This is a genomic window from Enterobacter cloacae complex sp. P2B, from assembly GCF_014895985.1.
Classification (GTDB): Bacteria; Pseudomonadota; Gammaproteobacteria; order Enterobacterales; family Enterobacteriaceae; genus Enterobacter; species Enterobacter bugandensis.
Genome location: NZ_JADBQQ010000021.1, coordinates 240 through 57,910, shown reverse-complemented (window position 1 = coordinate 57,910; position 57,671 = coordinate 240). Strand labels below are relative to the sequence as shown.

Sequence of the window (57,671 nt, the reverse complement as noted above, 5' to 3'; positions counted from 1 at the left end):
GCTTAAACTCCGCGACAATAGACTTAGGAAGCGCACGAGGCTTCATTATGGTTGGATCAACACAAACAATCAGTACTTCAGCTGAGTTCAGTACGGTGTTCTCTGCGTTGACTATCCGCTGCGTGAAAACCAGTGAGGTCCCGCGCATTGATGTAATTTCAGTTTGGACTTCGAGCATATCGTCGAGTCTGGCAGGCGCAAAATACTCAAGCGTCATCTTGCGTACCACGAAGGCAACTCGCTCAGCCAACAGCACCTGTTGACTAAAGTGATGATGGCGCAGCATCTCTGTGCGTGCCCGTTCATAAAAAGCAACGTAGCTGGCGTGGTAAACCACACCACCGGCATCGGTATCTTCGTAATAGACACGAACCGGCCATCGAAACAGCGTTGTATTCACTTTACATCCCAGTAATGCAACAAAAGTTAGAGCTTTTAAACTTCGCTACTATACGCGCGGGAAAGATGGTTTGGAATGGGGGAAAGTAAACGGAGAGTAAATTTTTATGGGCTCGGGTAAGCCCATAACGTTAACGGACATTTCTTATTCAGAAGAAGAAGAAAATCAAACCGGCGAGAAGCACCAGATCGGCAATCAGCGGGCAAAAAATTCCCTGCCAGTGAACGGCTTTCGGACGAAAGCCCACGCCGTGGATCACCCCGGCACACACTGCCCACATGATGAGGAAGCCGTGCCAGATCTCAAGCTCGCTGGTCTTTGCCGCAAAGCGCGACGGGTCCCAGAAGATACAGCCTGCCAGCAGTAATGCCATCACTAAAGAAAGCGCCCGTAACGGGCGCTTATCCATTACCGCGTAAAGCTTCGCGATAATATTCATCAGTGTTTTTCTTCACCCGCTTTGGTCGCTTCGACGTGCTCAAGCGCCAGGGCAGTGATGACACCAAAAGCACAGGCAAGAAGCGTCCCTAAAATCCATGCGAAATACCACATATTCAGCTCCTTACTTAGTACATAGAGTGGGTGTTGCTTTCGATATGTTCTTTGGTGATACGACCGAACATTTTCCAGTAGCACCAGATGGTGTAGGCCAGAACAATCGGAACGAACACGCAAGCAACGTAAGTCATTAAGTTCAGCGTCATATGGCTGGAGGTTGCATCCCACATGGTCAGGCTAGCATTCAGCATGGTGCTGGATGGCATGACGAATGGGAACATGGCAATACCCGCCGTCAGGATGATGCACGCCAGCGTCAGTGAAGAGAACACGAACGCCAGAGCACCTTTCTCCAGACGAGACGTCAGCACGGTCAGCAGCGGCAGCAGCACGCCCAGAGCCGGGATCGCCCACAGCGCAGGGGTATTGTTGAAGTTCACCAGCCATGCACCAGCCTGACGCGCCACTTCTTTGGTCAGCGGGTTAGACGGTGCCGAGTGGTTAATCGCAGACGTCACCACGTAGCCATCAATACCGTACACCACCCACACGCCTGCCAGAGCGAAGCAAACCAGCGTCACCAGTGCCGCCACCTGAGCAGTAGCACGGGAACGCAGGTGCAGTTCACCCACAGTACGCATCTGCAGGTAAGTTGCGCCCTGAGTGATGATCATCGCCACGCTCACCACACCGGCCAGCAGGCCAAACGGATTCAGCAGCTGGAAGAAGTTGCCGGTGTAGTAAAGACGCATGTATTCATCGAGGTGGAACGGTACGCCCTGCAGCAGGTTACCGAATGCCACGCCAATCACCAGCGGTGGAACGAAGCTACCAATGAAGATGCCCCAGTCCCACATGTTGCGCCAGCGGGTATCTTCAATCTTGGAACGGTAGTCGAAACCGACCGGACGGAAGAATAAAGAGGCCAGCACCAGAATCATCGCCACATAGAAGCCGGAGAACGCAGCCGCGTAGACCATCGGCCAGGCAGCGAACAGCGCGCCGCCTGCGGTGATCAGCCACACCTGGTTACCGTCCCAGTGAGGGGCGATGGAGTTAATCATGATTCGACGCTCGGTGTCATTACGACCGAGGAAACGGGTGAGCATCCCCACCCCCATGTCGAAACCATCCGTGACGGCGAAACCGATCAGCAGAACGCCAACCAGCAGCCACCAGATAAAACGCAATACTTCATAATCGATCATTTGATGACTCCTGTCTTAGCGTGCCGGCTGAGTAGTCGCAGTGGACTGCTCGTAGTGATAGCGACCGGTTTTCAGGCTGCTTGGGCCAAGGCGCGCGAACTTGAACATCAGGAACAGTTCAGCCACCAGGAACAGGGTGTACAGACCACAGATCAGCAGCATGGAGAAGATCAGGTCGCCTGCCGTCAGGGAAGAGTTCGCGACCGCCGTTGGCAGTACCTCACCAATCGCCCATGGCTGACGGCCATACTCCGCTACAAACCAGCCGGATTCAATCGCGATCCACGGCAGTGGAATACCGTACAGCGCGGTGCGCAGCAGCCATTTTTTCTCGCCGATGCGGTTACGAATCACGGACCAGAAGGACGCCGCAATGATCAGCAACATGATGATGCCGCAGCCCACCATGATGCGGAATGCGAAGTACAGTGGCGCAACGCGTGGAATCGAGTCTTTGGTCGCCATCTGAATCTGTGCTTCCGTCGCATCAGAAACGTTCGGGGTATAACGTTTCAGCAACAAACCGTAGCCCAGGTCTTTCTTCACGTCGTTAAATTGATCGCGAACGGCCTGATCGGTAGAGCCGGCACGCAGCTGTTCCAGCAGCGAGTAAGCCTTCATACCGTTACGGATACGCTCTTCGTGCTGAACCATCAGCTCCTTCAGACCCGTTACCTGCTTATCGACAGAACGGGTTGCGATGATACCCAGCGCGTAAGGAATTTGGATGGCGAAGCGGTTTTCCTGCGCGTCCTGATCGGGAATACCGAACAGCGTAAAGGCAGCAGGTGCCGGCTGGGTTTCCCATTCGGCTTCGATAGCGGCCAGTTTGGTTTTCTGCACGTCACCCATTTCGTAACCGGATTCATCACCCAGAACGATAACGGAGAGGATTGCAGCCATACCGAAGCTTGCAGCGATAGCAAAGGAGCGCTTGGCAAACGCGAAGTCACGACCGCGCAGCATATAGTAGGAGCTGATACCCAACACGAACATCGCGCCGCACACGTAGCCAGATGCCACGGTGTGAACAAATTTAACCTGAGCAACCGGGTTCAGGACCAGCTCGGCAAAGCTGACCATCTCCATACGCATGGTTTCGAAGTTGAAGTCAGACGCGATCGGGTTCTGCATCCAGCCGTTCGCCACCAGGATCCACAGCGCGGACAGGTTCGAACCTAATGCCACCAGCCAGGTTACGGCCATGTGCTGGACTTTACCCAGACGGTCCCAACCGAAGAAGAACAGACCTACAAAGGTGGATTCGAGGAAGAAGGCCATCAGGCCTTCAATGGCCAGCGGCGCACCGAAGATATCCCCTACATAGTGGGAATAGTAAGACCAGTTAGTCCCGAACTGGAACTCCATGGTCAAACCGGTTGCCACGCCCAGCGCGAAGTTGATACCGAACAACTTGCCCCAGAACTTGGTCATATCTTTATAAATCTGTTTGCCGGAGAGGACGTAAACCGTTTCCATAATTGCCAGCAGGAACGCCATACCGAGCGTCAGCGGCACAAACAGGAAGTGGTACATCGCGGTCAAGGCAAACTGTAAGCGCGACAGTTCGACTACGTCTAACATTATGACTCCTTGCTCATCGCATGAAGACTCCGAGAGTGAACCCCGTCAGAAAGAGATTCACACGCATGCCCCAATACAAATTATTCGCATCCTGGTCGTCGTTATTACCCTGGAGAAGGATAAAAACGATGACGACAGGTTACAAATAGGTTAATAAAAAACTCAAATTGATCCCGCAAATATAATACGCTGCAAAACCCTTACAATAAACAGGTTTTTATTGAATCACATTTACGTTTTTCGACGGCGATCAATTTATAGCAAAATTACCACTTTTCGGCCATTTTGATCGGGGACAATTTAGCGCTTTTCGGCATCTTTTTCCAAGCATTAAACTTTGATTTAAATCAAAAACCAGTCTTGATGTTAATCATGTTTAGCTGCGGTGAGAATGGTAAAAACCATGTTAATGATATGTGCATGCAAAGATGCGATTGGTTATCGAAGACCAAAAAAAATATAAACAGAAGTGATTTTAATTAACGCGAGAGAAAAATGCCCTGTCGAAGCGGGACAAACAATAAGCGTAGCTGGGCCAGTTTATTTTTCCATTCTGTTTTTGCAACCCTTAGAAATTACATTTAATTTACTTTTATTATCCTGGAAGTTAACACCGAAGCGTGACTATTTAATGAAAAAAGGCCGCAAACTCTGCGGCCTTTTGATCGTGTCAGCGGTTTTCAGGCAAGAAGAATGCTGAAGGTTCGTGACTGTCCCGGTCTGAACGCCCCGACGATGCCCTCTTCTTCACGATTGTCTATTATCCGTTCATTCATGTCCGTTTCGCAGCACCGTTTCACGGTCGGACCCACGGATAACGTCGCGTCACATGCGCTGGACTCGGAAGGGTTGAACAGACGAAGAATGAGCTCGTCTCGATCTTCAGCCTTTTTGAGCGTACTGAGTACGCATCCCGTGGGCGAAAGCGCCAGCAGGCTGTAACTTTCCGGCGTGGTAAACGACGAGCGATTGAGCTTCATCGCGTCCCAGGGAATTTTGTTATAGCACTGCACCGGCGTTAACCACGATTTAGCCTGCTGCGCGACGCCCGCGTTTTCCGGCGTTCCACTGAAGCTGAAGAGGCTAAAGCGACAGCTTAACGAACCGCGCACCTGGGAGTCAGGAACAGGCATTTTGATTCCTGAAGGCCTACCGGGGCGCAACAGCAAATCTTCTTTGCCGAGTAACCCCACGCCGCGCAGCAGGGTCAGGGCAAAGGCTTTTTTATCCTCACCTACTACTTCAAACTCGCGTAGTCCTTCGGTGAACAGCGCAAGCCCGTTTCGTTTTTCCTGCAGGACGGCATAGTTGAGTAAATTCCAGACGGGAACGGGCGCTTCTTTCCACCCCTCCTCCTGCCAGTTTTCCATCGCCGCGTCCTGCACCGGACGAGTGAGGGTGCCAAACTGGGTATCCGCTAACACGTCCTCTGTCATAAACGGCGTAGGGATCAGCACGCGGACGCGGTGGTCGTCAGCCTGATTATCCAGACGCACCGCCACATCAATACGTCTGCTGTGGTGGCTAAGCGTGATTTCAACCTCAGCGCCGAGAGACCCGCTTCGCTGACGCGCCGCGCGTTCGGCCAGATTAGCCGGTACCGCGATCTGATGGCGAATCACCGCCCTGCTCTGCCAGCCTTCGTGTATAACCTCGACCTGATGCTCGCCCTGCGCTGAAGTGAGTCTCCACTCTTCCCGCGAAGGCGAGTAGTCGTACTCATCGCCATCATCCGAACTCTCTTCGATTTCCAGCACCCGGTCATAAATCAGCCCGGTTTCTTTGTCGCGCAGGCGCAGCGTACCGTCGTTATTTAAATCAATCTGCCAGAAGGCGTTTTCGAGCAAGGATTCGGTGTTTATCACCGGAGAGACCACCTTCCCGGCCACGTTTGGCTCGATAAACAGCGTACGGTAGCCCATCGACGGCAGTATCTGGCTGAGCTGAATATCAAACTCCATAAACGGCTCATAATTACCGTAATGGACAATCTGCCGGTCAATGAGACCAGGGTCCAGCTCGCGCGCGCTGCGAATGAAATACGGGATCTCGTTGCCTTTATCATCCAACAGACGGAACTGGCTGGCGCGCAGTCGAATCGTGGTGTTCATCACCTCTTCACGCGGCCAGGGCATCAGGTTGAACATCACCAGTTTGTCGGCGTCGCTTTGCGGCATGTTGTCGACAATCTTGCGCATATAGAAACGCACCAGGTTATCTGCCATGTCTTCAGCCAGTTCAAAACGAGAGACAATCTCACGATGCACCTTGTCGCTGCAGCAGCAGCCGATGCTGTCGTGAGCGTGGTTTTTAAGGATCTCTTTCCACATCTTCTCCAGCAGGCCGTGGTGATAATCGAAGCCCAGCGTCCATGCAAGCGTTGCCAGCGGTTCGAGGATGTTGACAAGTTTGTTCTCAATACGCGCATGGGCAATTTTGATATCCATGCGCGTGGAGCCGATTGTCCGGTGCACGCGCATGTATTTCCCGTCGATAAACTCCCCTTTCAGGGTCGCCAGTTCATCGCGGCGTGCCTCAATGTGGTCAAACACCTCTTCAAAGCGGCTCATTACAAATTGACGCTGCGGATAGATTTCACGCAGCTTATCCATCACGGAGAAAATGTTCTGCTGCAGCGGCATCTGATCGTGACCGTTGGGCAGCAAAATCTCTTTGGTGACGGAGGCCTTTTCCAGAACGTCGAAATAGCTGTCGAGCCGTTTTCGCAGCCCGGCTTCGTCCTCCGGTAAGTACTTACCAATCGCGTAGCCCAGCGGCAGCACCTGCGCCGTGACTTCACTGCCGTCCTGGCTCTGCCAGAGAAATTCGGTTTTATCGGTCCCGTGTCGTTCCGAGCAGCCGCGCCAGAACATCGTCCGGGTAATGCCAAATCCGTTATAGATATGCGGAAGCTGGCCGGACATACCAAACGAATCCGGCAGATAGCCGATCTTCATCGGCTCGCCGAACGCCATACAGTCCCGGATGCCGTACATCAGGTTGCGGACAATCGACTCGCCGCTGACAATCGTGGTATCGGTCTGGGTATACCAGGGGCCGATAATCAGTTTTCCGCGCTCCACAAGCGCCTTTACCCGCGCGCGGTTTTCGGGCACGACGGCAAAATAATCTTCCAGCACCGCCGTCTGGCCATCAAGGACGTAATATTTATACTCGTCGTCCTGCTCCAGACGGGTCAGGATCTCTTCCATATTATTGACCAGAAGAATGCGCGACTCTTCAGTGGTGAAGTACCACTCACGGTCCCAGTGCATATGCGGCGTGATATGAACGCGAGATACAGCTTTCATCTTCGTTTCCTGTTTTGTGAGTTTTTACGGTATGGCGTCTTCTGTGAGGTACTTGCCCTTTTTTACCGCCTGACGTCGCCAGAGCAGCAGAACAAACGTGGAGACAGCGGTCCCCGCCAGCGCCGCGCCAAACCAGCCCGCCGCCGCAACCACACCGCCCAACCCGGCATCGTGAAGTAAAAAGAGAGAGAAAATCCCGGCCCCCGGGGTAGACAAACCGATCCCCATCGCACCGACAGCCGCGCCTGTTACCATGGAGCCGAGCACAAATGAGCCAATGACGCGAAGCGGATCTTCAATCGCCATCGGGATCGCCCCTTCGGTAATGCCCGCCAGGCCGAGCAGCCACGTTGATTTACCGGTTTCAATTTCAAACGGTTTAAACAGCTTCGGCGCCAGCATCGTCGACGCCGTGACGGTGAAGGCTGAGACCATTTTGACGGAGGCAAAGATTGCGTAAGGACCATAAACGCCGTTCGCCATCGCCCCCAGGCAAAACGCGTAAGAGGCTTTGTTGACCGGGCCACCCAAATCGAATGAGCACATAAACCCGAGGATTGCCCCCAGAAGCAGCGCATTCGCGCCGGAGAGACCGTTAAGCCAGACGGTGAGCGTGTTATTGAGCCAGGCCACCGGTTCGCCAATCACAAACAGCATCAGGCTGCCCGCGCCGAGCACGCCAATCACCGGATAGAGATAAAAGGTCAGAAAGCCGTTGTAGCGGCTACTGAGCCGGATGTGGTTTTTCACCCAGCGCATCAGATAGCCCGCGATCAGCCCACCGACAATAGCGCCAAGAAAACCGGAGCCGATCATATTGGCAGCAAGACCGGCCGCAAAGCCCGGCGTCAGCGCAGGTTTATCCGCCAGCGAATACGCGGTATAGGCCGCCAGAACAGGTACCATCAGAATGCCGAGCATGCCACCGCCAAGCTTGCGGTACATCCACAGCCACGAGTTTTCCTGGTCAAACAGGTGCTGCAGACCCAGGATTTGCGCCAGCAGTACCGACACGGCCAGCACCGTACCGCCAGCGACGATCAGCGGCACCGCAAAAGAGATACCGCTGAGAAGTGCCTGCTTGAGTTCAGTTTTAACGCTCTTTTTCGTTTCGGTATCGACATGCGCAGGACGCGCATCGGATGCAGGCTGCAGCGCCAGCGCGCGCTCAATCAGCGCTTCAGCATGGCGCAGAGGCTCCGCGACGGGCACGGAGATGGCGGGGATCCCCTGAAAACGCTCGCTCTCTTTGATCGCCACTTCTGCGGCAAAAATGCACGCTTTGGCCTCATGAAGCTGCTGCACGGTGATGCGCCCCTCAATGCCGTTTGCCCCTTGCTTTTCGACCACCACGTTGACGCCAAGCTTGCGTCCCGCTTTTTCCAGGTACTCTGCGGCCATATAGGTATGCGCGATCCCGGCCGGACAGGCGGTCACGCAGACGATTGTCGGGGCATTCAGCGCGACGCCTGCCTCTTCCATGTCAGGAGCAGCTTCAAGCGCAGCAAGCACGTCTTCCGCCGTGGTAGCAGCCATCACGCGCGCCCTGAGATCGTCATCCGCCAGGCGAGACGTCAGCTCCGTCAGCACCTGAATATGGGTTGAACCAGCTTCTGCTGGCGGAATGGCGAGCAGAAAAACCAGCTCAACCTCTTCCGGCCCGTCCACGCCTTCCCATGCAAGCGGTTCTCGCAGAGTTGCCACGGCAAAAGCCGCCTCCTTCACGACGGCTGATTTACCGTGAGGAACGGCCAGTCCTTCACCCAGCGCGGTCGGCCCAAGCGATTCCCGATGAAACACCTCCTCCAGAAACGCATCGGCATCAGCGATTTTGCCCAGCGCCACCAGCCGCGCCGTAAGCTGACGGATTGCCTCATCCCGGCGGGTAAACTGCGCCTGAACGCAAACAGCACGCGGATCGGTCAGAGTCGTCAGGTTCATAAAGATCCTCACCTATACAGAGTTATGGTCTGGGGAGGATTCTGGCAGACCTGATAATACATTTATGTGATCACTTTCACTAAAAGCCAAATTTGTATTTTAATTGTATTATTTACAAATCATCAGTTGAATGCATAATTCCCTGAAAAGGTATTAAGCAGGCGCGATAAAATGGGCAACAAACCGATGTATCGGCACATAGCCGATGCGTTCCGCGAGAAAATCAACGCCGGGGAATTAAAACCCGGAGACGCGCTGCCGACGGAGTCCAGTCTTCAGGAGGCGTTTCGCGTCAGCCGCGTCACCGTGCGGCAGGCCCTGAAACTGCTCGCCGACGAGCAGATCATCGAAAGTATTCAGGGCAGCGGCTCTTATGTAAAAAAAGAGGAGCGCGTCAATTACGATATTTATCAGCTCACCGGCTTTTACGAAAAGCTGGCGGATCGTCATGTCGATACGCACAGTGATGTCAAAATCTTTGAAGTGGTGAAAGCCGATGCGCGGCTGGCGGCAACATTAGCGGTTGGCGTGGAAGATAAGGTCTGGCACGTTAAGCGCGTGCGTTTCATCAAGCAGAAGCCGGTGAACCTGGAGGAGACATGGATGCCGCTGGCCATGTTTCCCGACCTCACCTGGGAAGTGATGGAGAATTCGAAATATCACTACGTTGAGCAGATCAAAAAGCTGGTTATCGATCGCAGCGAGCAGGAGCTGATGCCGATCATGCCGTCAGAGGAGGCGATCGCCGCGCTGTCGCTCGATCCGGCAAAGCCGATCCTGGAAAAAGTCTCCCGCGGGTTCCTGAAGGACGGACGGGTGTTTGAATACAGCCGCAACGTGTTCAATACCGACGACTACAAGTTCACTCTCGTCGCCAGACGCAGGCAATAAAAAAGGCCGCTTTACAGCGGCCAACCATGTCGAAACGGACATTTTTATACTTCATCGCTCCCCGTTCGGGGAGCAGAGAGGACTTACTTAATGATGGATTTCAGTGCTTCGCCGATATCCGCCAGGCTGCGAACGGTCTTCACGCCTGCGGCTTCCAGCGCAGCAAACTTCTCATCAGCCGTACCTTTACCACCGGCGATGATCGCGCCCGCGTGGCCCATACGCTTGCCTTTCGGCGCAGTCACACCCGCGATGTAGCCGACAACAGGCTTGGTTACGTGTTCTTTGATATAAGCAGCCGCTTCTTCTTCCGCGCTACCGCCGATCTCACCGATCATCACGATCGCTTCGGTCTGCGGATCTTCCTGGAACAGCTTCAGGATGTCGATGAAGTTAGATCCCGGGATTGGGTCACCGCCGATGCCCACGCAGGTGGACTGGCCGAAGCCGTAGTCGGTGGTCTGCTTAACCGCTTCATAGGTCAGAGTACCGGAACGGGAAACGATGCCCACTTTGCCCGGCTTGTGAATGTGGCCAGGCATGATGCCGATTTTGCATTCGCCCGGAGTGATCACGCCTGGGCAGTTCGGGCCGATCATGCGCACGCCTGCTTCGTCCAGCTTCACCTTCACGGTCAGCATATCCAGGGTCGGGATGCCTTCGGTGATGGTGATGATCAGCTTGATGCCTGCGTCGATCGCTTCCAGAATGGAGTCTTTGCAGAACGGTGCCGGAACGTAGATCACGGTCGCGGTTGCGCCCGTCGCTTCTACCGCTTCACGCACGGTGTTGAACACCGGCAGGCCCAGGTGCGTGGTGCCGCCTTTACCTGGCGTTACGCCGCCAACCATCTGCGTGCCGTAGGCAATCGCCTGTTCGGAGTGGAAAGTCCCCTGGCTACCGGTGAAGCCCTGGCAGATAACCTTGGTATCTTTATTAATTAAAACTGACATTATTTCCCCTCCACTGCGGCAACAACCTGCTGAGCTGCATCCGTCAGACTTTTCGCTGCAATAATATTCAGGCCGCTGTCAGCCAGTTTTTTCGCGCCGAGTTCAGCGTTGTTACCTTCCAGACGCACAACCACCGGAACGTTAACACCCACTTCTTCTACCGCACCGATGATGCCGTCTGCAATCAGGTCGCAACGGACGATGCCGCCGAAGATGTTAACCAGTACCGCTTTAACGTTGTCGTCAGAGAGGATGATTTTGAACGCTTCGGTTACGCGCTCTTTGGTTGCGCCACCGCCCACGTCGAGGAAGTTTGCCGGCTCACCGCCGTGCAGCTTAACGATGTCCATGGTGCCCATCGCCAGGCCCGCACCGTTAACCATGCAGCCGATGTTGCCATCCAGCGCCACGTAGTTCAGCTCCCACTGAGCAGCCTGTGCTTCACGCGGATCTTCCTGAGACTGGTCGCGCATTTCGCGCAGATCCGGCTGGCGGAACAGCGCGTTGCCGTCAGCGCCCAGCTTGCCGTCGAGGCAGATCAGGTCGCCCTGGGTGGTGATCACCAGCGGGTTGATCTCAATCAGCGCCAGATCGCGCTCAAGGAAGATAGTCGCCAGGCCCATGAAGATCTTGGTGAACTGCTGAACCAGCTTGCCTTCCAGACCCAGCTTGAACGCCAGCTCGCGACCCTGATAAGGCATTGGGCCCGCCAGCGGATCGATAGCCACTTTGTGGATCAGGTGCGGGGTCTCTTCCGCCACTTTTTCAATTTCCACGCCGCCTTCGGTAGACGCCATGAACACCACGCGACGGGAGCTACGGTCAACCACCGCGCCCAGGTACAGCTCTTTCGCGATGTCGGTCGCCGCTTCGACCAGGATCTGGTTAACCGGCTGGCCGTTCGCATCTGTCTGGTAGGTCACCAGACGCTTGCCGAGCCAATGTTCAGCAAACGCACGAATCTCTTCTTTGCTCTTAACAACCTTCACACCGCCCGCTTTACCACGGCCACCAGCGTGAACCTGACATTTAACTACCCACGGGCCGGAACCGATTTTAGATGCGGCTTCTTCTGCTTCACGCGGGGTAGTACAGGCATAACCCACCGGAGCCGGTAAGCCATACCGGGCAAACAGCTGTTTGGCCTGATATTCATGTAAGTTCATGTGTTCTATCCATCCTTCAGGGTAATCGTTATCTTCAAACCTGTAGACCGGCGCAGCGTGTGCCGGTCCACGGGGCAGGTGATGCTAAATCGTTACTAGACGTCCAGCAGCAGACGCGTTGGATCTTCCAGCAGCTCTTTAATAGCTACCAGGAAGCCCACGGACTCGCGGCCGTCGATCAGGCGGTGGTCGTAAGAGAGCGCCAGGTACATCATCGGCAGGATCTCAACTTTACCGTCTACCGCCATCGGGCGATCTTTAATGGCATGCATACCCAGGATCGCGCTCTGCGGCGGGTTAATGATCGGGGTAGACATCAGCGAGCCGAATACGCCGCCGTTGGTAATGGTGAAGTTACCGCCGGTCAGATCGTCTACGGTCAGCTTGCCGTCGCGGCCTTTCACGGCCAGCTCTTTAATGTTCTTCTCGATGTCAGCCATACCCAGGGTATCCACATCACGCAGAACCGGGGTCACCAGGCCGCGTGGGGTAGAAACCGCCATGCTGACGTCGAAGTAGTTGTGGTAAACCACGTCATCGCCATCGATAGACGCGTTCACTTCCGGGTAGCGTTTCAGCGCTTCAACCACCGCCTTCACGTAGAAGGACATGAAGCCCAGACGGATACCGTGACGTTTTTCAAACGCGTCACCGTACTGCTTACGCAGATCCATGATTGGCTTCATGTTCACTTCGTTGAAGGTGGTCAGCATCGCGGTGGAGTTTTTCGCTTCCAGCAGACGCTCGGCCACGCGCTTACGCAGGCGCGTCATCGGTACGCGTTTTTCGCTGCGGGCACCCAGAGCAGGCTGAGCTGCCGGCGCGGCCACAGGGGCTTTCGCTTCCGCCTGAGCAGGCGCTTTCGCCAGGTGCTTGTCGATGTCTTCGCGGGTCAGACGACCGCCCACACCGGTGCCTTTGATGGCTGCCGGGTCAAGGCTGTGTTCAGCCAGCAGGCGACGGATCGCCGGGCTGAGGGCGTCGTTAGACTGTTCTTCCAGAGAAGCCTGCTGGCGCTGAGCCGGCGTAGAAGCTTTCTCTTCAGACTTCGCGCTGGACTCTTTGCCCGCGCTGTTGCCTTCACGCAGGCGCCCCAGGATCTGACGAGAGGTGACGGTGGTGCCTTCATCTTCCAGCACCGCGTCCAGAACGCCATCCGCCGAAGCCGGTACTTCCAGTACCACTTTGTCAGTTTCGATTTCTACCAGCACTTCATCGCGCTTAACGGCATCGCCTGGTTTTTTGTGCCAGGTAGCGACGGTCGCATCTGCTACGGATTCAGGCAGGTCGGGAACAAGAATATCTACGCTACTCATTATGTATCCTTTAATTAATCGACGTTCAGCGCGTCATTGACCAGATCTTGTTGCTGCTTCTGGTGAACGGACATATACCCTACCGCCGGAGAGGCGGAGGCCGGGCGACCTGCATAGCGCAGGGCTGACCCAAATGGAATCACTTCACGGAAATGATGCTGGCTGCAGTACCATGCGCCCTGGTTGAGCGGCTCTTCCTGGCACCAGACAAAATCATGTACGTGAGCGTACTGTTTCAGCACTTCCTGCATCGCCTGATGCGGGAACGGATAAAGCTGTTCGATACGCACGATGGCGACATCTTTCTGATCGTTCTTACGGCGCTGTTCCAGCAGGTCGTAATAAACCTTACCAGAACACATTACGACACGCTTAACGGCCTGCGGATCCAGCTCGTCAATTTCACCGATGGCCGGCAGGAAGGTACCGTTCGCCAGCTCTTCCAGGCTGGAGACCGCCAGCGGGTGACGCAGCAGGGATTTCGGCGACATCACCACCAGCGGACGGCGCATACCGCGCAGCGCCTGACGACGCAGCATGTGGTACACCTGAGCCGGGGTGGACGGCACGCAGACCTGCATGTTCTGCTCGGCGCAGAGCTGCAGATAACGTTCCAGACGCGCGGAGGAGTGCTCCGGACCCTGGCCTTCATAACCGTGCGGCAGGAGCATCACCAGGCCACACATGCGGCCCCACTTCTGCTCGCCGGAGGAGATGAACTGGTCGATAACGACCTGCGCACCGTTGGCGAAGTCACCGAACTGTGCTTCCCAGATGGTCAGGGTGCGCGGTTCCGCCGTGGCGTAGCCGTATTCGAATGCCAGGACCGCTTCTTCAGACAGCACGGAGTCCCAGACCTTGAACTGGCCTTGACCGTTATGCACGTGCTGCAGCGGAGTGTAGGTTGAACCGTTAGACTGGTTGTGAACCACTGCGTGACGGTGGAAGAAGGTCCCACGGCCCGCGTCCTCACCGGACAGACGAACAGGAATGCCTTCGTCAACCAGCGTTGCGTAAGCCAGCGTTTCCGCCCCGCCCCAGTCGAACAGCTTCTCGCCTGCCGCCATGGACTGACGGTCGGCGTAGATTTTCGCCACGCGAGACTGCATCTCGATAGCGTCCGGCACGGTGCTGATGCGTTTAGCCAGCTCCTGCAGGCGCTTCATCTCAACCTTGTTCGGGTAGCTCTCATCCCACTCGTGGTTGAGGTACGGCGACCAGGTAAAGGAGTGCATGTTCATCGGACGCAGCTCTTTCACCACGCATTCACCCGCGTCCAGCGCGTCGCGGTAGAGGTTGACCATTTCGGTCGCATCTTCCAGCGTCGCCACCTTGTCGCTTTCCAGCTTGTCAGCATAGATTTTGCGCGGCGTCGGGTGTTTTTTGATTTTCTGGTACATCAGCGGCTGGGTTGCACTTGGCTCATCCGCTTCGTTGTGGCCGTGACGGCGGTAGCAGAAGAGGTCAATGAACACATCGCGTTTGAAGGTATTACGGAAGTCCAGCGCCAGACGGGTCACGAAAGCCACGGCTTCCGGGTCATCCGCATTAACGTGGAAGATTGGCGCCTGGACCATCTTACCGATGTCGGTGCAATATGGAGTAGAACGGGCATCCAGCGGGTTAGAGGTGGTGAAGCCCACCTGGTTGTTGATCACGATGCGAACGGTACCGCCCACTTCATAACCACGCGCTTTCGACATGTTCAGGGTTTCCTGAACCACGCCCTGCCCTGTGACCGCCGCGTCACCGTGGATGGTGATTGGCAGCACTTTATTGCTGCTCGGCTCGTCCAGACGATCCAGACGCGCGCGCACGGAACCGATAACCACCGGGCTGACGATTTCCAGGTGTGACGGGTTAAACGCCAGCGCCAGGTGAACCAGACCGCCTTCGGTTTCGATATCCGACGAGAAGCCCATGTGGTACTTCACGTCGCCGGTGCCGAGGTGTTCTTTATGTTTGCCCGCGAATTCGTCGAACAGGTCCTGCGGTTTTTTACCCAGCACGTTGACCAGCACGTTCAGACGACCACGGTGCGCCATGCCGAGCACCACTTCACGGGTGCCGCTCTTGCCTGCGTGGCGAATCAGCTCTTTCAGCATCGGCACCAGCGCGTCGCCGCCTTCCAGCGAGAAGCGTTTTGCGCCCGGGAACTTCGCGCCCAGATAGCGCTCAAGCCCTTCCGCTGCGGTCAGTTCGCTGAGGAAGCGTTTCTTCTCGTCGGCCGAGAAGGTCGCGTGGCCCGCTACGGATTCGATGCGCTGCTGGATCCAGCGTTTCTCTTCGGTAGAGGTAATGTGCATATATTCCGCGCCGATGGAGCCGCAGTAGGTTTGCTTGAGCGCGTCAATCAGATCGCCCAGCTTCATCGTGTCTTTGCCGATGGCAAAGGAACCTACGTTAAAGCTTTCCTGGAAATCGGCCTCGGTCAGATCGTGATACGCCGGATCGAGATCGGCCACACGTTCCTGCTGCCACAGTCCCAGCGGATCGAGATTCGCATGCTGGTGACCGCGGAAGCGATAAGCGTTGATAAGCTGCAGGACTTTAACCTGCTTCGCATTGGTGTCAGGGTCGGAAATCGCAGAAGAGTAACGTGAGGCATCCTTCGCCAGACGACGGAAATAATCACGTGTTTTGGAATGGAATTGATCCGGTTTGACCCCTGTACCAGGCAACTGCTGGAACATGGAACGCCAGTTTGCGTCCACTGAGTCAGGATCGGTTAAGAAGTCTTCATAGAGCTGTTCTATCCAGCTCTGGTTGGCACCAGAGAGGTAAGAAGAGTCCAGCCAGGCTTTCATTGCGCCGTTCTGCATCGTGATCCCTTAAGCATTTTTATGCTTACTTTCGCCGTAGAAACTACCACGCACACCGCGTGTACGTGCCGGGGTTCACCTGCGAGCTCTTTTCATTTGGCCCGCGAAGGAACCTTTAGAAACTGTCTAGACTTCAGGGCAGTTTTTAAAGGTTTCTGCAATCTATTCCCTCTCCCTTTGGGAGAGGGTTAGGGTGAGGGGAACAGCGCTCCCCTCTCACTACTTACGCACTGCGCTGCAGCAGCATCGACTTAATATGGCCGATGGCGCGCGTCGGGTTCAGCCCCTTCGGACACACACTGACGCAGTTCATGATGCTATGGCAGCGGAATACGCTGAAAGCGTCACTTAATCCTTCCAGACGGCTGTCGGTTTCGGTGTCTCGGCTGTCGATCAGGAAGCGATAGGCAGCCAGCAGACCCGCAGGGCCGATAAACTTGTCCGGGTTCCACCAGAACGACGGGCAGGACGTTGAACAGCATGCGCAGAGAATACACTCGTACAGACCATCGAGTTTTTCACGCTGCTCAGGAGACTGTAAGTGCTCACGAGCGGGTGGATTTTGCCCATTATTCAATAAGTAAGGCTTAATCTTCTCATATTGTGCATAGAATTGCCCCATGTCTACCACCAAATCACGCACGACCGGCAGGCCTGGCAGAGGACGGATAACAATTTTCTGACCAGGACGCTGCAGCGCTGAAATTGGCGTGATGCAGGCCAGGCCGTTTTTGCCGTTCATGTTCACACCGTCAGAGCCACATACCCCTTCACGGCAGGAGCGGCGGAACGACAGCGTAGGATCTTTCTCTTTCAACTGGATTAAGGCATCCAGCAGCATCATGTCACGACCTTCTTCCGCTTCGAGGGTATAGTCCTGCATGCGCGGAGCGTCATCAACATCCGGGTTATAACGATAAACTGAGAATTCGAGTTTCATTATCCTGTCTCCGCATTAGTAAGTACGAATCTTCGGCGGGAACGCCGGACGCAGTTTCGGTTCCATGTTGACGTTACGACGCGTCATGGTTTCCGACTCTGGCAGATACAGGGAATGGCACAGCCAGTTTTCATCGTCACGATCCGGGAAGTCGAAGCGACTATGGGCGCCACGGCTTTCGGTACGGAAGTTTGCCGACATGGCGGTTGCGAATGCGGTTTCCATCAGGTTATCCAGCTCCAGGCACTCAACGCGCTGGGTGTTGAACTCGCTGGAGGTGTCGTCCAGACGGGCATTTTTCAGACGCTCGCGGATCGCCTTCAGCTGCTCAAGGCCTTTGGCCATCGCATCGCCTTCGCGGAATACCGAGAAGTTGTGCTGCATGCACTCCTGCAGCGCTTTACGGATTTCCACCGGATCTTCGCCGTTACGGTTACCGTTCCAGCGGTTGAGGCGTTCAAGAGAGGCGTCGATTTCGTCGTCGGTTGCATCACGCAGCGCGCCCTGCTCGGCAATGGACTCCTGCAGATGCAGACCCACCGCACGACCAAATACCACCAGGTCCAGCAGCGAGTTACCGCCCAGACGGTTGGCGCCGTGTACGGATACGCAGGCGATTTCGCCTACCGCGAACAGGCCAGGAATGACCACGTCTTCGCCCTGCTCGTTCACGGTCAGCGCCTGACCGGTCACTTTGGTCGGAATACCGCCCATCATGTAGTGGCAGGTTGGGATAACCGGAATCGGCTCTTTCACCGGATCGACGTGCGCGAATGTGCGGGACAGCTCCAGGATGCCCGGCAGACGGGATTCCAGCACCTCTTTGCCCAGATGGTCGAGCTTCAGCTTCGCGTGTGGACCCCATGGGCCATCGCAGCCGCGGCCTTCACGGATTTCGATCATGATGGAACGCGCCACCACGTCACGACCCGCCAGGTCTTTCGCATTCGGGGCATAACGCTCCATGAAGCGCTCGCCGTGTTTGTTCAGCAGGTAGCCACCTTCACCGCGGCAGCCTTCGGTGACCAGCACGCCCGCACCGGCGATACCGGTTGGGTGGAACTGCCACATCTCCATGTCCTGCACCGGTACGCCGGCGCGAATAGCCATACCGACGCCGTCACCGGTGTTGATGTGGGCGTTAGTGGTGGACTGATAAATACGGCCTGCACCGCCGGTCGCCAGCACGGTCGCGCGGGCTTTGAAGTAAACCACTTCACCGGTTTCGATGCACAGCGCGGTACAGCCAACAATTGCGCCATCGGCGTTTTTCACCAGATCCAGCGCATACCACTCGGAGAAGATGGTGGTGTGGTTTTTCAGGTTCTGCTGATACAGGGTGTGCAGCAGTGCGTGACCGGTACGGTCAGCCGCCGCCGCGGTACGTGCCGCCTGCTCGCCGCCGAAGTTTTTCGACTGGCCGCCAAACGGACGCTGATAGATGGTGCCATTTTCCAGACGGGAGAACGGCAGACCCATGTGATCCAGCTCCAGAATCGCTTCCGGGCCGGTTTTACACATATATTCGATGGCATCCTGGTCGCCGATGTAATCGGAACCTTTTACCGTGTCGTACATGTGCCATTCCCAGTTATCTTCATGGGAGTTACCCAGCGCAACGGTAATACCGCCCTGCGCGGACACAGTGTGGGAACGGGTCGGGAACACTTTAGAGAGCAGCGCACAGGTCTGGCCGCTCTGGGAAATTTGCAGTGCGGCGCGCATACCTGCGCCACCCGCACCAATCACAACAGCATCAAATTCTCTGACTGGCAGTTTCATTACACACCCCACACCACAACAAATCCATAAATGACGTAAACCAGCAGCGCAACAACAATAATCAGTTGCAGCGGAAGGCGAATCGCCAGCGGTTTAACGTAATCGGTCAACACCTGCCACATTCCGATCCAGGCATGGATAAGGATGGAGAACAGGGCCAGCAGGGTGAACACTTTGGTGAAGGCCGATCCGAAGAAACCACTCCAGATTTCCCACGTCAGCGTGCCGCTGGTCGCGAAGAAACCGATCATATAGATGATGTAAAGGGTGAGAACGATGGCGGTAGCGCGGACCAGAATGAAGTCATGTACGCCGTTGCGTCCTAATGCGGAGGCGTTGCTTACCATACGAGAACTCCTGCGAGAAGTGAAAGCACGACAGTGATCACAAATGAAATGTTCGCGGTACGTTTCCCGGCCTCGAACGTCTCTTCCAGATAGCCAAAGTCCATCAGCATGTGGCGTACGCCGCCAACAACGTGATAGGCCAGCGCGGTGAGAATGCCCCACATGATAAATTTCACGAAGAAGCTATTCATGATGGCCGAGGCCTGGAGGAATCCTTCAGGGGAAGAGAGGCTGGTGCCCAGTAACCACAGCAAAATACCGACCGCCACAAACGTAATCACACCAGAAACACGGTGCAGAATGGACGCTATTGCTGTTACGGGGAACCGGATCGTTTTGAGATCCAGATTGACAGGTCTTTGTTTTTTCACATTTCTTATCATGAATAACGCCCACATGCTGTTCTTATTGTTTCCTTCCTCCGGACTGCGATGCGGGTCAAGCAGCGTTCCTTTTCTATAACTGCGCGTCATGCAAAACATTGCTTCCAAATGCTAAAACGACACGTTACAACGCTGGGTGGCTCGGGATTGCAGGGTGTTCCGGAGACCTGGCGGCAGTATAGGCCGTTCACAAAATCATTACAATTAACCTACATACAGTTTGTTGGGTTTTCTCTGGAACAGTGATCAGGGTCACGATAACAACATCTTTTTAATTTTTAATCATCTGATTTGACAAATGTTAAACAATATTGTTACAAACGTCATCAGAAAAGGCATATAATGCGCAAAAGTTATGAGGTCTCTCTTTCACCTGACAAATAGTTATGTAACAGTGTGATGGTATTGACCGAAGTTATCAGGACAGTTATTAGTGATATACAGGTTTGAATAATTCGGACTGCAAAAACGCTGATTTGCTGTTGTTTCACTGATATTTCATTCGTTTACCTGCAAGGCGCCATAGCTCTGTACCCTGGTTACTCCTCGTGAGCTGAGCGGTAAGCCAAATAACAATCTGGTAACGGTGATTAACAGCTGAAGGCAAATCCGGTAAAAGCAGTCTTAAGCATAAGGCGCTAAGGAGACCGTAAATGGCTGATACAAAGGCAAAACTCACCCTAAATGGTGATGATGCTATTGAACTGGATGTGCTAAAAGGCACGCTCGGTCAGGATGTTATTGATATCCGTACGCTGGGTTCCAAAGGAGTATTTACCTTTGACCCTGGATTTACCTCTACCGCATCTTGCGAATCCAAAATCACCTACATTGACGGTGACGAAGGTATCCTGCTCCATCGCGGCTTCCCCATCGATCAGTTAGCCACCGAATCCAACTATCTGGAAGTGTGCTACATCCTGCTGAACGGCGAAAAGCCGACGCAGGCGCAGTACGATGAATTCAAAACCACCGTAACTCGTCACACCATGATCCATGAGCAGATTACCCGTCTGTTCCATGCGTTCCGTCGTGACTCTCACCCAATGGCGGTGATGTGCGGGATTACCGGTGCGCTGGCGGCGTTCTACCACGACTCACTTGACGTGAATAACCCGCGTCACCGTGATATCGCGGCGTTCCGCCTGCTGTCCAAAATGCCGACCATGGCGGCGATGTGCTACAAATACTCCATCGGCCAGCCGTTTGTGTACCCACGTAATGACCTCTCCTACGCCGGCAACTTCCTGCGCATGATGTTCTCCACGCCGTGCGAAGAGTATGAAGTAAATCCGGTGCTGGAACGCGCGATGGACCGTATTCTGATCCTGCACGCTGACCACGAGCAGAACGCCTCTACCTCTACCGTCCGTACCGCAGGCTCTTCAGGCGCGAACCCGTTCGCCTGTATCGCTGCGGGCATCGCCTCCCTGTGGGGACCGGCACACGGCGGCGCGAACGAAGCGGCGCTGAAGATGCTGGAAGAGATCAGCACCGTTGAGCACATTCCAGAGTTCGTGCGTCGCGCGAAAGACAAGAATGACTCCTTCCGCCTGATGGGCTTCGGTCACCGTGTTTACAAAAACTACGACCCGCGCGCAACCGTTATGCGTGAGACCTGCCATGAAGTGCTGAAAGAGCTGGGCACCAAAGACGATCTGCTGGAAGTGGCGATGGAGCTGGAACACATCGCGCTGAACGACCCGTACTTCATCGAGAAGAAACTCTACCCGAACGTCGATTTCTACTCTGGCATTATTCTGAAAGCGATGGGCATTCCGTCTTCCATGTTCACCGTGATCTTCGCCATGGCGCGTACCGTGGGCTGGATTGCGCACTGGAACGAAATGCACAGCGAAGGCATGAAAATCGCCCGTCCTCGTCAGCTGTACACCGGCTACGAGCAGCGTGATTTTAAGTCTGACCTGAAGCGCTAAAAGACGTTGGGTGCGGCCTGATGCCCTCACCCCGGCCCTCTCCCACATGGAGAGGGAGAAAACCTTAAAAACGGTAACCCTTGGGTTACCGTTTTACTTTTATTTCTGGCAGTGCGGGCACCAGTAAAAAGGTCTGGAAGAGAGCATAATCCTGTCGATAATCCCGCCGCACCGCTCGCACTTTTTTCCCGCCCGATGAAACACTTTGAACCGGAACAGCGCCCCGTGATGCTTGTTCTCATTCACCAGGCCGCGCGTGTTGTACGACAGCCGTGGAATGTCCAGCAGCGCGTGAGACAGCGCGTCCAGCTGTTCCTCGCTAAGCTGAGAGGCCTTGCGCTGAGGCGCCAGCCCCACTTGCCAAAGGATTTCCACCCGCAGATAGTTGCCTAATCCCGCCAGAAAAGCCTGATCGAGCAACAATCCGGAAAACTGGCGGTTGCGGAATTTGGGCGATAACAGTCGGGCCTTCACGTCGCTCGCCGTCAGGCGCATGTCCAGCACGTCCGGCCCGACGCGCTGTAAGAACGGATGCGTCAGCAGCTGCTCCGGCGTTAACATTTCGATATCAGAGGCGCTATAGAGCAGGATCGCCTTATCCGCCGTTTGTAACCGGACGCGCAGCACGCGCGTCGTTTGCGGCTGCTCGTCCGCATCGACGACGCGCCACACACCGTAGAGCTGGTTATGGCTATATAACGTCAGGTTATGGGAAAAATGCGTGAGCAACGCTTTGCCGCGCGTTTCAATATGGGTCACCGTCTGTCCCACCAGCTCTGTTTCAAACGGCTTAAGTTGAGGAAAGGCAAACCAGACATAGGTCAGCGGTTTGCCCTTTATCGCCTCCTCCAGGCTATCCGCCGCGCGGCGGATCTCCGGACCTTCAGGCATGTCATTGTCCTTTTATAATCAATCTGCGCTGACGAGAATGCCCTCTTCAGAGAACGCCGCCCGCAGGCGTCGCGCAAACTGGAGCGCATGCTCCCCGTCGCCGTGTAAACACACCGTATCGGCCTGAACATTTGCGGATGTTCCATCCACGGCGGTCACCCGCCCGAAGCGCACCATCTCCAGCGTCTGCTCCAGCGCTTTATTTTCGTCAGTAATCAGCGCACCGGCCTGCGTGCGCGGCACCAGGCTGCCGTCCGGCATGTATCCCCGATCGGCAAAGACTTCCTGCCGCGTCGTCAGCCCCAGCCGTTCTCCGGCACGAATAAGCTCGCTACCCGCCAGGCCAACCAGAATCAGCTGCGGATTGCAGTCCCGCACCGCGCGGGCAATCGCCTCCGCCAGCGCCGGGTCTTTCGCTGCCTGGTTATAGAGCATGCCGTGCGGTTTGACGTGACGCAGCACGCCATGCTCAGCGCGCGCTATCGCCTCCAGCGCGCCGATTTGGTAGAGCACCTGAGCGTAGACCGTCTCAGGGGGCAGATCCATCGCCGTACGGCCAAAGTTCTCCCGGTCCGGGAAGCTCGGGTGAGCGCCAATCGCCACGCCGTTTTTAATGGCATTACGCACGCTCTCCAGCATGGTTTGCGCATCGCCCGCGTGAAAACCGCAGGCGATATTGACCGAGGAGACCAGGGTCATCAGTTCCGCATCGGCGCTGCTGCCTTCCCCCAGATCGGCGTTTAAATCAATCTTTACCATCAAGCCTCCACGCCAGCTGTTCGAGATAGCGCTGCCGATCCTGCCGGGCCTTTAGCGCCTCCTCCAGCGTACACTGCACAAAATGAATCGGCTGACCGAGAGGGATTTGAGCCAGATGGTAGCGATCCGCTTCAATAATGCAGGCAATACGCGGATAGCCGCCGGTAGTTTGCGCGTCGTTCATCAGTACGATGGGCTGCCCGTTGCCCGGCACCTGAATCACCCCTGGCAGCAGCCCGTGGGAAAGCAGCTCCCGGTCAGTCGTGCGGGTCAGCGGCTGCCCCTGAAGCCGGTAACCCATACGGTTACTCTGCGGGCTGATTTTCCACGGCGAACGCCAGAAAGACTCTTTTGAGGCTTCATCAAACTCCTGATATTCCGGTCCCGGCAAGGCGCGGATCACGTTCCCCCACAGCAGCTGCTTCACGCCCTGCGTGGTGGTGAAATGGCGCGCTGATGGCTTAATCGCAATACGATCGCCGTCGCGCAGCAGCCGTCCCTCATGGCCGCCCATTCCCGCTTTCTGGTCGGTGCTGGACGACCCCAACACCTCCGGCACGTCGATGCCCCCCGCCACGGCAAGATAGCTGCGCACGCCGTGCAGAGGACGCTTAAGCGTCAGACGCTGCCCGGCTTTCGCCCGCAATCGCCAGCCGGTCCACACCGCTTTGCCGTCCAGCGTCGCGTCACAGCCCGCGCCGGTTAAGGCGAACCAGGTCTCCTCACCAAATTCAATAACGCACTGACCCAGCGTAATTTCTAACGCCGCCGTGCTGCCCGCGTTGCCTACCAGCAGGTTGGCAATCTCCAGCGAAGGACGATCGAGCGCACCGCAGTAGCTCACGCCGGACTGGCGCATGCCAAAGCGTCCGGCATCCTGAACGGAGGTATAAAGCCCCGCGCGAATAAGCGTTAACATACCCCCTCCTTCTGCGGGATAAAGCGCAGAGTATCACCCGGACGCAGGAGGATCGGTGCCTCCTGCCCCGGTTTAAATAGTGGCATAGAGGTGTGCCCGATAAGCTGCCAGCCGCCCGGTGAAGTAAGCGGATAAACTCCGGTTTGTTCACCGCCAATTGCCACCGTTCCTGCGGGAACGCTCAGGCGCGGCTCAGCCCGACGCGGGGTATGCAGCCGGGGAGATAATCCGCCCAGATACGGAAAGCCCGGCTGAAAACCCAGAAACCAGACGACGTAATCCACCGAGCTGTGCAACTCCACAACCTGCTTTACTGTTAATCCACAGTGTTCGGCCACCACGCCAAGGTCAGGGCCACCTTTGCCGCCATAGACAACCGGGATCTCAATCGTCCGCGATTCTGGCTCCAGCGCCTCGCTCTCTTCCCACCAGCGCTGCAGACGCTCAATGGCATCCAGCGCCCCGGAGTGCGGATCGCGTAGCACCACGGTGATATTATTCATACCCGGAATAGCTTCAACCACGCCGGGTAGCTCGGGCAGTCGCTGAGCCAGGCGCCAGATACGCTTTTGCGTGGCAAGCGTCACGGGAGGCTCAAGCTCCAGAACTACCGCGGTTTCACCCAGAAGATAACAACGCGCTCGCTGCACTTAACTACCTCTCATCAGGCCGGATTAGGGATATCAATAAAGGTCACATCCAGATCGGTATTTTCCGTCAGCCACTCGCTGAGGGCGCGAATACCGCCGCGCTCGGTAGCGTGGTGGCCTGCCGCGTAAAAATGCAGCCCCTGCTCGCGGGCAGAGTGAACCGTCTGTTCGGAGACTTCGCCGGTAATAAACGCATCAACACCAAAGCGCGCGGCGCTGTCGATAAAGCCCTGGCCGCCGCCGGTACACCACGCCACGCGCTTCACGGTATCCGGCCCGGTATCTCCGCACCACAGCGGACGACGCCCCAGCCGCGCTTCGATCCACGATGCCAGCTCCAGCCCCGGTACCGGCATCGACAGTTCGCCCCACGGCACCAGCGGCTCGATTTCACCCATCACGGTAATCCCTAACAGCTGTGCCAGCTGGACGTTATTTCCCAGTTCAGGATGCGCATCCAGCGGCAGATGGTAACCGTACAGGTTGATATCATTCGACAGCAGCGTTTTGAGGCGGTTGCGCTTCATGCCGCGGATAATCGGCGATTCGTTTTTCCAGAAGTAACCGTGATGGACAATCACCGCGTCGGCTTCCTGACGTACCGCCTCATCCAGCAGCGCCTGGCTTGCCGTCACGCCGGTGATGATTTTCTGCACCGTTTCGCGCCCTTCGACCTGCAGGCCATTCGGGCCATAGTCGCTAAAGGAGGCGGTATTAAGTTTTTCGTTAATCAGGCGTTCCAGTTCACTGTTTTTCATCATCATTCTCTCAAACTTTTCGTGCGGCTTCGTACGCCGCCAGCGTGGCGACGCGCGCCTGTTTATGGTCGACAATCGGGCGGGGATAATCGAGCTTTACGCCCTGTTTATCCGCCCATGCCCACGGGTCATGGATCGCTTTTTCAGGAACGTTCCTGAGCGCGGGCAACCAGCGGCGAATAAAGTCGCCGTTGGCATCAAATTTTTGCCCCTGAGTGGTCGGATTAAAAATCCTGAAATAGGGAGCCGCATCGGTGCCGGTAGAGGCCGCCCACTGCCAGCCACCGTTATTCGCAGCCAGATCGCCATCGATCAGCTGAGAAATAAAATAGCGCTCTCCGATTCGCCAGTCGATAAGCAGATCTTTCACCAGGAAGCTCGCGGTAATCATTCGCAGACGATTGTGCATCCACCCGGTTTCATTTAGCTGGCGCATAGCGGCGTCCACTATCGGATAGCCCGTCTCCCCTTTTTGCCAGGCCTGTAAAAGTGCCTCATCGTGCTGCCATTTTACGCTGTCGGTCCACGGAATGAACGGACGATGCTTACAGAGATTGGGGTGGTACGTCATCAGATGGCGGTAGAATTCACGCCAGATAAGTTCGTTCAGCCACACCGAGCCCGCACCACCGTCCAGCGCCTGCGGCTGTTCGGCCAGAAGACGATGCAAACACTGGCGAGGAGAGAGCACGCCCAGCGCCAGGCAGGCCGATAACCGGCTTGTCCCTTCAATTGCCGGGAAATCCCTGCGCGCGTCGTATTCTCCCGCGCCCTGCTTGCAAAACTGGCGCAGCTTCGCAATAGCGGCCTTCTCACTGGCAGGGAACAGAAGTTCATCAAATGCCCGTTGGGGATAGTTGAACGTTAATTCGGGGAGATCGGTTATAGCCTCTCCTCTGGCGGCGGGCGCGGGTACGCACTCCGGCAGCGCCTCTTTCAGGCGCTTAACAAAAGCATTTTTAAACGGCGTAAACACTTTATACATTTCGTGACCGCCGGTCATAACGCTGCCCGGAGCCAGCATCACGCTGTCATCAAATCCCTCACAAACCACCTCTCCCAGCATTTTCTCCAGCTGGCGGTCCCGCTGCTGTTCGTTCAGTTCGTACTGGTAGTTATAAAAAAGATGCGTGACGCCGTTCTGCTGGCATATCTCCTGCAGCATATGAAGCTGCGCGGTAAAATCGCTGACCTCTTTGTAGATCAGCGGAATGCCTTTCTCGGCAAGCGCGTGCTGCAGTTCGTTCAGGTGTGATTTGAGGTAAGCCGCCTGCCGTGGAGCCATATCATGCTGCTGCCACTGCTCAGGCGTGGCGATAAATAGCGCCAGTACGCTGGCGTCATCAGAGCGGCAGGCTGCCGCGAGAGCGATGTTGTCATGTACGCGCAAATCCGCGCGAAACCAAACCAGATGGGTGGGCATAAAACTCCAGGCTATTGTCCATTATGTCCATAAGGGCATGCCGTACAAGGAAAAAGCATGCATAGAACTACTTTGCCATGAAGTGTAGACGGGATGAAATAAAAAAGGCCGCCCGGGGCGGCCTTAACGCTACTTGTCCTGCGCTATCGTGGTTAAAGCAACAAACGCATTAGGTTCATCACTCTTTACAACGAGTACGCTGGCGACAATGAACGCGATGCATATATAGCGTTTCACTATGCGGTCCCTGCTGCTAACCGCTCCACCGTTCACCACCGGTGATAAATCGGTGGACACAAGCTCTGTGTGGAGCCTGACTTACGGTTGTTGTAACACCTCTCCCGGGACCGGTGCCCATTTGCGAGATGGCGGAAAGGGACGCAGCATGGTAAACATCACGTGAGCAAAACGTAACCCATTGAACCTGATATTAAGAATATATTTAGGATTGAGGCAGTTGCTTATTCAACCAGCAGACGTATGCTTATAAGCCTCTGTGTGAGAGCTTGAAAAACCACCCAACGGACCGCGAATCCCGAGGGACAAAAAAACCGCCATATTGCTATTGGCGGTTTTTTTATGGCTACGCGTCAGCGTTGTATCAATAGAAATCGCTGGTCGCTTTCTCTGCCTGATCCATCCACACCGGCTTCTCGCTGGTTTTCGCCCAGACGCGGTGCAGATAGCTATAAAAACGCGCGCGATCTTTCCAGAACAACATCACCGGCAGGGCCAGCACGCCAGCCACTACGGCGAAAGTGCGACGCATGAACACGATATGAGCCGGATACTCTTTATAAAGATCCATATTTTTCTCCCCTGTAGTTGGCCGGAAACCTTCTCCGGAAAATGTGAAATCTGTGACCTGGCTAAAATAATATCGCTTTGTTTGTAATTTTACTACTCATCCGACCACTTATTTTTATCCATTTAGTGAATATTTACATTCACGCCGTAATTAAGTTACAAAAAAGTTAAAGATTTACTTATCAATAGTTAAATTGTGGGCTTTGCCATTTTTATACTTTTTTTACACCCACCCTTCTGATTTTTGCGAAATCTTTGCGCCATAAATCCTACCGTTAGCACAACAACAAAAGTCACCCGGAGGTGGATTGTGAGTGCAGGTCTTATTGCCGGCATCGTGCTGGTGTTCCTGTTATTGGGTTATCTGGTCTATGCCCTGATTAACGCGGAGGCATTCTGATGGCTGCTCAGGCGTTTTTGCTTATTGCCAGCTTCTTAGTGGTATTGTTCGTTTTGGCAAGACCACTGGGCTCGGGACTGGCGCGATTGATCAACAACGTCCCCCTGCCCGGCACGGGAAGCGTTGAAAAAGGGATCTGGCGCGTACTGGGGATAGTCGATCGGGAGATGAACTGGCGTGAATATCTGATCGCCATTCTGCTGCTGAATATCGTTGGGCTCATTGCGCTTTTTGCCATGCTGATGCTGCAGGGCATCCTGCCGCTGAATCCGCAACGGTTACCGGGCCTGTCCTGGCATCTTGCGCTGAACACGGCGGTCAGTTTTGTTACCAACACCAACTGGCAGTCCTATGCCGGTGAAACCACGCTCAGCTATTTCAGCCAGATGGCTGGATTAACCGTGCAGAACTTCCTCTCTGCAGCCAGCGGTATCGCGGTAATTTTCGCGCTGACGCGCGCGTTTGCACGTCAGAAAATCGGTACCCTGGGTAACGCCTGGGTGGATCTGACGCGCATTACGCTGTGGATCCTGCTGCCGATTGCGCTGCTTATCGCGCTGTTCTTTATTCAGCAGGGCACCCTGCAAAACCTGCTGCCTTACGCCCCGTATACTTCGCTTGAAGGAGCAAAACAGATCCTGCCGATGGGACCAGTGGCGTCGCAGGAAGCTATCAAGATGCTCGGCACCAACGGCGGCGGATTCTTCAACGCCAACTCGTCGCATCCGTTTGAAAACCCTACCGCCCTGACCAATTTTGTACAGATGCTGGCGATCTTCCTGATCCCCGCCGCGCTCTGTTTCGCCTTTGGTGATGTGGTCAACGATCGCCGTCAGGGCCGCACACTGCTCTGGACCATGTCGCTGATCTTCGTGGTCTGCGTGGCGCTGGTGATGTGGGCTGAATGGAGCGGCAACCCCCATTTCATGCAGCTTGGGGCGAACAGCACTATTAATATGGAAGGCAAAGAAAGCCGCTTCGGCATTCTTGCCAGCAGCCTTTATGCTGTCGTCACCACAGCAGCCTCGTGCGGGGCGGTGAACGCCATGCATGACTCTTTCACCGCGCTGGGCGGCATGATCCCGATGTGGCTGATGCAGATCGGCGAGGTGGTGTTTGGCGGCGTGGGCTCCGGTCTTTACGGCATGCTCCTGTTCGTGCTGCTGGCGGTGTTTATTGCCGGTCTGATGATTGGCCGCACCCCGGAATATCTCGGTAAAAAAATCGACGTTAGCGAGATGAAACTAACCGCGCTGGCGATTCTGGTCACCCCGGCGCTTGTGCTGCTCGGCACCGCGCTGGCGCTGATGACCGAAGCAGGACGCAGCGGCATCTTTAACCCGGGCATTCACGGCTTTAGCGAAGTGCTGTATGCCGTCTCCTCGGCCGCCAACAACAACGGTAGCGCCTTTGCAGGCTTAAGCGCCAACTCTCCGTTCTGGAACTGTCTGCTGGCGTTCTGCATGTTCGTGGGCCGCTTCGGGATCATTGTGCCGGTAATGGCGATTGCCGGATCGCTGGTGAATAAAAAAATCCAACCGACCACCACCGGGACGTTACCGACCCACGGCGCGCTGTTTATCGGCCTGCTGACGGGCACCGTGTTGCTGGTCGGCGCCCTGACCTTTATCCCCGCCCTCGCGTTAGGCCCGGTCGCGGAAACTCTCTCTTTACGCTGATTTTGCGGAGTATTTGTCATGAGTCGTAAACAACTGGCCCTGCTCGAACCGACGTTAGTTCGTCAGGCGCTTATGGATGCGGTCAAAAAGCTGAGCCCGCGCGTGCAATGGCACAACCCGGTGATGTTTATCGTCTGGGCCGGCAGCGTCCTGACCACCGCACTGGCGATTGCCATGGGGACGGGTCACATGCCGGGAAACGCGATGTTCACTGGGGCCATCAGCCTGTGGCTGTGGTTTACCGTGCTATTCGCCAACTTTGCCGAAGCGCTGGCGGAAGGCCGGAGTAAAGCGCAGGCCAACAGCCTGAAAGGGGTGAAAAAAACGGCGTTTGCGCGGAAATTACGTGAACCGAAATACGGCGCGCAGATGGACCACGTTCCGGCGGATGAACTACGTAAAGGTGATGTGGTGCTGGTGGAAGCTGGCGACATCATCCCGTGCGACGGAGAAGTCATTGAAGGTGGCGCATCGGTAGATGAAAGCGCCATTACCGGGGAATCCGCACCTGTGATCCGTGAATCCGGCGGTGATTTTGCCTCCGTAACGGGTGGGACGCGCATTCTTTCCGACTGGCTGGTGATCCAGTGCAGCGTCAACCCGGGCGAAACCTTCCTCGACCGGATGATCGCCATGGTGGAAGGCGCTCAACGCCGTAAAACACCGAACGAAATTGCCCTGACCATCCTGCTGATAGCCTTGACCATCGTCTTCCTGCTGGCAACCGCGACGCTGTGGCCATTTTCCGCCTATGGCGGCACTCCGGTCACCATCACCGTACTGGTGGCGCTGCTGGTCTGCCTGATCCCTACCACCATCGGCGGCCTGCTGTCGGCCATCGGCGTGGCCGGCATGAGCCGTATGCTCGGTGCTAACGTCATCGCCACCAGCGGACGTGCGGTTGAAGCCGCCGGTGACGTGGATGTCTTGCTGCTGGATAAAACCGGGACCATTACCCTCGGTAACCGCCAGGCGTCCGAATTCTTACCCGCCCCGGGCGTGGATGAAAAAACGCTGGCGGATGCGGCACAACTCTCCTCGCTTGCCGATGAAACCCCGGAAGGCCGAAGCATTGTTGTTCTCGCCAAGCAGCGCTTTAACCTGCGCCAGCGCGACGTTCACAGCCTGCATGCCACCTTCGTGCCGTTTACGGCGCAAACCCGAATGAGCGGGATTAACATTCAGGATCGCATGATCCGTAAAGGCTCTGTTGACGCCATCCGTCGCCACATTGAGGCCAACAATGGCCACTTCCCGCCTGAAGTGGACAACCTGGTCGAAAGCGTAGCCCGTCAGGGGGCCACGCCGCTGGTGGTGGCAGAAGGCGCGAACGTGCTGGGGGTAATTGCCCTGAAGGATATCGTCAAAGGCGGTATTAAAGAGCGCTTTGCCCAGCTGCGTAAAATGGGCATTAAAACGGTGATGATCACCGGGGATAACCGTCTTACCGCCGCGGCGATTGCCGCCGAAGCGGGCGTGGATGATTTCCTTTCCGAAGCCACGCCGGAAGCGAAACTGGCGTTGATTCGTCAGTATCAGGCGGAAGGTCGTCTGGTGGCGATGACGGGTGACGGTACCAACGATGCTCCTGCCCTCGCGCAGGCCGACGTGGCGGTGGCGATGAACTCCGGTACCCAGGCGGCAAAAGAGGCGGGCAACATGGTCGACCTCGACTCTAACCCGACCAAGCTGATTGAGGTGGTGCACATCGGCAAGCAGATGCTGATGACGCGCGGTTCGCTGACCACCTTCAGTATCGCCAACGACGTGGCGAAGTATTTTGCCATTATCCCGGCAGCCTTTGCGGCCACCTATCCGCAGCTCAATGCGCTGAACGTGATGCACCTGCACTCTCCGGCATCAGCCATTCTGAGCGCGGTGATTTTCAACGCCCTGATCATTGTCTTTCTTATTCCGCTGGCGCTAAAGGGCGTGAGCTATAAGCCGCTGACCGCCGCCGCCATGCTGCGCCGCAACCTGTGGATTTACGGCCTGGGCGGGCTGGTGGTGCCTTTCATCGGTATCAAGGCTATCGACCTGCTGTTGACCCTGTTCGGGCTGGTTTAAAAGGTGAATCAAATGACGATGTTACGCCCCGCTATACTTTTGTTTATTCTGCTGTCTCTCATTACCGGCGGGCTGTACCCGCTGGTAACCACCGCGCTGAGCCAGTGGTGGTTTAAGGATCAGGCCAACGGCTCGCTGATTATACAAAACGGCGAAAACCGCGGTTCACGGCTGATTGGTCAGAACTTTACGGATTCTCGCTACTTCCAGGGACGCCCTTCCGCCACTGCCGAAAGCCCGTATAATCCGATGGCATCCGGCGGCAGTAACCTGGCGGGCAGCAACCCGGAGCTGGACAAAGCCGTCGCTGAACGCGTGGCAACCCTGCGTGCCGCCAATCCTCAGGCCAGCCGCGAGGTGCCCGTAGAGCTGGTGACCGCCTCGGCCAGCGGGCTGGACTACAGCCTGACGCCGGCAGCGGTGGCCTGGCAGATCCCGCGCGTCGCCGCCGCCCGTCAGTTGACCGTCGAACAGGTGAGCAAGCTGGTGGCAGAGCACACGCAAAAGCCGCTGGTCAGCTTCATCGGCATGCCCGTGGTAAATATTGTTGAGCTGAATCTGGCGCTGGACGCGCTAAGGAAAAACTAAATGACCGACGAGCCCATGCGCCCGGATCCGGACAGGCTGCTTGAACAGACGGCTGAAGCCCATCGCGGCAAACTGAAAATTTTCTTTGGCGCCTGCGCGGGCGTCGGGAAAACCTTCGCCATGCTGACAGAAGCCCAGCGGCTTCGGGCGCAGGGGCTCGATATTCTGATCGGCGTGGTTGAAACCCACGGACGCAAAGAGACGGCGTCGCTGCTGAAGGGGCTGGCTACCCAGCCGCCCCGCCGCATCAGCCATCGTGGTCGTTTAGTTACGGAGTTTGATATTGATGCCGCCCTCGCCCGCCGTCCCGCCCTTATCCTGATGGACGAACTGGCGCACAGCAATGCGCCAGGCTCACGCCATCCCAAACGCTGGCAGGATGTTGAAGAGCTGCTCGAGGCCGGCATTGATGTGTTCACAACGGTTAACGTTCAGCATCTTGAAAGCCTGAACGACGTAGTCAGCGGCGTGACCGGCATTCAGGTGCGCGAGACGGTGCCCGACCCGTTCTTTGATTCTGCCGATGAGGTGGTGCTGGTTGACCTGCCTCCTGACGATTTGCGCCAGCGCCTGCACGAAGGCAAGGTTTATATTGCCGGCCAGGCCGAGCGCGCCATCGAACATTTCTTCCGCAAAGGTAACCTGATTGCCCTGCGCGAGCTGGCCCTGCGGCGTACTGCCGATCGCGTTGACGATCAGATGCGCGCCTGGCGCGACCTGCAAGGGCAGGAGCGCGTCTGGCACACGCGGGATGCTATTCTGCTGTGCGTGGGCCACGGCAGCGGCAATGAAAAGCTGGTCCGCACCGCTGCGCGCCTGGCGGCCAAGTTTGGCAGCGTCTGGCATGCAGTGTATGTCGAAACGCCGCAGCTGCACGCTCTGCCCGAAAACCAGCGCCGCGCGATCCTGAGCTCGCTGCGCCTGGCGCAGGAGCTGGGTGCCGAAACCGCTACCCTTTCCGATCCGCAGGAAGATAAAGCGATTCTGCGCTACGCGCGGGAGCATAACCTGGGGAAAATTGTCATTGGCCGCCGCCAGCATCGCCGCTGGTTTAGCCGCGAATCCTTTGCCGACAAGCTGGCCCGCCGCGCGCCGGATCTGGACCTGGTGATCGTGGCGCTGGATGATAAACCTGCTCCCCTCCCCAGCCGCGCGCCGGACAGCCGGGCCTTCAGCGATAAATGGCGCATTCAGCTCCGCGGCTGCCTTGTCGCCGTCGTGCTCTGCGCCCTGATCACTATAATCGCCAGCAAATGGCTGATTGCCTTCGACGCGGCCAACCTGGTGATGATCTATCTCCTGGGCGTAGTAGTGGTGGCGCTCTTTTACGGACGCTGGCCGTCGGTACTGGCGACGGTTATTAACGTCATCAGCTTCGATCTGTTCTTCATTGCCCCCCGCGGGACGCTCGCCGTCTCGGACGTACAGTACATCCTCACCTTCGCCGTGATGCTCACCGTCGGGCTGGTGATAGGGAACTTAACGGCAGGCGTGCGCTACCAGGCGCGTATCGCCCGCTATCGCGAACAGCGCACGCGGCATCTTTATGAGATGTCGAAATCGCTGGCGGTGGGCCGCACGCCGCTGGATATTGTGCAGACCAGCGAGCAGTTTATTCGCTCGACCTTTCATGCCAGCAACCTGATTTTACTCCCGGACGATCACGGCAAGCTGCGCCCGCTGACGTCGGCCTCGGGCATGACGCCCTGGGACGAAGCCATCACCCGCTGGAGCTTTGATAAAGGGCTACCGGCGGGTGCAGGGACCGACACCCTGCCCGGCGTGCCCTATCAAATTCTGCCCCTGCGCAGCGCCGATAAAAACCTGGGGCTGGTTATCGTGGAGCCCTCCAATCTGCGCCAGCTGATGATCCCCGAACAGCAGCGACTGCTGGAGACCTTTACGCTGCTGGTTGCCAGCGCGCTGGAACGGCTGGCCCTCACCGCCAGCGAAGAGCAGGCCCGGCTGGCAAGCGAGCGCGAAAGCATTCGTAACTCGCTGCTGGCGGCGCTGTCTCACGACCTGCGCACACCTCTTACCGTCCTGTTTGGCCAGTCGGAAATCCTGACGCTGGACCTGGCAGCGGAAGGTTCAAAACACGCCATGCAGGCCAGCGAAATCCGTCAGCACGTGCTCAATACCACGCGTCTGGTGAATAACCTGCTCGATATGGCGCGGATCCAGTCAGGCGGTTTTAACCTCAAAAAAGAGTGGCTCACGCTTGAAGAGGTGGTGGGCAGCGCGCTGAAAATGCTCGAACCCGGCCTCGGTGGGCGGCATATTGCGCTGAACATGCCCGAGCCCCTGACGTTAATTCACGTTGACGGTCCGCTGTTTGAACGAGTGTTGATTAACCTGCTGGAAAACGCCGGCAAATATGCGGGTGCCAGCGCCCGGATTGGGGTGGATGCGACGGTGGTCGATGGCACGCTTCGTCTTGACGTCTGGGATACCGGGCCGGGCATTCCTGCCGGACAGGAGATAGCTATTTTCGAAAAATTCGCACGCGGCAATAAGGAGTCTGCCATCCCGGGCGTGGGGCTGGGGCTGGCGATTTGTCAGGCAATAATTGATGTTCATGGCGGAACCATTTTCGCGGAGAATCGTCCGGAAGGCGGCGCGCGTTTTTGTGTTACACTTCCTCTGGAAACCCCGCCGGAACTGAATGAATTACCAGAGGATTTGTGATCAACGTTCTGATTGTTGAAGATGAGATCGCCATTAGCCGGTTTCTGCGCGCAGCGCTGGAAGGCGATGGTCTGCGCGTTCATGATGCGGGTACGCTTCAGCGGGGGCTAATTGAAGCCGCGACCCGCAAGCCGGACCTGGTGATCCTCGATCTTGGCCTGCCGGACGGTGACGGCATCGATTTTATCCGCGAGGTACGTCAGTGGAGCCAGATGCCTATTCTGGTGCTCTCCGCCCGTACTGAAGAGACGGATAAAATCGCCGCGCTGGATGCCGGGGCGGACGACTATCTGATAAAACCTTTTGGTATCGGCGAGCTACAGGCTCGCCTGCGCGTGGCCCTGCGTCGCCACAGCGCCACCACGCCAACCGATCCAACCTATTCGTTTGGAGATATCCGGGTTGATCTGGCCGCGCGACGTATTGTGCGCGGTGAAGAAGAAATCCATCTCACGCCAATCGAGTTTCGCCTGCTCGCCGTGCTGCTTAATAATCACGGTAAAGTACTCACCCAGCGCCAGCTGTTAAGTCAGGTGTGGGGACCCAACGCGGTGGAGCATAGTCACTATTTACGCATATATATGGGACATCTTCGCCAGAAACTTGAAGTTGACCCCGCGCGCCCCCGTCATTTATTAACTGAAACCGGTATCGGTTATCGGTTTATGCTTTGAATAACTATTCAATTTATTTTTAAATAAAAACGAAACCTCTCAGAAAATATTTCACAAATATCCCAACCGTTATTTTTTTGATTATCTACGCTCACATCAAACATTCACAACACAATCTATTAACGAGACACTAACAATTCAGAATTTTGATCTGCATTATTCATCAAAAACGACTAATTATTTCTGAAATGATCGGTTAATGGTGATCTGCTTCACGGTTAATCGTCTTTGCCTGGATAAAATGACCATGCTTTCAATTACTGAAAGGAAAATGAAACATGGAAAACAACAATCGCTTAATGCCCCATATAAGGCGGACAACGCATATTATGATGTTTGCCCACCGAAACTGCTTTGACTTTCATCTCTTTAATGCCCGGTAGTCCTTCGACTTCTGGCGCACTCGCTTACAGGTTATCCTGAAAAACCTTAACTTACAGGCAATTGCCTGTGAGCTCGTGCGCTCATTCATCTTGATTCAGACTCATCCGCACCGGGCGGACTGAATTTCAATCATCAAAAAAGCAATTCACTGATTTTAATCAGCGGCTACCCATTGCTTTTTTTCCGGAAAATTATCGATTTCTTTCTTGCAAGAAATCGAGGGACGCTTATTACCTAAAATAAAGAGAGAAAGATGAAAAATTTAAAAATCGCAGCCAGCCGTGCATGTCCGGACTGCTTTACTACCCAGCGTGAAGTGGTGGATGTCCGCGCTTCTGATTATATTGATGTTGCCGCCATTGTTCTGGCGGTCACGGATATTGCCAGCGGTATCCTGGAAGAAATAGAAGCTACCGGTTTTGGCATTCCCGTATTTGTGGCGACGCACAAAGAAGAGATCATCCCGGCAGATTATTTATCGCGCATTCACGGCGTATTTGAGCATTCAGACACCAGCAAAGACTTTTATGGATGCCAGCTGGAAGCGGCCGCGCAGAAGTATGAAACCCAGCTGCGCCCGCCGTTTTTCCGCGCCCTTGTCGACTACGTGAAGCAGGGCAACAGCGCGTTTGACTGCCCGGGGCATCAGGGCGGGCAGTTTTTCCGCCGTCATCCTGCCGGCAATCAGTTTGTCGATTTCTTTGGCGAGACGTTATTCCGCTCCGATCTGTGCAACGCCGACGTGGCGATGGGGGATCTGCTGATCCACGAAGGCGCACCGTGCATTGCCCAGCAGCATGCGGCAAAAGTCTTTAACGCCGATAAGACCTACTTCGTGCTGAATGGCACCTCGTCGTCCAACAAAGTGGTGCTTAACGCCCTGCTCACCCCAGGCGATCTGGTGCTGTTCGACCGTAACAATCACAAATCTAACCATCACGGCGCCCTCCTCCAGGCTGGCGCAACGCCGGTCTATCTGGAAACCGCGCGCAACCCGTACGGCTTTATCGGCGGCATTGACGCGCACTGCTTTGAGGAGAGCTACCTGCGTGAACAGGTGGCAGAGGTGGCGCCTGGCCGTGCACGCGATGCGCGTCCGTTCCGCCTGGCGGTGATCCAGCTGGGCACCTACGATGGCACCATCTACAACGCCCGTCAGGTGGTGGATAAGATTGGGCACCTGTGCGACTACATCCTGTTTGACTCGGCCTGGGTGGGTTACGAGCAGTTTATTCCGATGATGGCCGACTGCTCGCCGCTGCTGCTGGAGCTGAACGAAAACGATCCGGGGATTCTGGTCACCCAGTCCGTGCATAAACAGCAGGCTGGCTTCTCGCAGACCTCGCAAATTCACAAGAAGGACAGACACATCAAAGGCCAGCAGCGCTATGTCCCACATAAGCGGCTCAACAATGCCTTTATGATGCACGCCTCCACCAGCCCGTTTTATCCGCTGTTTGCCGCGCTGGACATTAACGCCCGCATGCATGAGGGGCAAAGCGGCCGCAACATGTGGATGGACTGCGTGGTGACGGGCATTGAGGCGCGCAAGCTGATCCTGGAGAACTGCCGATTTATTCGTCCATTTGTGCCCGAGACGGTGGATGGCCGCGCGTGGGAAAGCTGGGACACGGCAGAGATTGCAACCGATCTGCGCTTCTTCCATTTCGTACCGGGTGAACGCTGGCACGCCTTTGAAGGTTATGCTGAGCACCAGTATTTTATCGACCCGTGCAAGCTGCTGCTGACCACGCCGGGCATTAACGCCCGCACCGGGGAGTATGACGACTTCGGCGTGCCCGCCACCATTCTCGCCAACTTCCTGCGTGAAAACGGCATCGTGCCGGAAAAATGCGATCTCAACTCGATCCTGTTCCTGCTCACCCCTGCGGAGGACATGGGCAAGCTGCAGCAGCTGGTCGCCCAGCTGGTGCGCTTCGAAAAACTGCTTGAGAGCGATGTGCCGCTGAAAGACGTCCTGCCCTCCCTCTACAAACAGCATCCGGAACGTTACGCGGGTTACACCCTGCGCCAGATCTGCCAGGAAATGCACGATCTGTACGCCCGCCATAACGTGAAGCAGCTGCAAAAAGAGATGTTCCGCAAGTCTCACTTCCCGCGGGTGATGATGAACCCGCAGGACGCGAACTACGCCTACCTGCGCGGAGAAGTGGAGCTGGTCTCCCTGCGCGACGCGGAAGGCCGCATCGCCGCCGAAGGCGCTCTCCCTTACCCACCGGGGGTACTGTGCGTGGTTCCAGGGGAAGTCTGGGGCGGTTCCGTGCTGCGCTACTTTGCCGCGCTGGAAGAAGGCATCAACCTGCTGCCGGGCTTCGCACCGGAGCTGCAGGGCGTGTACGTCGAGGAGTGTGAAGGTCGCAAACAGGTTCGCTGCTACGTCATCAAACAATCCGCTGCTCAGCCATCGCTGCTGAAAGGAGAAAAATTATGAGCAAGTCCAATAAGATGGGCGTGGTGCAGCTGACTATCCTCACCATGGTTAACATGATGGGCTCCGGGATTATCATGCTGCCCACCAAGCTTGCCGAGGTGGGGACCATCTCTATCATCTCCTGGCTGGTGACGGCTGTCGGATCGATGGCGCTGGCGTGGGCGTTTGCCAAGTGCGGGATGTTCAGCCGCAAGTCAGGCGGCATGGGCGGCTATGCCGAGTACGCCTTCGGCAAGTCCGGAAACTTTATGGCGAACTATACCTATGGGGTGTCGCTGCTGATCGCCAACGTGGCGATTGCCATCTCCGCCGTGGGCTACGGTACGGAGCTGTTTGGCGCGACGCTCAGCCCGGTGCAAATTGGGCTGGCGACCATCGGCGTGCTGTGGATCTGTACCGTCGCCAACTTTGGCGGCGCGCGCATCACCGGACAGCTCAGCAGCATCACCGTCTGGGGCGTGATCATCCCGGTGGTCGGCCTGTGCATCATCGGCTGGTTCTGGTTTAGCCCGACGCTGTACGCCAACTCCTGGAACCCGCACCATGTGCCGTTCTTCACCGCCGTGGGCTCGTCTATCGCCATGACGCTCTGGGCTTTCCTGGGCCTGGAATCCGCCTGCGCAAATGCGGAAGTGGTGGAAAATCCGGAGAAGAACGTGCCGATTGCGGTTCTCGGCGGGACGCTGGGCGCGGCGGTGATCTATATCGTTTCAACCAACGTGATAGCGGGGATCGTGCCAAACATGGATCTGGCTAACTCCACGGCACCGTTCGGACTGGCCTTTGCGCAGATGTTCACCCCGGAGGTCGGGAAAGTGATCATGGGGTTGATGGTGATGTCCTGCTGCGGATCGCTGCTTGGCTGGCAGTTCACCATTGCACAGGTTTTTAAATCGTCGGCAGATGAAGGCTATTTCCCGAAAATCTTCTCCCGCGTGACCAAAGCCGATGCGCCGGTGCAGGGTATGCTGGCAATTGTCATCTTCCAGAGCGGATTATCCCTAATGACCATCAGCCCGTCGCTGAACAGCCAGTTCAACGTGCTGGTCAATCTGGCGGTGGTGACGAACATCATCCCGTATATTCTGTCGATGGCGGCGCTGGCGATCATTCAGAAGGTGGCGAAGGTGGATCCGCACAAAGCGCGAGTAGCGAATATCGTGGCACTGGTTGGGGCGATATACAGCTTCTATGCGCTCTACTCGTCCGGCCAGGAAGCGATGCTGTACGGGGCGATAGTGACCTTTATGGGCTGGACGCTGTACGGTCTGGTGTCGCCGAGATTTGAATTGAAGAACAAACACAGTTAGGTAAAAGCAAAACGGCAACCCTGAGGTTGCCGTTTTTAGTGTTTTCTCCCTCTCCCCGTGGGAGAGGGCCGGGGTGAGGGCATCAGCCCGCACCAGAACACGACTTATGCGTTTTTCAGCACTTCGCTGACAATCTCTACCGCTTCTTTCTCAATCTGCTGGCGATGCTCAGCGCCGAGGAAGCTTTCGCAATAGATCTTGTACGCATCTTCCGTACCGGACGGACGCGCGGCGAACCAGCCATTTTCGGTCATCACTTTGAGGCCGCCGATAGACGCACCGTTACCCGGTGCCGCCGTCAGACGCGCGGTGATCGGATCGCCTGCCAGAGTGCTTGCGCTCACCATCTCCGGAGAGAGTTTGGACAAAGCCGCTTTTTGCGCAGAGGTCGCGCCAGCCTGAATACGGTTATAGCTTGGTGCACCAAAGCGTGCAGCCAGCTCGTTGTAATGTTCCTGCGGGTTTTTACCGGTAACCGCGGTGATTTCCGCCGCCAGCAGGCACATGATGATGCCGTCTTTATCGGTTGACCACGGGGTGCCATCGAAACGCAGGAAGGACGCGCCTGCGCTCTCTTCGCCGCCGAAGCCAAAGCTGCCGTCGTGCAGACCGTCAACGAACCACTTGAAGCCTACCGGCACTTCCACCAGCTTGCGGCCCAGCGCGTCCACCACGCGGTCGATCATCGCAGAAGAGACCAGCGTTTTACCGACAGCCACCTCTTTGCCCCACTGCGGACGGTGCTGGAACAGGTAGTTGATCGCAACAGCCAGATAGTGGTTCGGGTTCATCAGCCCGGCAGGGGTGACGATGCCGTGACGGTCATAGTCCGGGTCGTTAGCAAACGCCAGGTCGAATTTATCGCGCAGCGCCAGCAGGCCCGCCATCGCGCATTCGGAGGAGCAGTCCATACGGATCGCGCCGTCTTTGTCCAGGTGCATAAAGCGGAAGGTCTGATCGACGTGATCGTTCACGATGGTCAGATCCAGCTTGTAGTGCTCGGCGATGCGCTTCCAGTACTCAATACCGGAGCCGCCCAGCGGATCCACGCCCAGCTTCAGGCCGGCTTTCTGAATCGCCGCCATATCGACGATATCCGCCAGCCCTTCCACAAACGGCTGAACCAGATCCTGCTCTTTCACGTGGCCGGAGGCCATCGCCTCATCAAGAGAAATACGTTTAACGCCTTTCAGACCGTCGGCCAGCAGCGCGTTTGCACGATCTTCCACCACTTTGGTGACGTTAGTGTCAGCCGGGCCGCCGTTAGGCGGGTTGTATTTGATACCACCGTCTTCCGGCGGGTTGTGGGATGGCGTGATGACGATACCGTCAGCCTGCGCGCCACCTTTTTTGTTGTGCACAAGGATCGCGTTTGATACCGCCGGTGTTGGAGTAAACCCATTATTCTCCTGAACAATCACGTCCACACCGTTCGCCGCAAGCACTTCCAGCACGGAAATAAACGCCGGTTCAGACAGCGCATGGGTATCTTTGCCCACGTAGCACGGACCGGTAACGCCGTTTTTAGCGCGCTCTTCCGCAATGGCCTGAGCAATGGCCAGAATGTGCGGTTCGTTAAAGCTGTGGCGCGCCGCGCTACCGCGGTGACCAGATGTACCAAACTTCACTGCGTGTTCTGCGTTGCCCACGACCGGTTTCAGCACGTAATACTGCGCGGTCAGCTGAGCGACGTTAATCAAATCGCTTTGTTGTGCAGGTTGGCCTGCACGGCTGTGATTTGCCATTACCGGGTCCTTATGATGCAAGGGTTAAATTGTACCGCAAACCTTTTCAATCAATTCCGCCGGGAACTGCATGGACTGCATGATGTGTTCAATCATGCTGCACTTGCGGCCCGTATTGGTATTGGTGATCACCCAGTACGGAGTGCCAGGGACATGTTTAGGTTTGGTTTGATTGCCATTTTGCAGCAGCGTCTGCTCGTCGCCCGCGAAATAGACGCGGGTACGGCCGTGCAGCGACTCGGTCGCTTCAGCAAACGCTTTGTTATCCAGGGAGTAAAGTGTAGACAGCACCAGCATAAAACGGTTAACCGCCTTTTTCTGCTCCGCATATTCGTCGGAGAGCAGCAGTTCGCGCATCGCGCGCACTTTATCTTTTACCGGCGTCACGGCAGGTTTTGCTTGTACAGCAACGCTCGGCTGAGACACGACATCTTTGGTAACTGGGGTGGCAGGCTGTGAAGCGGCGGAAATTTTAAGCATGCGCCGTAAAATGTCGGACGCGCTCTCCCCGATATGCCGCGTCTGGCTGGCAATATACTGATAGAGTTCGTCATCAACTTCGATTGTTTTCATCTTAATCCAGTGCGATATCTTATCTGAATACAAGTCATTGGGATTATAAGGTCAAATCCCAACAGCGGATAGCGTCAAACCAGGTTGGCGGCAAAAGTCAGATTAAACTGGAACCTTGCAGCCGGGCGGCAGAATGGTCAACATGATACCCTAACCTGACATACGTAAAAAAAGAACTTTGCCATGAAATTGAATACCCGAGCGCAAACTGCACAATCGCCGAACAATAATTCCCCCATCGTGCTGGTTCATGGACTTTTTGGCAGCCTGGATAACCTGGGCGTGCTGGCCCGCGATTTGGTTACCGATCACGATATTTTACAGGTCGATATGCGCAACCACGGGCTTTCCGGCCGCTCAGACGAGATGACCTATGCGGCAATGGCGCAGGATCTGCTGGATACGCTAGACGCGCACAACCTGCAGAAGGTGACCCTCATCGGGCATTCAATGGGCGGTAAAGCGGTTATGGCGCTCACCGCGCTGGCGCCAGAGCGAATTTCCGGGCTTGTCGTGATTGACGTTGCGCCTGTGGATTACGACGTTCGCCGTCACGATGAGATTTTCGCGGCGATCAATGCTGTAACCGAAGCTGGCGTTTCCACTCGTCAGCAGGCGGCAGCGGTTATGCGTGAGCATCTTGATGAAGAAGGCGTGGTGCAGTTCCTTTTGAAGTCGTTTGTTGACGGGCAGTGGCGTTTTAACGTGCCGGTGCTGTGGGACCAGTACAACAACATCGTGGGCTGGGAAACCGTTCCCTCCTGGCCGCACCCTGCCCTCTTTATTCGCGGCGGTAACTCTCCTTATATTACCGACGCGTACCGCGACACGCTGCTGGCACAATTCCCGCAGGCGCGCGCCCACGTCATTGCCGGTGCCGGACACTGGGTGCATGCGGAAAAACCGGATGCTGTACTGCGCGCCATTCGCCGCTATCTCGCTGATACTGCAAATTGATTAAAAAGAGAGCGACTGGAAGATGACGGGCTTCCAGTCGTTGGCGTGCCGTTTTTGGTGATGTATGATGGCGCGCTTATCGCCCGGGCTTTAGCAGGGCGGCGTGTTTCCCCCGAAGTCTCATAATCATGGCCAAAGAACAAACGGACCGTACGACACTAGATCTGTTCGCGAATGAGCGTCGACCGGGACGACCGAAAACGAATCCGCTTTCGCGCGATGAACAGCTGCGTATCAATAAACGCAATCAGCTTAAACGCGATAAAAATCGTGGGCTTAAGCGTGTCGAACTGAAGCTCAACGCCGACGCGGTCGATGCGCTTAACGAGCTGGCAGAGGCGCGTAATATCAGCCGCAGCGAGCTTATTGAAGAGATGCTCATCGCCCAACTTGAGACGCTGCGCAGCCAGGCATAAGTCTGAAAAACCCCTTTATCGCCCTTTTCATGTAGCACAGAGTGCAGTCCTGCGCGATAGCGGTTTCCGCAGGGTTGCCAGTTCTGCTATTATTGCCCTTATCCGTGGCCGAATTGCGCCACCATACCATTAAGTTTCAAGAGGTTATTTTACTCATGGCAATCATCGGCATTTTCTTCGGCAGTGATACCGGCAATACCGAAAATATCGCAAAAAACATTCAGAAACAGCTCGGTAAAGACGTTGCTGATGTGCATGACATCGCCAAGAGCAGCAAAGAAGATCTCGAGGGCTATGACATTCTGCTGCTGGGTATTCCAACCTGGTACTATGGTGAAGCCCAGTGCGACTGGGACGATTTCTTCCCGACGCTGGAAGAGGTGGACTTCAACGGCAAGCTGGTTGCCCTGTTCGGTTGTGGCGATCAGGAAGATTACGCCGAGTACTTCTGTGATGCGCTGGGGACGATTCGCGACATCATTGAGCCTAATGGGGCGGTTATTGTTGGCCACTGGCCGACTGCCGGTTACCACTTCGAAGCCTCTAAAGGCCTGGCCGATGACGATCATTTTGTCGGACTTGCCATTGACGAAGACCGTCAGCCAGAACTGACCGCAGAGCGTGTAGAGAAGTGGGTTAAGCAGATCCGCGAAGAACTGCATCTGGACGATATTCTCAACGCCTGATTTTTTACGGCGCAACGCGGGTTGCGCCCCTTTTCCAGGTAAAACCGATTAAATTAATTGCTACAAACTTTTAACTTTTTCGCCCAGACCTGTACAATGTCTCCCTGGCAAAATGTGGTTTCCATTGAGCAAGTTTGTAGGTGATACCACGTTTTTATAAGCATACTTTGCCTGAGACTTGCAGTTTTCATTTAGGCATGGCAGTTCTATAATGAGACGCATTATCCCAGGTGCATTTTCTGTCACTTCCCAGAGAAGTGAATCGTTTAGCAACAGGACAGATTCCGCATGACTGACAACAACACCGCATTAAAGAAGGCTGGCCTGAAAGTAACGCTTCCTCGGTTAAAAATCCTGGAAGTGCTTCAGGGTCCAGACAATCACCATGTCAGTGCGGAAGACCTTTATAAACGTCTTATCGACATGGGTGAAGAGATTGGGCTGGCCACCGTATATCGCGTGCTGAACCAGTTTGATGACGCGGGCATTGTTACCCGTCATAATTTCGAAGGCGGTAAATCTGTATTCGAACTGACCCAGCAGCATCACCACGATCACCTGATCTGCCTCGATTGCGGCAAGGTCATTGAATTTAGCGATGATTCCATCGAAGCGCGTCAGCGTGAAATCGCAGCTCGTCATGGCATTCGCCTGACCAACCACAGCCTGTACCTTTACGGTCACTGCGCTGAAGGGGATTGCCGCGAGAATGAACACGCTCACGACACAAAATAAGTTAGCGTTCATACTCTGAGCCAGCCGTAAGGTTGGCTTTTTTTTGCCTGAAAAAAGCCCGGTAAGCAAAGTGCACCGGGCGTAGAGCAACTTATTTGTTGTTATTGCGTATCTCGTTCCAGATTTTATCGCAACGCTTCGCCACTTCCTGATCGTTACCGGTTTTACGTGCCTGAATGCAGGCCTGATAATCCATCACGCGAACATTCTCCTGCGTCGCGAACGCCTCATGCGCTTTCTCTTTCTTTAACACATTTAGCACGCTCTGGCAGGCTTCAATTTTCTCAGGCGATCCTTCCGCGGTATTAATACAGGCGCTATACGCCTCCTTCAGACGGGCGTCCTCTTTCGGTGCCTGAGTCTGAACACACGCCACCAGCCCTGATGCCATCAGCGCGACGATTACGATTTTTTTCATCATATGCAGTCTCCAGACCGGCGGGACTCAGCCCGCCGGTGTGCTCATCAGAAGATGGTGAATGGGGCGATAACCATGAATTTGACGTCACGTTCATCCTGGAAGATGTTGCCGTAACCGCCCGCATAGCTTGGGATATCGGAGTGGTTGTCATACTGCGTAAAGTGCAGCTTGAACATCGTGCCTTTCGCGCGGCCATCCTGCAGGGTGTAGATAGCATCCAGGCTGTAGGAGGACTCTTTCAGGCGATAGTTTGGATCGTAGTACGCATCCGGCGTCGCCATGTCTGCTGGTTTTGCATCCCAGGCGTAAGCGTAAGAAGCGCCCACCGCCCAGCCCGGCAGGTTCCAGTTTTTCAGGTCATACATGGCGCCGAAGAAGACCGCTTTCTCGCCGTCGGCGTTGAAGTCTGAGCGGTTATCCCACCAGATATCCAGACGACCGTTGGATGAGGCATAGGTCGGCGTCATACGCTGCAGGAAGTAGCCCTGCTGCCCTTCCGCCTTCACCCATGTCCCTTCCAGGCGCAAATCAACCTGGCCAACCTTGTAGCCGAAGGTTAACGCCTGCAGCCACGCGGTACCGTTATAAATGTCATTTACGCTGCCATCGCTGACCTTATCGCGCGTACCGTAGAACTGGTAGCTGGTGCTCAGCGGACTACCGGCGATATCAAATTTGTAGCTGGCTTTAGCAAAATACTGATCGATATAGCCTTCCGCCTGACCAAATGCGGCTTCCAGAACCAGATCGTTTTTGAAATCGTACTTCGCGCCCAGCGAGTGGAGGTAATCGACTTTGGTTTTCTTATCGTTCTGGTAGAACTTGTCCATCTCAATGTGCCACGGCGCTTTGTACTCGTTGGTCCACATATAGGAGAAGCTCAACGCACCTGCATCACCATAGTCAAAGTTAGCCCCGGCTTCTGCCCCCTGATAGGTACCAGGCATAAAGCTCCAGTGCGGCGCTAACAGCGTCTGGCCGGTTGGCTGAATATAGCCCCCACGCGCCCATACCGGGCCGTATTTGAATTTCGCTGCGGCCTTATAAAGGCTGATACCGCTTTTATCCCCTGACCAGTCTTCGTCATAGGCTTTATTGCTGGAGGAGAAGGCAATTTCGTTCGGGTGGCCGCTGTCGCCATTTTCAGCCATTTCAATCGCCGTAAACGCGGCAATATCCAGACCGAACATATCGGCGGCGTAGCCTGACTGGAAGTCCAGGTTGGCGTTCCAGGTGGAGTGAGAGAGGTTGGTTTTGTATTTATCTTCTGTGACATCTTTACGGTCACGTTCACGCTGCCAGTAATAAATACCGCCAGTGAGGGTAGAATCTTCGATGAAACCTGCTGCTTTTGCCTCTGGTGTCACCACCAGGCCCGACATTGCTGTCACACCGGCAATAGCCAGCGCCAGCGCACTACGTTTGACACTGAACGTACGCATAGATTATTCCTCTTTGACGAATTAAAACGCCTTAAACGGCGAAAATATAAAAGACCAAAAGGCCAGGGGTAGTTATAAATACCCTCGAATTAACTACCGTCTTTAGGTTATTTTTCGCGACGCGAATTATCAATGCTTTTCAGTGGGCAAAAGTCAGGATTATGACGAAGTGCACATAATTGGTAGTGCTTTGTAACATTTGGCCGGATGCGAGGTGTGGCGGGGGTAGAGCAGGTAATTTCGGCGTCTTAGATTGTAATAAAACCCGTATTTGTCTTTATTCTCCATTTTATGAAACAGACAAACTTTTTTTAGAAAAATAAGTAGCACCGCATTGACCAAAAATTTTATCTGGCCTAATTACGGGCCTACTTTAACGATATGATCATTAAATAAAAAAACGCCGCTAAAAGCGGCGTTTGTTTCTCATTGACCAGTGCAACGTTATTATTCGCCGATCTTGGTCCAGGTATCACGCAGACCTACGGTACGGTTAAATACCGGTTTTTCTGCCGTGCTGTAACGGCTGTCCAGGCAGAAGTAACCTTCACGTTCGAACTGGAACGCTTTGCCCGCTTCAGCGGCTTTCAGCGATGGCTCCGCATAACCTTGCTTGATCACCAAAGATTCCGGGTTGATGGTCGCCAGGAAGTCTTCAGCCGCACCCGGGTTAGGTACGCTAAACAGACGATCGTACAGACGAATTTCTACCGGCAGCGCGTGGGAAGCGCTCACCCAGTGGATCACGCCTTTCACCTTGCGGCCGTCTGCCGGATCTTTGCTCAGCGTCTCAGCATCGTACGAACAGAAGATGGTGGTAATGTTACCTTCAGCATCCTTCTCTACGCGCTCGGCTTTGATGACGTAGGCGTTACGCAGACGAACTTCTTTACCCAACACCAGACGCTTGTACTGCTTATTGGCTTCTTCACGGAAGTCAGCACGGTCGATCCAGATCTCACCGCTGAACGGCACGTCGCGGCTTCCCATTTCCGGTTTATTCGGATGGTTAGGCATAGAGACCAGCTCGCTTCCACCCTGCGGGTAATTTTCAATAACCAGTTTCACCGGATCGATAACAGCCATCGCGCGCGGGGCGTTTTCGTTAAGATCTTCACGAATGCAGGATTCCAGAGACGCCATTTCGATGGTGTTGTCCTGCTTGGTCACGCCGATACGTTTGCAGAACTCACGAATAGAAGCGGCAGTGTAACCACGACGACGCAGGCCGGAGATGGTCGGCATGCGCGGGTCGTCCCAGCCTTCAACGTGCTTGTCGGTCACCAGCAGGTTCAGCTTACGCTTGGACATCACGGTGTATTCCAGATTCAGACGAGAGAACTCGTACTGACGCGGATGCACAGGAATGGTGATGTTATCCAGCACCCAGTCGTACAGACGACGGTTATCCTGGAACTCCAGCGTACACAGCGAGTGGGTGATGCCTTCCAGCGCATCACTGATGCAGTGGGTGAAGTCGTACATCGGGTAGATGCACCACTTGTTGCCGGTCTGGTGGTGTTCTGCGAACTTAATGCGGTACAGCACCGGATCGCGCATCACGATAAACGGCGACGCCATATCGATTTTGGCACGCAGGCACGCTTTACCTTCTTCGAAGCCACCGGCACGCATTTTTTCAAACAGCGCCAGGTTCTCTTCCACGCTGCGATCGCGGAACGGGCTGTTTTTGCCTGGTGCAGTCAGCGTACCGCGATACTCGCGGATTTCGTCCGCAGACAGCTCGTCAACGTATGCCAGACCTTTGTTGATCAGCTCCACCGCGTAGGCATACAGCTGATCAAAATAGTCAGAGGAGTAGCAGATATCGCCAGACCAGTTGAAGCCCAGCCATTGCACGTCGTTTTTAATGGACTCAACGTATTCGATGTCTTCTTTTACTGGGTTGGTGTCATCGAAACGCAGGTTGCACTGCCCCTGGTAGTCTTGCGCAATGCCAAAGTTCAGGCAGATCGATTTCGCGTGACCAATGTGCAGGTAGCCGTTCGGCTCCGGCGGGAAACGCGTATGTACCGTGGTGTGCTTACCACTGGCCAGATCTTCATCGATGATCTGACGAATAAAGTTACTCGGGCGGGCTTCTGCCTCACTCATCGTGGATTCCTCAAAGCGTAAACAACGTATAACGGCGTATGATCTTATAAGCCGGACGTAGTGACAACCCTTAGTTACGGAAAATACGTATCAGATGAAAATAATGGGGGCATTTGCTGCAAAAAAAAGCGGCGGAGGATATCCCCCGCCGCTTAAGGCATGACTCTACTCAGGAGCGATTACTTGCCTTTAATCTCATACAGCGGTGTCTGACCCGCAACCACCTGACCTTTCGCCTGGAGTACCAGACCGCTAAAGTCGTCGATGTTGCTGCACACGACCGGACTAATCATCGAGCGCGCGTTAGCGTTCAGGAAGTCCAGATCCATTTCCAGAATCGGCTGACCTGCCACCACTTCGGCCCCCTCTTCCACCAGGCGAGTAAAGCCCTGACCGTTCAGCGCTACGGTATCGATCCCCATATGGACAACGATCTCCGCGCCTTTTTCGGTTTCGAGGCAGAACGCGTGATTGGTGTTGAAGATTTTCACGATGGTGCCTGCCGCCGGAGACACAACGGTTTTGTCCGTTGGTTTCACCGCCACGCCGTCACCGACCGCTTTGCTGGCGAACGCTTCGTCAGGCACCTGCTCAAGGTCAACCACGTCACCCGTTACCGGAGAGACCAGCGCGGCCACCGTCACGGCGTTAGGCACGGCCTGCGGCTTCGCTACCGGGGCAGCCGTCGACGCAGGTGCGCTGTCGGCTGATGCCGCCGCGACCGGGCCACGGGCAACCACTTTCTTCATTTCGTCGCCAATGGATTCCGCTTTGGCGCCTACGATAACCTGGATAGTTTGTTTGTTCAGTTTAACCACGCCCGATGCACCAAGGCGTTTACACATTGCGTCGCTTACGCGCGCCGAGTCACCCACCGTCAGACGCAGACGGGTGATACAGGCATCAATCGCTTTCAGGTTGTCAGTCCCACCGACGGCAGCGATATAGCTGGTCGCCAGCTGAGTCAGACCCTCTTCGGTATTGCTGTTGGCTTCGTTGGTGACCACTTCGTCTTTGGTATCTTCGCGGCCTGGTGTTTTGAGGTTAAACATACGAATAACCGCAGTGAACAGCACGAAGTAGATGACGAAGAAGACCAGACCCATTACCACCAGCATCCAGACGTTCTTGCTTGCCGCCGGCAGGTTGTACATCAACACGTAGTCGATCGCGCCTGCAGAGAAGGAGAAGCCAGCATGGATGCCCAGCAGGGTCGCCACAAACAGGCTGATACCGGTCAGGACCGCATGCATGAGGTACAGCACCGGCGCCAGGAACATGAACAGGAATTCCAGCGGCTCGGTTACACCGGTCAGGAACGCGGTAATCGCAACGGACAGCAGCATGCCGCCAACCATTGGGCGACGCGCTTTTGGCGCAGCCAGGTACATTGCCAGTGCAGCGCCCGGCAGACCAAACATCATGATTGGGAAGAAGCCAGACATGAACATACCCGCGGTGCCGTCACCCGCATAGAAGCGGTTGATGTCGCCGTGGAATACGGTGCCCGCAGCATTGGTGAACTCACCAATCTGGAACCAGGCGATGGTGTTCAGCACCTGATGCAGACCGGTTGGGATCAGCAGACGGTTGATAAAACCAAAGATACCTGAGCCCACTGCACCCGCTGAAACAATCCACTCGCCGCCCGCATGGATAGCATGCTGCACCGGCGGCCAGACGTAGCCAAAGATAGCTGCCAGGATCAGACAGAAAAAGCCCGTCGCAATTGGCACAAAACGTTTACCGCCGAAGAAGCTCAGGAAGTCAGGCAGTTTGATACCCGCCCAGCGGTTGTACACGGCACCACCGACCAGACCGGTAATGATACCCGCCAGTACACCCATGTTGATTTCCGGGTTGATGGTTACCATCGCTTTCGTGAGGATGAAGTAACCTACCGCCCCTGCCAGTGCCGCAGCACCGGCGCTGTCTTTTGACCAGCTTGACGCCACGCCGATGGCGAAAATCAGCGCAAGGTTGTCAAAAATGGCGCCGCCTGCCTGGGCAATAAACGGCACGTTAAGAAGATCGGGTTGCCCGAATCGCAGCAGCAACGCTGCAACCGGTAGCACGGCGATAGGGAGCTGCAAAGCCCTACCGAGGCGCTGGAAAAAACCTAAAATATTCATCCTATTCCCCCTACGAGACCCATTATTAAGACTCGCGCATAAACTATGTTTTTATTGTGTCACGAACGATAGATACAGTTGATGATTCACTGGCAGTGTGAGTGTGTGAAAAATTAATTCGTATCGCAAATTAAACACCTATTTTTTGTGATTATTGTCACCAAATATCGTATTCCCTCCTCCCTTTCACTGGCTAACAGCCAAAACTTATTTTATCATTCAAAAAATCAAGACGGATTGATCCGGCCTGAAAGGTTCCAGGTTACGCTTAAGCATCAGGTTCCGATACCCATCCGCCCACTCTTCTACTTAAACTTTGAGGTGAACAATGAGACTGATTCCCCTGGCAACTGCTGAACAAGTCGGTAAATGGGCCGCTCGCCATATCGTTAACCGTATTAATGCCTTCAAGCCTACTGCCGATCGTCCCTTCGTTCTTGGCCTTCCAACGGGTGGTACCCCACTGACCGCGTACAAAGCGCTGGTTGAAATGCATAAAGCGGGCCAGGTTAGCTTTAAACACGTTGTGACCTTCAACATGGACGAATATGTCGGCCTGCCAAAGGAGCATCCTGAAAGCTACCATAGCTTCATGCACCGCAATTTCTTTGATCACGTTGATATCCCAGCTGAAAATATTAACCTGCTGAATGGAAATGCGCCTGATATTGACGCAGAATGCCGTCAGTACGAAGAAAAAATCCGTTCTTACGGTAAAATCCACCTGTTCATGGGTGGCGTGGGCAACGATGGTCATATCGCGTTCAACGAACCAGCCTCTTCTCTGGCTTCCCGTACCCGTATTAAAACGCTGACCCATGACACCCGCGTGGCAAACTCCCGCTTCTTTGACGGTGATGTGAACCAGGTTCCAAAATACGCCCTGACCGTTGGCGTAGGCACCCTGCTGGATGCCGAAGAGGTGATGATTCTGGTACTGGGCGGCGTGAAAGCGCAGGCGCTCCAGGCAGCCGTTGAAGGCAACGTTAACCACATGTGGACCATCAGCTGCCTGCAGCTGCATCCAAAATCAGTCATCGTCTGCGACGAACCGTCCACGATGGAGCTGAAGGTGAAAACGCTGAAATACTTCAACGAGTTAGAAGCTGAGAACATCAAAGGTCTGTAATTGAATAACCGCCTCTTCTGTCAGAGGCGGTCGCTTTTTTTAACCGGGGGTCGATATGTACGCTTTAACCCACGGTCGGATTTATACCGGCCATGAAATTCTGGATGACCATGCGATTGTTATCGCCAATGGCCTGATTGAACGTGTTTGCCCGCTGGCGGAACTGCCGCCGGAGATAGAACAGCGCTCACTCAATGGAGCAGTAATCTCCCCCGGTTTCATCGACGTACAGCTTAACGGCTGCGGCGGTGTGCAGTTCAATGACTCCGCCGAGGCGGTGACGGTTGAAACGCTGGAAATCATGCAGAAAGCTAACGAGAAATCAGGCTGCACCAGCTATCTGCCGACGCTCATCACCAGCAGTGATGACCTGATGAAACAGGGTATCCGCGTGATGCGCGAATACCTGGCCAAACACCCGAATCAGGCGCTGGGTCTGCATCTGGAAGGGCCATGGCTGAACATAGTGAAAAAAGGCACGCATAACCCGGATTACGTGCGCAAGCCGGATGCTGAACTGGTCGACTACATGTGTGCCAATGCTGATGTGATCGCTAAAGTGACGCTGGCGCCAGAAATGACCGGTACTGAGGTCATCAGCAAACTGGCTGCCGCCGGGATTGTGGTTTCAGCAGGTCACTCAAACGCCACACTGAAAGAAGCCAAAGCGGGCTTCCGTGCCGGCATTACCTTTGCGACCCACCTTTACAACGCCATGCCGTATATTACCGGCCGTGAACCGGGTCTAGTCGGGGCGATTCTCGACGAACCAGACGTCTACTGCGGCATTATCGCTGATGGCATGCACGTTGATTACACCAACATTCGCAACGCCAAACGGCTGAAAGGTGACAAGCTCTGCCTGGTCACCGATGCCACCGCGCCAGCAGGTGCAAATATTGAGCAGTTCATTTTTGCTGGTAAAACAATATACTACCGCAATGGACTGTGTGTGGATGAAAACGGTACGCTGAGTGGCTCCTCTTTGACCATGATTGAAGGGGTGCGTAACCTGGTGGAGCATTGTGGGATTGCGCTTGATGAAGTCCTGCGTATGGCCACCCTTTATCCAGCTCGCGCTATCGGCGTGGATAAACAGCTCGGCGGAATTGCACCAGGTATGGTTGCAAACCTGACGGCATTCACACACGATTATAAAATTATTAAGACCATCGTTAATGGTAACGAGGTCGTCACTGAGTAAGTAAAAGTATGACACCAGGCGGACAAGCTCAAATCGGTAATGTCGATCTCGTTAAACAACTTAACAGTGCGGCGGTTTATCGCCTGATTGACCAACATGGTCCAATCTCGCGGATCCAGATAGCCGAACAAAGCCAGCTTGCTCCCGCCAGCGTGACAAAAATTACCCGCCAGCTCATTGAGCGCGGTTTGATCAAAGAAGTCGATCAGCAGGCCTCCACCGGGGGCCGCCGCGCCATCTCCATCATTACCGAAACCCGCAACTTTCAGGCCATTGGCGTCCGGCTTGGTCGTCATGACACCACGCTCACGCTGTACGATTTGAGCAGCAAAGCCATTGCGGAAGAGCACTATCCGCTGCCCGAGCGCACTCAGGAGACGCTGGAACACGCGCTGCTGAATACTATCGCGCACTTTATTGAAAGCTGTCAGCGCAAGATCCGCGAACTGATCGCCATCTCCGTCATTCTGCCGGGCCTGGTCGACCCGGAAAGCGGTGTGATCCGATACATGCCGCATATTCAGGTTGAGAACTGGGCGCTGGTCGACGCGCTGGAAAAACGCTTTAAGGTGACCTGCTTTGTCGGCCATGATATTCGATCTTTAGCGCTGGCTGAGCACTACTTTGGTGCGAGTCAGGACTGTGAAGACTCTATTCTGGTGCGCGTACACCGCGGTACGGGCGCAGGCATTATCTCCAATGGCCGTATTTTTATTGGTCGTAACGGTAACGTTGGCGAGATCGGCCACATCCAGGTTGAACCGCTCGGCGAACGCTGCCACTGCGGCAACTTCGGCTGCCTTGAAACCATCGCCGCCAACACGGCCATCGAGCAGCGCGTTCGCCACCTGCTTGAGCAGGGCTATCAAAGCCGCGTCACGCTGGACGATTGCAAGATAGGCACCATCTGCAAAGCCGCCAATAAAGGCGACGCGCTGGCCTGTGAGGTGATCGAGCAGGTAGGTCGCCATCTGGGGAAAACCATCGCCATCGCCATTAACCTGTTTAACCCGCAGAAAGTGGTGATCGCCGGAGAGATTGTTGAAGCGGAAAAGGTGCTGCTGCCCGCCATCGAAGGCTGTATCAACACCCAGGCGCTGAAAGCATTCCGACAGAACCTCCCGGTGGTTCGTTCGAAGCTTGACCATCGCTCGGCGATTGGCGCGTTTGCGCTGGTCAAGCGCGCCATGCTCAACGGGATCCTGCTCCAGCATTTGCTGGAATCCTGATCGGACCTTATAGTAACGCCTTCTTTTTTTGATGTCGGAATGTCCATGACCATTAAGAATGTAATTTGTGATATCGACGGCGTGCTGATGCACGACAACGTTGCCGTGCCGGGTGCTGCGGAGTTTCTTCACCGCATCATCGACAAAGGAATGCCACTGGTTCTACTCACGAACTACCCTTCCCAAACCGGTCAGGATCTGGCGAACCGCTTTGCCACCGCAGGCGTCAACGTGCCGGACAGCGTGTTTTATACCTCCGCAATGGCAACGGCGGATTTCCTGAAGCGTCAGGAAGGAAAAAAAGCCTACGTGGTCGGTGAAGGCGCGCTGATCCACGAGCTGTATAAAGCAGGCTTTACCATTACCGATGTGAACCCGGACTTTGTGATCGTGGGAGAAACGCGTTCCTTTAACTGGGAGATGATGCATAAAGCAGCCTACTTTGTCGCCAACGGTGCGCGCTTTATTGCCACCAACCCGGATACGCACGGCCGTGGTTTCTATCCGGCCTGCGGCGCGCTGTGCGCCGGTATTGAAAAAATCTCCGGCCGTAAGCCTTTTGTTGTCGGCAAACCGAGCCCGTGGATCATCCGCGCCGCGCTGAATACGATGCAGGCACACTCAGAAGAAACCGTCATTGTTGGCGACAACCTGCGCACCGATATTCTGGCTGGCTTCCAGGCGGGGCTTGAAACCATCCTGGTACTTTCTGGCGTCTCGCAGCTTGATGACATCGATACGATGCCCTTCCGACCAAGCTGGATTTACCCCTCTGTCGACGAAATCGACGTTATTTGATTCTGAACCACGTGCCAGGGCGTGGTTTTTCATTTTCAGCTTATACAAACAAAACACCATCTAACAAAAAACCATTTTCATTGCATAATCATCAATAAAAGGATGTGTGACGTACTCTTTTTTCACTATTCCGCAATCACTATTGCACTATTTCCGTTTTGGCCCGTAAAACCCTTGCGCCCCTCCCCCCTTTTGCGGCATTTTCATAAGCAAGCAACATCACAATGCAACAGGGTTAACGGAGAAGGTTATGTGTTCAATTTTTGGCGTACTGGATATTAAAACTGACGCGGGCGAACTGCGTAAAAAAGCACTCGAATTGTCCCGCCTGATGCGCCATCGCGGCCCGGACTGGTCAGGCGTTTACGCCAGCGACAAAGCGATTCTGGCTCACGAACGTCTGTCTATTGTTGACGTCAACGCCGGTGCACAGCCGCTGTATAACGAGAAAAAAACGCACGCGCTGGCTGTCAACGGTGAGATCTACAACCATCAGGCGCTGCGCGCCGAGTACGGCGACCGCTACGCCTTCCAGACCGGCTCTGACTGTGAAGTGATCCTGGCGCTGTATCAGGAGAAAGGCCCGGAGTTCCTCGACGAGCTGCAAGGCATGTTTGCCTTCGCCCTGTACGACAGCGAAAAAGACGCTTACCTGATTGGCCGTGACCATATCGGTATTATCCCGCTGTACATGGGGCACGATGAACACGGCAACTTCTATGTCGCGTCCGAAATGAAAGCCCTGGTTCCGGTCTGCCGCACCATTAAAGAGTTCCCGGCGGGCAGCTATCTGTGGAGCAAAGACGGTGAAATTCGTCCGTACTACCAGCGCGACTGGTTTGACTATGACGCGGTGAAAGACAACGTGACGGATAAAGCCGAGCTGCGTCAGGCGCTGGAAGATTCCGTGAAAAGCCACCTGATGTCAGACGTGCCTTACGGCGTACTGCTCTCCGGCGGTCTGGACTCCTCCGTGATCTCCGCGATCACCAAGAAGTTCGCGGCTCGTCGCGTGGAAGATCAGGAGCGCTCCGAGGCCTGGTGGCCGCAGCTGCACTCCTTTGCCGTGGGCCTGGAAGGGGCACCGGATCTGAAAGCCGCGCAGGAAGTGGCAAACCACCTCGGCACCGTGCACCATGAAATTCACTTCACCGTGCAGGAAGGCCTGGATGCGATCCGCGATGTGATCTATCACATTGAAACCTATGACGTGACCACCATTCGCGCCTCCACGCCGATGTACCTGATGTCGCGTAAGATCAAGGCGATGGGCATCAAGATGGTGCTCTCCGGCGAAGGTTCTGACGAAGTGTTTGGCGGCTACCTGTACTTCCATAAAGCGCCAAACGCCAAAGAGCTGCATGAAGAGACCGTGCGTAAGCTGCAGGCGCTGCATATGTTCGACTGTGCCCGTGCCAACAAAGCGATGTCGGCCTGGGGCGTGGAAGCGCGCGTGCCGTTCCTGGATAAGAAATTCCTCGACGTGGCGATGCGCATCAACCCGCAGGATAAAATGTGCGGCAACGGCAAAATGGAAAAACATATCCTGCGTGAATGTTTTGAATCTTACCTGCCGGCGAGCGTGGCATGGCGTCAGAAAGAGCAGTTCTCTGATGGCGTTGGCTACAGCTGGATCGACACCCTGAAAGAGGTGGCAGCGAAGCAGGTTTCTGACCAACAGCTGGAAACCGCAAGCTTCCGCTTCCCGTACAACACGCCGGGCTCGAAAGAAGCGTACCTCTACCGTGAGATCTTTGAAGAGCTGTTCCCGGTGCCGAGCGCTGCCGAGTGTGTTCCTGGCGGTCCGTCAGTGGCCTGTTCATCCGCAAAAGCCATTGAATGGGATGAATCTTTCAAGGCGATGAACGATCCATCGGGGCGTGCGGTAGGCGTTCACCAGTCCGCCTACAAATAATCACAACGATTTCAAACAGGCCCCTCAGGGGCCTGTTTTTTTTGCCTCACATTTCACCACCAAAAACCGATTAATAACCAATAATTGCCGAATATTCGGCCACGCTGTTCGCAACCTAACCAAACAGTCACATTCCGGCTATTTTCGTTGAAAAAGGTGTTGACGCTGCAAGGGTCTATACGCATAATGCGCCCCGCAACGCCGATAAGGTAACGCGAAAAAAAGATGGCTACGTAGCTCAGTTGG

At 55.3% G+C, this 57,671-nt stretch carries 48 protein-coding genes and 1 pseudogene (1 of these 49 only partly in view); 20 read left to right on the top strand and 29 right to left on the bottom strand.

The annotated features are described in order from the left end of the window. From ybgC to mngA, 7 genes are all read right to left on the bottom strand, one after another. Nucleotides 1-400, bottom strand: the 5' portion of a protein-coding gene (ybgC, locus tag IM313_RS18405; RefSeq protein WP_003858593.1) for a tol-pal system-associated acyl-CoA thioesterase. 5 nt of this gene lie to the left of the window's left edge; the window shows 400 of its 405 coding nt (coding positions 1-400); it begins with the start codon at nucleotides 398-400; its stop codon lies off the left edge, out of view. Between the two features lie 148 nt (nucleotides 401-548). Further along, nucleotides 549-839, bottom strand: a complete 291-nt coding sequence (ybgE, locus tag IM313_RS18400; RefSeq protein WP_008501100.1) for a cyd operon protein YbgE — start codon at nucleotides 837-839, stop codon at nucleotides 549-551. After that, nucleotides 839-952, bottom strand: coding sequence for a cytochrome bd-I oxidase subunit CydX (cydX, locus tag IM313_RS18395; RefSeq protein ID WP_003858598.1), 114 nt, complete (start codon nucleotides 950-952; stop codon nucleotides 839-841). Before cydX ends, ybgE begins: the two co-directional genes overlap by 1 nt. 14 nt (nucleotides 953-966) lie before the next feature. Beyond that, nucleotides 967-2,106, bottom strand: a complete 1,140-nt coding sequence (gene cydB / locus IM313_RS18390; protein ID WP_028012386.1) for a cytochrome d ubiquinol oxidase subunit II — start codon at nucleotides 2,104-2,106, stop codon at nucleotides 967-969. A 15-nt stretch (nucleotides 2,107-2,121) separates the two neighbouring features. Further along, nucleotides 2,122-3,690, bottom strand: a complete 1,569-nt coding sequence (gene cydA, locus IM313_RS18385) for a cytochrome ubiquinol oxidase subunit I (RefSeq protein ID WP_045261075.1) — start codon at nucleotides 3,688-3,690, stop codon at nucleotides 2,122-2,124. Between the two features lie 680 nt (nucleotides 3,691-4,370). Beyond that, nucleotides 4,371-7,001: a mannosylglycerate hydrolase gene (gene mngB, locus IM313_RS18380; RefSeq protein WP_192971396.1), complete on the bottom strand. Its 2,631-nt coding sequence runs from the start codon at nucleotides 6,999-7,001 to the stop codon at nucleotides 4,371-4,373. Nucleotides 7,002-7,025: 24 nt separating this feature from the next. Next, the gene (gene mngA / locus IM313_RS18375) at nucleotides 7,026-8,942 is read right to left on the bottom strand and encodes a PTS 2-O-a-mannosyl-D-glycerate transporter subunit IIABC (RefSeq protein ID WP_192971397.1); all 1,917 of its coding nucleotides are present in this window, start codon (nucleotides 8,940-8,942) and stop codon (nucleotides 7,026-7,028) included. A gap of 171 nt (nucleotides 8,943-9,113) precedes the next feature. Between mngA and IM313_RS18370 the strand changes: the two genes are divergently transcribed. After that, complete coding sequence (locus tag IM313_RS18370; RefSeq protein ID WP_192971398.1) at nucleotides 9,114-9,833, top strand: GntR family transcriptional regulator; 720 nt, start codon at nucleotides 9,114-9,116, stop codon at nucleotides 9,831-9,833. Between the two features lie 83 nt (nucleotides 9,834-9,916). Here the strand turns inward: IM313_RS18370 and sucD are convergent, their stop codons facing one another. The 8 genes from sucD to sdhC form a co-directional block, all read right to left on the bottom strand. Then, a complete protein-coding gene (sucD, locus tag IM313_RS18365; RefSeq protein WP_008501094.1) occupies nucleotides 9,917-10,786 on the bottom strand; it encodes a succinate--CoA ligase subunit alpha in 870 nt (289 codons plus the stop codon). Beyond that, nucleotides 10,786-11,952: an ADP-forming succinate--CoA ligase subunit beta gene (gene sucC, locus IM313_RS18360; RefSeq protein WP_006809579.1), complete on the bottom strand. Its 1,167-nt coding sequence runs from the start codon at nucleotides 11,950-11,952 to the stop codon at nucleotides 10,786-10,788. Before sucC ends, sucD begins: the two co-directional genes overlap by 1 nt. 95 nt (nucleotides 11,953-12,047) lie before the next feature. Beyond that, nucleotides 12,048-13,268: a 2-oxoglutarate dehydrogenase complex dihydrolipoyllysine-residue succinyltransferase gene (odhB, locus tag IM313_RS18355; RefSeq protein WP_041910762.1), complete on the bottom strand. Its 1,221-nt coding sequence runs from the start codon at nucleotides 13,266-13,268 to the stop codon at nucleotides 12,048-12,050. Between the two features lie 14 nt (nucleotides 13,269-13,282). Beyond that, the gene (gene sucA / locus IM313_RS18350) at nucleotides 13,283-16,090 is read right to left on the bottom strand and encodes a 2-oxoglutarate dehydrogenase E1 component (RefSeq protein ID WP_045261080.1); all 2,808 of its coding nucleotides are present in this window, start codon (nucleotides 16,088-16,090) and stop codon (nucleotides 13,283-13,285) included. Between the two features lie 223 nt (nucleotides 16,091-16,313). Beyond that, the gene (gene sdhB / locus IM313_RS18345; RefSeq protein ID WP_008501090.1) at nucleotides 16,314-17,030 is read right to left on the bottom strand and encodes a succinate dehydrogenase iron-sulfur subunit SdhB; all 717 of its coding nucleotides are present in this window, start codon (nucleotides 17,028-17,030) and stop codon (nucleotides 16,314-16,316) included. A gap of 15 nt (nucleotides 17,031-17,045) precedes the next feature. Next, nucleotides 17,046-18,812, bottom strand: coding sequence for a succinate dehydrogenase flavoprotein subunit (sdhA, locus tag IM313_RS18340; RefSeq protein ID WP_041910764.1), 1,767 nt, complete (start codon nucleotides 18,810-18,812; stop codon nucleotides 17,046-17,048). After that, nucleotides 18,812-19,159 (bottom strand): succinate dehydrogenase membrane anchor subunit, encoded by a 348-nt coding sequence (sdhD, locus tag IM313_RS18335; RefSeq protein WP_003858621.1) that lies wholly within the window; start codon nucleotides 19,157-19,159, stop codon nucleotides 18,812-18,814. Before sdhD ends, sdhA begins: the two co-directional genes overlap by 1 nt. Continuing rightward, a complete protein-coding gene (sdhC, locus tag IM313_RS18330; RefSeq protein ID WP_026080740.1) occupies nucleotides 19,153-19,557 on the bottom strand; it encodes a succinate dehydrogenase cytochrome b556 subunit in 405 nt (134 codons plus the stop codon). The genes sdhD and sdhC overlap by 7 nt, the downstream gene beginning before the upstream one ends. Nucleotides 19,558-20,195: 638 nt before the next feature. On the opposite strand from sdhC, the gene IM313_RS18325 reads away from it, so the two are divergent. After that, on the top strand, nucleotides 20,196-21,479 hold the full coding sequence (locus IM313_RS18325) for a citrate synthase (RefSeq protein WP_028012378.1): 1,284 nt from the start codon (nucleotides 20,196-20,198) through the stop codon (nucleotides 21,477-21,479). 99 nt (nucleotides 21,480-21,578) lie between these two features. Here the strand turns inward: IM313_RS18325 and nei are convergent, their stop codons facing one another. From nei to IM313_RS18290, 7 genes are all read right to left on the bottom strand, one after another. Then, nucleotides 21,579-22,370 (bottom strand): endonuclease VIII, encoded by a 792-nt coding sequence (gene nei, locus IM313_RS18320; protein ID WP_048999154.1) that lies wholly within the window; start codon nucleotides 22,368-22,370, stop codon nucleotides 21,579-21,581. Between the two features lie 18 nt (nucleotides 22,371-22,388). Next, a complete protein-coding gene (gene pxpA / locus IM313_RS18315) occupies nucleotides 22,389-23,129 on the bottom strand; it encodes a 5-oxoprolinase subunit PxpA (protein WP_192971399.1) in 741 nt (246 codons plus the stop codon). Beyond that, entirely contained in the window at nucleotides 23,116-24,048 is a 933-nt protein-coding gene (gene pxpC / locus IM313_RS18310) for a 5-oxoprolinase subunit PxpC (RefSeq protein ID WP_048999788.1), read from the bottom strand. Before pxpC ends, pxpA begins: the two co-directional genes overlap by 14 nt. Next, the gene (pxpB, locus tag IM313_RS18305) at nucleotides 24,042-24,698 is read right to left on the bottom strand and encodes a 5-oxoprolinase subunit PxpB (RefSeq protein WP_048999786.1); all 657 of its coding nucleotides are present in this window, start codon (nucleotides 24,696-24,698) and stop codon (nucleotides 24,042-24,044) included. The genes pxpC and pxpB overlap by 7 nt, the downstream gene beginning before the upstream one ends. A gap of 14 nt (nucleotides 24,699-24,712) precedes the next feature. Next, nucleotides 24,713-25,456 (bottom strand): type 2 GTP cyclohydrolase I, encoded by a 744-nt coding sequence (locus IM313_RS18300; RefSeq protein WP_028012373.1) that lies wholly within the window; start codon nucleotides 25,454-25,456, stop codon nucleotides 24,713-24,715. A gap of 10 nt (nucleotides 25,457-25,466) precedes the next feature. Next, nucleotides 25,467-26,879, bottom strand: coding sequence for a deoxyribodipyrimidine photo-lyase (gene phrB, locus IM313_RS18295; RefSeq protein WP_126345029.1), 1,413 nt, complete (start codon nucleotides 26,877-26,879; stop codon nucleotides 25,467-25,469). 601 nt (nucleotides 26,880-27,480) lie between these two features. Continuing rightward, a complete protein-coding gene (locus tag IM313_RS18290) occupies nucleotides 27,481-27,687 on the bottom strand; it encodes a YbfA family protein (protein ID WP_192971400.1) in 207 nt (68 codons plus the stop codon). A gap of 309 nt (nucleotides 27,688-27,996) precedes the next feature. Here IM313_RS18290 and kdpF point away from each other — a divergent pair, with 309 nt between their 5' ends. The 9 genes from kdpF to potE all read left to right on the top strand — a co-directional run bounded on the left by kdpF (nucleotide 27,997) and on the right by potE (nucleotide 39,928). Next, nucleotides 27,997-28,086, top strand: a complete 90-nt coding sequence (gene kdpF / locus IM313_RS18285) for a K(+)-transporting ATPase subunit F (protein ID WP_014069365.1) — start codon at nucleotides 27,997-27,999, stop codon at nucleotides 28,084-28,086. Continuing rightward, complete coding sequence (gene kdpA / locus IM313_RS18280) at nucleotides 28,086-29,765, top strand: potassium-transporting ATPase subunit KdpA (RefSeq protein ID WP_048999779.1); 1,680 nt, start codon at nucleotides 28,086-28,088, stop codon at nucleotides 29,763-29,765. Before kdpF ends, kdpA begins: the two co-directional genes overlap by 1 nt. 18 nt (nucleotides 29,766-29,783) lie before the next feature. Continuing rightward, nucleotides 29,784-31,832: a potassium-transporting ATPase subunit KdpB gene (gene kdpB, locus IM313_RS18275; RefSeq protein ID WP_192971401.1), complete on the top strand. Its 2,049-nt coding sequence runs from the start codon at nucleotides 29,784-29,786 to the stop codon at nucleotides 31,830-31,832. A 12-nt stretch (nucleotides 31,833-31,844) separates the two neighbouring features. Continuing rightward, complete coding sequence (kdpC, locus tag IM313_RS18270; RefSeq protein WP_192971402.1) at nucleotides 31,845-32,420, top strand: potassium-transporting ATPase subunit KdpC; 576 nt, start codon at nucleotides 31,845-31,847, stop codon at nucleotides 32,418-32,420. After that, nucleotides 32,421-35,108 carry a two-component system sensor histidine kinase KdpD gene (gene kdpD / locus IM313_RS18265; RefSeq protein WP_192971403.1) on the top strand — a complete coding sequence of 896 codons (2,688 nt, stop codon included), beginning with the start codon at nucleotides 32,421-32,423 and terminating at the stop codon, nucleotides 35,106-35,108. Beyond that, the gene (gene kdpE, locus IM313_RS18260) at nucleotides 35,105-35,782 is read left to right on the top strand and encodes a two-component system response regulator KdpE (protein ID WP_192971404.1); all 678 of its coding nucleotides are present in this window, start codon (nucleotides 35,105-35,107) and stop codon (nucleotides 35,780-35,782) included. The genes kdpD and kdpE overlap by 4 nt, the downstream gene beginning before the upstream one ends. A 278-nt stretch (nucleotides 35,783-36,060) precedes the next feature. Then, the gene (speFL, locus tag IM313_RS18255; protein ID WP_003858645.1) at nucleotides 36,061-36,165 is read left to right on the top strand and encodes a leader peptide SpeFL; all 105 of its coding nucleotides are present in this window, start codon (nucleotides 36,061-36,063) and stop codon (nucleotides 36,163-36,165) included. Between the two features lie 254 nt (nucleotides 36,166-36,419). Beyond that, complete coding sequence (gene speF, locus IM313_RS18250) at nucleotides 36,420-38,618, top strand: ornithine decarboxylase SpeF (RefSeq protein WP_192971405.1); 2,199 nt, start codon at nucleotides 36,420-36,422, stop codon at nucleotides 38,616-38,618. Then, on the top strand, nucleotides 38,615-39,928 hold the full coding sequence (gene potE, locus IM313_RS18245; protein WP_045630860.1) for a putrescine-ornithine antiporter: 1,314 nt from the start codon (nucleotides 38,615-38,617) through the stop codon (nucleotides 39,926-39,928). Before speF ends, potE begins: the two co-directional genes overlap by 4 nt. A 104-nt stretch (nucleotides 39,929-40,032) precedes the next feature. Here the strand turns inward: potE and pgm are convergent, their stop codons facing one another. Together pgm and seqA are read right to left on the bottom strand one after the other, a co-directional pair. Next, the gene (gene pgm, locus IM313_RS18240) at nucleotides 40,033-41,673 is read right to left on the bottom strand and encodes a phosphoglucomutase (alpha-D-glucose-1,6-bisphosphate-dependent) (protein ID WP_028012364.1); all 1,641 of its coding nucleotides are present in this window, start codon (nucleotides 41,671-41,673) and stop codon (nucleotides 40,033-40,035) included. Between the two features lie 24 nt (nucleotides 41,674-41,697). Then, on the bottom strand, nucleotides 41,698-42,246 hold the full coding sequence (gene seqA, locus IM313_RS18235; protein WP_041910775.1) for a replication initiation negative regulator SeqA: 549 nt from the start codon (nucleotides 42,244-42,246) through the stop codon (nucleotides 41,698-41,700). A 183-nt stretch (nucleotides 42,247-42,429) separates the two neighbouring features. On the opposite strand from seqA, the gene ybfF reads away from it, so the two are divergent. From ybfF to fur, 4 genes are all read left to right on the top strand, one after another. Next, nucleotides 42,430-43,203, top strand: a complete 774-nt coding sequence (gene ybfF, locus IM313_RS18230) for an esterase (protein ID WP_045261091.1) — start codon at nucleotides 42,430-42,432, stop codon at nucleotides 43,201-43,203. Nucleotides 43,204-43,331: 128 nt separating this feature from the next. Then, nucleotides 43,332-43,619, top strand: a complete 288-nt coding sequence (gene ybfE, locus IM313_RS18225) for a LexA regulated protein (RefSeq protein ID WP_014883017.1) — start codon at nucleotides 43,332-43,334, stop codon at nucleotides 43,617-43,619. A 155-nt stretch (nucleotides 43,620-43,774) separates the two neighbouring features. Then, nucleotides 43,775-44,305: a flavodoxin FldA gene (fldA, locus tag IM313_RS18220; protein WP_008501067.1), complete on the top strand. Its 531-nt coding sequence runs from the start codon at nucleotides 43,775-43,777 to the stop codon at nucleotides 44,303-44,305. A gap of 288 nt (nucleotides 44,306-44,593) precedes the next feature. Next, complete coding sequence (fur, locus tag IM313_RS18215; protein WP_028012361.1) at nucleotides 44,594-45,040, top strand: ferric iron uptake transcriptional regulator; 447 nt, start codon at nucleotides 44,594-44,596, stop codon at nucleotides 45,038-45,040. 91 nt (nucleotides 45,041-45,131) lie between these two features. Here fur and chiQ read toward each other — a convergent pair whose 3' ends face one another. The 4 genes from chiQ to nagE all read right to left on the bottom strand — a co-directional run bounded on the left by chiQ (nucleotide 45,132) and on the right by nagE (nucleotide 51,150). Next, on the bottom strand, nucleotides 45,132-45,458 hold the full coding sequence (gene chiQ, locus IM313_RS18210; RefSeq protein ID WP_028012360.1) for a ChiQ/YbfN family lipoprotein: 327 nt from the start codon (nucleotides 45,456-45,458) through the stop codon (nucleotides 45,132-45,134). A 47-nt stretch (nucleotides 45,459-45,505) separates the two neighbouring features. Further along, complete coding sequence (gene chiP / locus IM313_RS18205; protein WP_192971406.1) at nucleotides 45,506-46,903, bottom strand: chitoporin; 1,398 nt, start codon at nucleotides 46,901-46,903, stop codon at nucleotides 45,506-45,508. Nucleotides 46,904-47,350: 447 nt separating this feature from the next. Beyond that, nucleotides 47,351-49,018 carry a glutamine--tRNA ligase gene (glnS, locus tag IM313_RS18200; protein ID WP_041910779.1) on the bottom strand — a complete coding sequence of 556 codons (1,668 nt, stop codon included), beginning with the start codon at nucleotides 49,016-49,018 and terminating at the stop codon, nucleotides 47,351-47,353. 179 nt (nucleotides 49,019-49,197) lie between these two features. Further along, nucleotides 49,198-51,150: a PTS N-acetyl glucosamine transporter subunit IIABC gene (gene nagE / locus IM313_RS18195; RefSeq protein WP_028012357.1), complete on the bottom strand. Its 1,953-nt coding sequence runs from the start codon at nucleotides 51,148-51,150 to the stop codon at nucleotides 49,198-49,200. Between the two features lie 328 nt (nucleotides 51,151-51,478). Between nagE and nagB the strand changes: the two genes are divergently transcribed. The 5 genes from nagB (at nucleotide 51,479) to asnB (ending at nucleotide 57,425) form a co-directional block, all read left to right on the top strand. Then, nucleotides 51,479-52,279: a glucosamine-6-phosphate deaminase gene (gene nagB / locus IM313_RS18190; protein WP_028012356.1), complete on the top strand. Its 801-nt coding sequence runs from the start codon at nucleotides 51,479-51,481 to the stop codon at nucleotides 52,277-52,279. A gap of 55 nt (nucleotides 52,280-52,334) precedes the next feature. Then, the gene (gene nagA / locus IM313_RS18185) at nucleotides 52,335-53,483 is read left to right on the top strand and encodes an N-acetylglucosamine-6-phosphate deacetylase (RefSeq protein ID WP_192971407.1); all 1,149 of its coding nucleotides are present in this window, start codon (nucleotides 52,335-52,337) and stop codon (nucleotides 53,481-53,483) included. A gap of 8 nt (nucleotides 53,484-53,491) precedes the next feature. After that, nucleotides 53,492-54,712, top strand: coding sequence for an N-acetylglucosamine repressor (locus tag IM313_RS18180; RefSeq protein WP_028012354.1), 1,221 nt, complete (start codon nucleotides 53,492-53,494; stop codon nucleotides 54,710-54,712). Nucleotides 54,713-54,757: 45 nt separating this feature from the next. Beyond that, nucleotides 54,758-55,510, top strand: coding sequence for a ribonucleotide monophosphatase NagD (gene nagD, locus IM313_RS18175; protein WP_003858667.1), 753 nt, complete (start codon nucleotides 54,758-54,760; stop codon nucleotides 55,508-55,510). A gap of 250 nt (nucleotides 55,511-55,760) precedes the next feature. Then, complete coding sequence (asnB, locus tag IM313_RS18170; protein ID WP_048999768.1) at nucleotides 55,761-57,425, top strand: asparagine synthase B; 1,665 nt, start codon at nucleotides 55,761-55,763, stop codon at nucleotides 57,423-57,425. A 53-nt stretch (nucleotides 57,426-57,478) separates the two neighbouring features. On the opposite strand, the pseudogene IM313_RS22625 reads toward asnB, so the two are convergent. Beyond that, nucleotides 57,479-57,671: pseudogene (locus IM313_RS22625) on the bottom strand (hypothetical protein); the annotation flags it as partial.

What these genes read in the sequence shown, in the direction of transcription:
- ybgE (WP_008501100.1), bottom strand. Translation starts at nt 839, where the DNA reads ATGAATATTATCGCGAAGCTTTACGCGGTAATGGATAAGCGCCCGTTA.
- cydX (WP_003858598.1), bottom strand. Translation starts at nt 952, where the DNA reads ATGTGGTATTTCGCATGGATTTTAGGGACGCTTCTTGCCTGTGCTTTT.
- cydB (WP_028012386.1), bottom strand. Translation starts at nt 2,106, where the DNA reads ATGATCGATTATGAAGTATTGCGTTTTATCTGGTGGCTGCTGGTTGGC.
- cydA (WP_045261075.1), bottom strand. Translation starts at nt 3,690, where the DNA reads ATGTTAGACGTAGTCGAACTGTCGCGCTTACAGTTTGCCTTGACCGCG.
- mngB (WP_192971396.1), bottom strand. Translation starts at nt 7,001, where the DNA reads ATGAAAGCTGTATCTCGCGTTCATATCACGCCGCATATGCACTGGGAC.
- mngA (WP_192971397.1), bottom strand. Translation starts at nt 8,942, where the DNA reads ATGAACCTGACGACTCTGACCGATCCGCGTGCTGTTTGCGTTCAGGCG.
- IM313_RS18370 (WP_192971398.1), top strand. Translation starts at nt 9,114, where the DNA reads ATGGGCAACAAACCGATGTATCGGCACATAGCCGATGCGTTCCGCGAG.
- sucD (WP_008501094.1), bottom strand. Translation starts at nt 10,786, where the DNA reads ATGTCAGTTTTAATTAATAAAGATACCAAGGTTATCTGCCAGGGCTTC.
- sucC (WP_006809579.1), bottom strand. Translation starts at nt 11,952, where the DNA reads ATGAACTTACATGAATATCAGGCCAAACAGCTGTTTGCCCGGTATGGC.
- odhB (WP_041910762.1), bottom strand. Translation starts at nt 13,268, where the DNA reads ATGAGTAGCGTAGATATTCTTGTTCCCGACCTGCCTGAATCCGTAGCA.
- sucA (WP_045261080.1), bottom strand. Translation starts at nt 16,090, where the DNA reads ATGCAGAACGGCGCAATGAAAGCCTGGCTGGACTCTTCTTACCTCTCT.
- sdhB (WP_008501090.1), bottom strand. Translation starts at nt 17,030, where the DNA reads ATGAAACTCGAATTCTCAGTTTATCGTTATAACCCGGATGTTGATGAC.
- sdhA (WP_041910764.1), bottom strand. Translation starts at nt 18,812, where the DNA reads ATGAAACTGCCAGTCAGAGAATTTGATGCTGTTGTGATTGGTGCGGGT.
- sdhD (WP_003858621.1), bottom strand. Translation starts at nt 19,159, where the DNA reads ATGGTAAGCAACGCCTCCGCATTAGGACGCAACGGCGTACATGACTTC.
- sdhC (WP_026080740.1), bottom strand. Translation starts at nt 19,557, where the DNA reads ATGTGGGCGTTATTCATGATAAGAAATGTGAAAAAACAAAGACCTGTC.
- IM313_RS18325 (WP_028012378.1), top strand. Translation starts at nt 20,196, where the DNA reads ATGGCTGATACAAAGGCAAAACTCACCCTAAATGGTGATGATGCTATT.
- nei (WP_048999154.1), bottom strand. Translation starts at nt 22,370, where the DNA reads ATGCCTGAAGGTCCGGAGATCCGCCGCGCGGCGGATAGCCTGGAGGAG.
- pxpA (WP_192971399.1), bottom strand. Translation starts at nt 23,129, where the DNA reads ATGGTAAAGATTGATTTAAACGCCGATCTGGGGGAAGGCAGCAGCGCC.
- pxpC (WP_048999788.1), bottom strand. Translation starts at nt 24,048, where the DNA reads ATGTTAACGCTTATTCGCGCGGGGCTTTATACCTCCGTTCAGGATGCC.
- IM313_RS18300 (WP_028012373.1), bottom strand. Translation starts at nt 25,456, where the DNA reads ATGAAAAACAGTGAACTGGAACGCCTGATTAACGAAAAACTTAATACC.
- phrB (WP_126345029.1), bottom strand. Translation starts at nt 26,879, where the DNA reads ATGCCCACCCATCTGGTTTGGTTTCGCGCGGATTTGCGCGTACATGAC.
- IM313_RS18290 (WP_192971400.1), bottom strand. Translation starts at nt 27,687, where the DNA reads ATGGATCTTTATAAAGAGTATCCGGCTCATATCGTGTTCATGCGTCGC.
- kdpA (WP_048999779.1), top strand. Translation starts at nt 28,086, where the DNA reads ATGGCTGCTCAGGCGTTTTTGCTTATTGCCAGCTTCTTAGTGGTATTG.
- kdpB (WP_192971401.1), top strand. Translation starts at nt 29,784, where the DNA reads ATGAGTCGTAAACAACTGGCCCTGCTCGAACCGACGTTAGTTCGTCAG.
- kdpC (WP_192971402.1), top strand. Translation starts at nt 31,845, where the DNA reads ATGACGATGTTACGCCCCGCTATACTTTTGTTTATTCTGCTGTCTCTC.
- kdpD (WP_192971403.1), top strand. Translation starts at nt 32,421, where the DNA reads ATGACCGACGAGCCCATGCGCCCGGATCCGGACAGGCTGCTTGAACAG.
- speFL (WP_003858645.1), top strand. Translation starts at nt 36,061, where the DNA reads ATGGAAAACAACAATCGCTTAATGCCCCATATAAGGCGGACAACGCAT.
- speF (WP_192971405.1), top strand. Translation starts at nt 36,420, where the DNA reads ATGAAAAATTTAAAAATCGCAGCCAGCCGTGCATGTCCGGACTGCTTT.
- potE (WP_045630860.1), top strand. Translation starts at nt 38,615, where the DNA reads ATGAGCAAGTCCAATAAGATGGGCGTGGTGCAGCTGACTATCCTCACC.
- pgm (WP_028012364.1), bottom strand. Translation starts at nt 41,673, where the DNA reads ATGGCAAATCACAGCCGTGCAGGCCAACCTGCACAACAAAGCGATTTG.
- seqA (WP_041910775.1), bottom strand. Translation starts at nt 42,246, where the DNA reads ATGAAAACAATCGAAGTTGATGACGAACTCTATCAGTATATTGCCAGC.
- ybfF (WP_045261091.1), top strand. Translation starts at nt 42,430, where the DNA reads ATGAAATTGAATACCCGAGCGCAAACTGCACAATCGCCGAACAATAAT.
- ybfE (WP_014883017.1), top strand. Translation starts at nt 43,332, where the DNA reads ATGGCCAAAGAACAAACGGACCGTACGACACTAGATCTGTTCGCGAAT.
- fldA (WP_008501067.1), top strand. Translation starts at nt 43,775, where the DNA reads ATGGCAATCATCGGCATTTTCTTCGGCAGTGATACCGGCAATACCGAA.
- fur (WP_028012361.1), top strand. Translation starts at nt 44,594, where the DNA reads ATGACTGACAACAACACCGCATTAAAGAAGGCTGGCCTGAAAGTAACG.
- chiQ (WP_028012360.1), bottom strand. Translation starts at nt 45,458, where the DNA reads ATGAAAAAAATCGTAATCGTCGCGCTGATGGCATCAGGGCTGGTGGCG.
- chiP (WP_192971406.1), bottom strand. Translation starts at nt 46,903, where the DNA reads ATGCGTACGTTCAGTGTCAAACGTAGTGCGCTGGCGCTGGCTATTGCC.
- glnS (WP_041910779.1), bottom strand. Translation starts at nt 49,018, where the DNA reads ATGAGTGAGGCAGAAGCCCGCCCGAGTAACTTTATTCGTCAGATCATC.
- nagE (WP_028012357.1), bottom strand. Translation starts at nt 51,150, where the DNA reads ATGAATATTTTAGGTTTTTTCCAGCGCCTCGGTAGGGCTTTGCAGCTC.
- nagB (WP_028012356.1), top strand. Translation starts at nt 51,479, where the DNA reads ATGAGACTGATTCCCCTGGCAACTGCTGAACAAGTCGGTAAATGGGCC.
- nagA (WP_192971407.1), top strand. Translation starts at nt 52,335, where the DNA reads ATGTACGCTTTAACCCACGGTCGGATTTATACCGGCCATGAAATTCTG.
- IM313_RS18180 (WP_028012354.1), top strand. Translation starts at nt 53,492, where the DNA reads ATGACACCAGGCGGACAAGCTCAAATCGGTAATGTCGATCTCGTTAAA.
- nagD (WP_003858667.1), top strand. Translation starts at nt 54,758, where the DNA reads ATGACCATTAAGAATGTAATTTGTGATATCGACGGCGTGCTGATGCAC.
- asnB (WP_048999768.1), top strand. Translation starts at nt 55,761, where the DNA reads ATGTGTTCAATTTTTGGCGTACTGGATATTAAAACTGACGCGGGCGAA.